The sequence below is a fragment of the Cellulomonas hominis genome (assembly GCF_014201095.1).
Classification (GTDB): Bacteria; Actinomycetota; Actinomycetes; order Actinomycetales; family Cellulomonadaceae; genus Cellulomonas; species Cellulomonas hominis.
The window spans coordinates 4,435,428-4,489,147 of record NZ_JACHDN010000001.1 but is presented as its reverse complement, the minus strand read 5'-3'; the positions used below and the strand labels follow the sequence as shown (position 1 = coordinate 4,489,147).

The 53,720-nt window shown below is 74.5% G+C and carries 41 protein-coding genes (1 of these 41 only partly in view); 26 read left to right on the top strand and 15 right to left on the bottom strand.

The window, feature by feature from the left end; translation table 11 throughout:
• Positions 1-790: LacI family DNA-binding transcriptional regulator (locus tag HNR08_RS21205; RefSeq protein WP_183835266.1), on the top strand; the 790-nt coding region annotated here is incomplete at its 5' end.
• Between the two features lie 19 nt (positions 791-809).
• Here the strand turns inward: HNR08_RS21205 and HNR08_RS21200 are convergent.
• The gene (locus HNR08_RS21200) at positions 810-2,600 is read right to left on the bottom strand and encodes a family 43 glycosylhydrolase (RefSeq protein WP_146839492.1); all 1,791 of its coding nucleotides are present in this window, start codon (positions 2,598-2,600) and stop codon (positions 810-812) included.
• A gap of 239 nt (positions 2,601-2,839) precedes the next feature.
• Between HNR08_RS21200 and HNR08_RS21195 the strand changes: the two genes are divergently transcribed.
• The 8 genes from HNR08_RS21195 to HNR08_RS21160 all read left to right on the top strand — a co-directional run bounded on the left by HNR08_RS21195 (position 2,840) and on the right by HNR08_RS21160 (position 14,589).
• Positions 2,840-4,315 carry a mannitol dehydrogenase family protein gene (locus HNR08_RS21195; RefSeq protein WP_146839490.1) on the top strand — a complete coding sequence of 492 codons (1,476 nt, stop codon included), beginning with the start codon at positions 2,840-2,842 and terminating at the stop codon, positions 4,313-4,315.
• A gap of 56 nt (positions 4,316-4,371) precedes the next feature.
• Positions 4,372-5,544 (top strand): mannonate dehydratase, encoded by a 1,173-nt coding sequence (gene uxuA, locus HNR08_RS21190; RefSeq protein ID WP_146839488.1) that lies wholly within the window; start codon positions 4,372-4,374, stop codon positions 5,542-5,544.
• Positions 5,544-7,706 carry a hypothetical protein gene (locus HNR08_RS21185; protein ID WP_146839486.1) on the top strand — a complete coding sequence of 721 codons (2,163 nt, stop codon included), beginning with the start codon at positions 5,544-5,546 and terminating at the stop codon, positions 7,704-7,706. Before uxuA ends, HNR08_RS21185 begins: the two co-directional genes overlap by 1 nt.
• A 24-nt stretch (positions 7,707-7,730) precedes the next feature.
• Positions 7,731-9,779, top strand: a complete 2,049-nt coding sequence (locus HNR08_RS21180; RefSeq protein ID WP_146839484.1) for a beta-galactosidase — start codon at positions 7,731-7,733, stop codon at positions 9,777-9,779.
• A complete protein-coding gene (locus tag HNR08_RS22870; RefSeq protein ID WP_146839482.1) occupies positions 9,776-11,248 on the top strand; it encodes a glycoside hydrolase family 43 protein in 1,473 nt (490 codons plus the stop codon). Before HNR08_RS21180 ends, HNR08_RS22870 begins: the two co-directional genes overlap by 4 nt.
• Positions 11,249-11,420: 172 nt before the next feature.
• Complete coding sequence (locus HNR08_RS21170; RefSeq protein WP_146839480.1) at positions 11,421-12,746, top strand: ABC transporter substrate-binding protein; 1,326 nt, start codon at positions 11,421-11,423, stop codon at positions 12,744-12,746.
• Positions 12,747-12,805: 59 nt separating this feature from the next.
• Positions 12,806-13,675, top strand: coding sequence for a carbohydrate ABC transporter permease (locus HNR08_RS21165; protein ID WP_146839479.1), 870 nt, complete (start codon positions 12,806-12,808; stop codon positions 13,673-13,675).
• A complete protein-coding gene (locus tag HNR08_RS21160; protein WP_146839477.1) occupies positions 13,672-14,589 on the top strand; it encodes a carbohydrate ABC transporter permease in 918 nt (305 codons plus the stop codon). Before HNR08_RS21165 ends, HNR08_RS21160 begins: the two co-directional genes overlap by 4 nt.
• A 52-nt stretch (positions 14,590-14,641) precedes the next feature.
• Here the strand turns inward: HNR08_RS21160 and HNR08_RS21155 are convergent, their stop codons facing one another.
• Positions 14,642-17,065 carry a glycoside hydrolase family 2 TIM barrel-domain containing protein gene (locus HNR08_RS21155; protein ID WP_146840235.1) on the bottom strand — a complete coding sequence of 808 codons (2,424 nt, stop codon included), beginning with the start codon at positions 17,063-17,065 and terminating at the stop codon, positions 14,642-14,644.
• 204 nt (positions 17,066-17,269) lie between these two features.
• Between HNR08_RS21155 and HNR08_RS21150 the strand changes: the two genes are divergently transcribed.
• Together HNR08_RS21150 and HNR08_RS22865 are read left to right on the top strand one after the other, a co-directional pair.
• Positions 17,270-18,589: an MFS transporter gene (locus HNR08_RS21150; RefSeq protein WP_146840232.1), complete on the top strand. Its 1,320-nt coding sequence runs from the start codon at positions 17,270-17,272 to the stop codon at positions 18,587-18,589.
• Between the two features lie 92 nt (positions 18,590-18,681).
• On the top strand, positions 18,682-19,665 hold the full coding sequence (locus HNR08_RS22865) for a LacI family DNA-binding transcriptional regulator (protein WP_146840230.1): 984 nt from the start codon (positions 18,682-18,684) through the stop codon (positions 19,663-19,665).
• A 39-nt stretch (positions 19,666-19,704) separates the two neighbouring features.
• On the opposite strand, the gene HNR08_RS21140 is transcribed toward HNR08_RS22865, so the two are convergent.
• From HNR08_RS21140 to HNR08_RS21120, 5 genes are all read right to left on the bottom strand, one after another.
• Positions 19,705-21,303, bottom strand: a complete 1,599-nt coding sequence (locus HNR08_RS21140) for a hypothetical protein (RefSeq protein ID WP_146840228.1) — start codon at positions 21,301-21,303, stop codon at positions 19,705-19,707.
• A gap of 12 nt (positions 21,304-21,315) precedes the next feature.
• Positions 21,316-23,118 carry a beta-glucuronidase gene (uidA, locus tag HNR08_RS21135; protein ID WP_146840227.1) on the bottom strand — a complete coding sequence of 601 codons (1,803 nt, stop codon included), beginning with the start codon at positions 23,116-23,118 and terminating at the stop codon, positions 21,316-21,318.
• 80 nt (positions 23,119-23,198) lie between these two features.
• Positions 23,199-24,653, bottom strand: coding sequence for a glycoside hydrolase family 43 protein (locus HNR08_RS21130; protein WP_146840226.1), 1,455 nt, complete (start codon positions 24,651-24,653; stop codon positions 23,199-23,201).
• A gap of 15 nt (positions 24,654-24,668) precedes the next feature.
• Positions 24,669-26,081 (bottom strand): glucuronate isomerase, encoded by a 1,413-nt coding sequence (uxaC, locus tag HNR08_RS21125; protein ID WP_146840225.1) that lies wholly within the window; start codon positions 26,079-26,081, stop codon positions 24,669-24,671.
• A gap of 204 nt (positions 26,082-26,285) precedes the next feature.
• Positions 26,286-26,921 (bottom strand): TetR/AcrR family transcriptional regulator, encoded by a 636-nt coding sequence (locus HNR08_RS21120; RefSeq protein WP_146840224.1) that lies wholly within the window; start codon positions 26,919-26,921, stop codon positions 26,286-26,288.
• A 120-nt stretch (positions 26,922-27,041) separates the two neighbouring features.
• Here HNR08_RS21120 and HNR08_RS21115 point away from each other — a divergent pair, with 120 nt between their 5' ends.
• The 6 genes from HNR08_RS21115 (at position 27,042) to HNR08_RS21090 (ending at position 35,051) form a co-directional block, all read left to right on the top strand.
• Positions 27,042-27,845 carry an SDR family NAD(P)-dependent oxidoreductase gene (locus HNR08_RS21115; protein WP_246803170.1) on the top strand — a complete coding sequence of 268 codons (804 nt, stop codon included), beginning with the start codon at positions 27,042-27,044 and terminating at the stop codon, positions 27,843-27,845.
• 54 nt (positions 27,846-27,899) lie between these two features.
• Positions 27,900-29,111, top strand: coding sequence for a family 1 glycosylhydrolase (locus HNR08_RS21110; RefSeq protein WP_146840221.1), 1,212 nt, complete (start codon positions 27,900-27,902; stop codon positions 29,109-29,111).
• Positions 29,112-29,151: 40 nt separating this feature from the next.
• Positions 29,152-30,507, top strand: a complete 1,356-nt coding sequence (locus HNR08_RS21105; RefSeq protein ID WP_246803169.1) for an MFS transporter — start codon at positions 29,152-29,154, stop codon at positions 30,505-30,507.
• A gap of 118 nt (positions 30,508-30,625) precedes the next feature.
• Positions 30,626-33,298 (top strand): alpha-L-rhamnosidase, encoded by a 2,673-nt coding sequence (locus tag HNR08_RS21100; protein WP_146840219.1) that lies wholly within the window; start codon positions 30,626-30,628, stop codon positions 33,296-33,298.
• Positions 33,299-33,354: 56 nt separating this feature from the next.
• Positions 33,355-34,170, top strand: coding sequence for an SDR family NAD(P)-dependent oxidoreductase (locus tag HNR08_RS21095; RefSeq protein ID WP_146840217.1), 816 nt, complete (start codon positions 33,355-33,357; stop codon positions 34,168-34,170).
• Between the two features lie 50 nt (positions 34,171-34,220).
• A complete protein-coding gene (locus HNR08_RS21090; protein WP_183835262.1) occupies positions 34,221-35,051 on the top strand; it encodes a sugar phosphate isomerase/epimerase family protein in 831 nt (276 codons plus the stop codon).
• 129 nt (positions 35,052-35,180) lie between these two features.
• Here the strand turns inward: HNR08_RS21090 and glnA are convergent, their stop codons facing one another.
• The gene (glnA, locus tag HNR08_RS21085; protein WP_146839915.1) at positions 35,181-36,605 is read right to left on the bottom strand and encodes a type I glutamate--ammonia ligase; all 1,425 of its coding nucleotides are present in this window, start codon (positions 36,603-36,605) and stop codon (positions 35,181-35,183) included.
• Positions 36,606-36,777: 172 nt separating this feature from the next.
• Between glnA and HNR08_RS21080 the strand changes: the two genes are divergently transcribed.
• The gene (locus HNR08_RS21080) at positions 36,778-37,269 is read left to right on the top strand and encodes an RDD family protein (protein WP_146839913.1); all 492 of its coding nucleotides are present in this window, start codon (positions 36,778-36,780) and stop codon (positions 37,267-37,269) included.
• Positions 37,270-37,745: 476 nt separating this feature from the next.
• Here the strand turns inward: HNR08_RS21080 and HNR08_RS21075 are convergent, their stop codons facing one another.
• Entirely contained in the window at positions 37,746-38,471 is a 726-nt protein-coding gene (locus HNR08_RS21075) for a DUF4191 domain-containing protein (RefSeq protein WP_146839911.1), read from the bottom strand.
• A 148-nt stretch (positions 38,472-38,619) separates the two neighbouring features.
• Here HNR08_RS21075 and HNR08_RS21070 point away from each other — a divergent pair, with 148 nt between their 5' ends.
• Positions 38,620-39,129 (top strand): flavodoxin domain-containing protein, encoded by a 510-nt coding sequence (locus HNR08_RS21070; protein ID WP_146839909.1) that lies wholly within the window; start codon positions 38,620-38,622, stop codon positions 39,127-39,129.
• A 3-nt stretch (positions 39,130-39,132) separates the two neighbouring features.
• On the opposite strand, the gene HNR08_RS21065 is transcribed toward HNR08_RS21070, so the two are convergent.
• The gene (locus tag HNR08_RS21065; protein WP_183835260.1) at positions 39,133-39,561 is read right to left on the bottom strand and encodes a MarR family winged helix-turn-helix transcriptional regulator; all 429 of its coding nucleotides are present in this window, start codon (positions 39,559-39,561) and stop codon (positions 39,133-39,135) included.
• A gap of 100 nt (positions 39,562-39,661) precedes the next feature.
• On the opposite strand from HNR08_RS21065, the gene HNR08_RS21060 reads away from it, so the two are divergent.
• Together HNR08_RS21060 and HNR08_RS21055 are read left to right on the top strand one after the other, a co-directional pair.
• Positions 39,662-41,980 carry an MMPL family transporter gene (locus HNR08_RS21060; RefSeq protein WP_246803150.1) on the top strand — a complete coding sequence of 773 codons (2,319 nt, stop codon included), beginning with the start codon at positions 39,662-39,664 and terminating at the stop codon, positions 41,978-41,980.
• Between the two features lie 10 nt (positions 41,981-41,990).
• Complete coding sequence (locus HNR08_RS21055; RefSeq protein ID WP_146839903.1) at positions 41,991-43,022, top strand: Gfo/Idh/MocA family oxidoreductase; 1,032 nt, start codon at positions 41,991-41,993, stop codon at positions 43,020-43,022.
• A 21-nt stretch (positions 43,023-43,043) separates the two neighbouring features.
• Here HNR08_RS21055 and HNR08_RS21050 read toward each other — a convergent pair whose 3' ends face one another.
• Positions 43,044-43,931, bottom strand: coding sequence for a TIGR01777 family oxidoreductase (locus tag HNR08_RS21050; protein ID WP_146839901.1), 888 nt, complete (start codon positions 43,929-43,931; stop codon positions 43,044-43,046).
• Positions 43,932-44,003: 72 nt separating this feature from the next.
• Here HNR08_RS21050 and HNR08_RS21045 point away from each other — a divergent pair, with 72 nt between their 5' ends.
• Positions 44,004-45,011 carry a LacI family DNA-binding transcriptional regulator gene (locus tag HNR08_RS21045; protein ID WP_146839899.1) on the top strand — a complete coding sequence of 336 codons (1,008 nt, stop codon included), beginning with the start codon at positions 44,004-44,006 and terminating at the stop codon, positions 45,009-45,011.
• Between the two features lie 5 nt (positions 45,012-45,016).
• Here HNR08_RS21045 and HNR08_RS21040 read toward each other — a convergent pair whose 3' ends face one another.
• From HNR08_RS21040 to lpdA, 3 genes are all read right to left on the bottom strand, one after another.
• The gene (locus tag HNR08_RS21040) at positions 45,017-46,903 is read right to left on the bottom strand and encodes a glucoamylase family protein (protein WP_146839897.1); all 1,887 of its coding nucleotides are present in this window, start codon (positions 46,901-46,903) and stop codon (positions 45,017-45,019) included.
• Positions 46,904-47,059: 156 nt separating this feature from the next.
• Positions 47,060-48,862, bottom strand: coding sequence for a 2-oxoglutarate dehydrogenase, E2 component, dihydrolipoamide succinyltransferase (gene sucB / locus HNR08_RS21035; RefSeq protein WP_146839895.1), 1,803 nt, complete (start codon positions 48,860-48,862; stop codon positions 47,060-47,062).
• A 30-nt stretch (positions 48,863-48,892) separates the two neighbouring features.
• Positions 48,893-50,278 carry a dihydrolipoyl dehydrogenase gene (gene lpdA / locus HNR08_RS21030; protein ID WP_146839893.1) on the bottom strand — a complete coding sequence of 462 codons (1,386 nt, stop codon included), beginning with the start codon at positions 50,276-50,278 and terminating at the stop codon, positions 48,893-48,895.
• Between the two features lie 204 nt (positions 50,279-50,482).
• Between lpdA and HNR08_RS21025 the strand changes: the two genes are divergently transcribed.
• Positions 50,483-50,872 carry an oxidoreductase gene (locus HNR08_RS21025; RefSeq protein WP_146839891.1) on the top strand — a complete coding sequence of 130 codons (390 nt, stop codon included), beginning with the start codon at positions 50,483-50,485 and terminating at the stop codon, positions 50,870-50,872.
• A 290-nt stretch (positions 50,873-51,162) separates the two neighbouring features.
• Here HNR08_RS21025 and HNR08_RS21020 read toward each other — a convergent pair whose 3' ends face one another.
• Positions 51,163-52,665, bottom strand: coding sequence for a leucyl aminopeptidase (locus HNR08_RS21020; RefSeq protein ID WP_146839889.1), 1,503 nt, complete (start codon positions 52,663-52,665; stop codon positions 51,163-51,165).
• Between the two features lie 39 nt (positions 52,666-52,704).
• On the opposite strand from HNR08_RS21020, the gene HNR08_RS21015 reads away from it, so the two are divergent.
• The 3 genes in view from HNR08_RS21015 to HNR08_RS21005 are tightly spaced (at most 10 nt apart) and all read left to right on the top strand, a layout consistent with a single transcriptional unit that may run on beyond the window.
• Positions 52,705-53,061 carry a hypothetical protein gene (locus tag HNR08_RS21015; RefSeq protein WP_146839887.1) on the top strand — a complete coding sequence of 119 codons (357 nt, stop codon included), beginning with the start codon at positions 52,705-52,707 and terminating at the stop codon, positions 53,059-53,061.
• Entirely contained in the window at positions 53,062-53,508 is a 447-nt protein-coding gene (locus tag HNR08_RS21010) for a hypothetical protein (RefSeq protein ID WP_146839885.1), read from the top strand.
• A 10-nt stretch (positions 53,509-53,518) separates the two neighbouring features.
• On the top strand, positions 53,519-53,720 hold the 5' end (the start) of the coding sequence (locus tag HNR08_RS21005) for a quinone-dependent dihydroorotate dehydrogenase (RefSeq protein ID WP_146839883.1). Its footprint extends 848 nt past the window's final position; 202 of the gene's 1,050 nt are visible here — the first part of the coding sequence; the start codon lies at positions 53,519-53,521; its stop codon lies beyond the right edge, outside the window.

The window sequence follows — 53,720 nt, the reverse complement described above, 5'->3', positions numbered from 1 at the left end:
GCTGCTGCTCTCCGACATCACCAACCCGGTGTACTTCGACCTCGTCCGCGGCGCCGAGCGCGTGTCGGCGGCGACGGGGTCGTCCCTCTTCCTCGCGGAGTCGCAGGAGTCGGCCGAGGCGGAGCTGGACGCGGCGCGGCGGTTGCAGGTCGCGTCCGACGGCCTGGTGCTCGTCGCCTCGCGCCTCGAGGACGACACGGTCCGGGCGCTGGCCGCGGAGAAGCCGCTGGTGCTCGTCAACCGCCAGGTCGACGGCGTCCCCGGCCTCGTCCCCGACGTCGTCCCGGGCATCCGGAGCGCGCTCGACCACCTGCGCGATCTCGGGCACCGCTCGCTGGCGTACCTGTCGGGGCCGCCGACGTCCTGGATGAGCCGGACGCGCTGGGAGATCCTGCTCGACCAGGCGGTGGAGCGCGGGATGTCGATCGTCGAGATCGGACCCGGGGTGCCGACCATGGAGGGCGGGGAGGCGACGCTCCGGCGCGTGCTCGCCTCGGGTGCCACCGCGGTGCTGGCGTTCAACGACCTCATGGCGATCGGCCTGCTCCAGGCCTGCCGGGAGGCGGACGTGGCCGTGCCCGGGCGACTGAGTCTCGTGGGCTTCGACGACATCTTCGGCACGGCGCTGACGACGCCGGCGATCACCACCGTGCGCAGCCCGCTCGGGGAGATCGGGGCCGCCGCGGTGCGCGAGCTGCTGGCGGCGGTGGACGGCGCCGAGGTCGGGGCGCACGAGGCGCCGGCGACCGAGCTCGTGGTGCGGAGCTCGACGGCTCCGCCGGCGGGCTGACGCCCGCCGGCGGACGTCGTCAGCCCCGCGGGGCGGCGGACCGGACGGGGCGGCCCGGGGTGACGCCGTTCTCGTTGAAGGCGTCGACCGCGAACCAGGTGTCCTCGTCGGCGTTCAGCGAGGGGACCTCGAGCTCGGTCACCCCGTGCACCAGCCAGCTCCGGTAGAGCTTGTCCGCCGCGCGGCCGTAGCGGATGTTGTACCCGTGCGCCGAGGGCGCGGCCGGCCAGCGCAGGTGCGCGGTGCGGGGTTCGACCCGCACGACCTGCGGCTCCACCGCCTCCGGTGCCGTCCCGCGCCCGCGGCCGAACACGCGCAGCCCGCTCACGGCGAACGCGGCACCGAACGGCATCCGCCCGCCGGTGACCCGGACGTGCCGCAGGCCGCGCGGTGCGTCCAGGACGACGAGGCCGTGCGGGCGGTCGCCCCCGCCCCTGCCGTCGTGCAGCGTGATCCACGAGCTCCCGTCCACCGACCCCTCGACGAGGTACTCGGCCGGCTCGTGCTCCGGGACGACGGCCCGCCACGTGTGGCCGCCGTCGGAGCCCTGGGTGAGCAGCGGCGCGAGCGCGGCCAGGTCGTGGTCGGCGACGTTCACCTGGATCGCGGACACGTCGACGACGCCGCCCAGGTCCAGCCCGACCCAGGCGCCGGCCTCGCGGTCCGCGGCGGCCCACCAGGTGCGCACGTCCTCGTCCGTGGCGAGGCCGGGCGGGTGCTCGTCGGCGTGCGACGACGCTGTCGCGGTGGCGCCGTACGAGAGCAGCATCCACTCCGGCTCGCGCTGCGCCCACGGGTCGAACGGGCCGTCCGGCACCCGGTAGGGGTAGTCGGCGAAGTTCTGGTTGCAGAAGAGCACCCCGTCCTCGTCGAACCCGGCGGGGAAGAGGCCGACCCGCCGCTCGAAGGGGTGGTGGACGCTGATCCGCATGGTCGCCGCGTGCCACCAGTTGCCGTGCTCGTCCTGGAAGGTGCTGCCGTGCCCGGCGCCGGGGATGAACCCGCCGGGCTTGGACGAGAACGGGCTGTGGCCGTCGTAGGTGAACGGCCCGAGCGGGTCGTCCGCCGTCGCGTACCCGTCGGCGTAGGTGTTCCACTGCGTGCCCGGCGCCGCGTACTGCAGGTAGTACCGGCCGTCGTGGCGGGTCATCCACGCGCCCTCGATGTACGGCCGCGACCCGCTGAACGTCGCGACCCGCCGCTCGAGCTCCGTCCGGGGGACCGGGATCCGGTAGTCCTCGCCGGTGCGCTCCCAGCCGCGGTGCTCGACGTCGGCCGCGAGCAGCGTGACGGGCTCGCCGACGGGCCGCAGGTCGGGGCCGAGCTCGACGCCGCGGATCGGCTCGACGTCGTCGCAGCCCCAGTACAGGTAGGTCCGGCCGTCCTCGTCCTGGAACACCGCCGGGTCCCAGAACGGGAAGGTCCCGGGAGAGACCTCGGTGAAGTCGTCGGCGAGCGGGTCCTCGCTGCGGAAGAACGGGGAGTCGGATCCCTTGCGGGACGCGCTGATGACGAGTGCGCCGTCGACCTCGTGGACATCGGGGGCGTAGTCGTACGTCGGGAGCTTCTCCGTCGGCCGGTACTCCCAGTCCAGGAGGTCGGTGGAGTGCCAGAAGCCGCGGGACATCGACACGAACAGGTAGTAGCGCCCCCGGAACCGCACGATCGACGGGTCGGCGCCCTCGCGGTGCACGGACCGGGTCGCGGGGCCGAGGCGCACGCCGTCCACCTGCCCGGTGAACCGGACGTCCTGGTAGCGGTAGGCGAGGTCCAGCGGGTTGCAGGCGTAGCGCGTCGTCGGGTTCGTCATCGAGCCTCCAGGGAGCACGTCGGGGCCCGCGCGCTCGCGCGGGCGCTCCATGCCTACCGCACCCGGCCAGGGAAAGACAATCGATTGCCTCACGTCGGTGCACGAGGCCGCTCACCCTGGTGACGGCCCGGCGCCCGGCCCGTGGCGCAACCGATTGCCATCTGTCGCCGCGCGTGCGACCATCGGTGCCGCAGCCGCCCGGCTGACCCGTCGACGACGCCGAGGACGAGGTGCCCTCCATGCCCAGCCTGAACCGCAGCGCGCTGCCCGCACTCGGGGCGGACGTGCGCCCCCGGACCCTCCCGTGGGAGCTGCGACCCCGCACGGTGCACTTCGGGCTCGGGGCGTTCACCCGGGCGCACCAGTCGGTGTACACGGAGGGCGCGGCTGCGGCGACCGGCTCCGGCTGGGGGATCGCCGCCGTCGAGCCGCGGATGCCCGCGGCCGCCGCGGCCCTGGCGGCGCAGGACGGGCTGTTCTCCGTGACCGAGCTGCGCCCGGGCGGGCCCCGGACCCGCGTGGTGGGATCCGTCGCGGAGGCCCTCACGCTCCAGGGCGACGGCGACCGGCTGGTCGAGCTGCTCACCGACCCCGAGGTCGCGGTCGTCACCGCGACGATCACGGAGAAGGGCTACTACCGGGTCCCGGGCACGGACCGCCTCGATGTGGCGCACCCCGAGGTGGCGGCGGACCTCGCGGCGACCGGCGCGGCCGGCAAGCCGACCGCGCAGACGGTGGTCGGCAGGATCGCCGAGCTGCTCGCCGCCCGCTACCGGGCCGAGGGCGCGCCGGTGTCGGTGGTGTCCTGCGACAACATGGCCGGCAACGGCCGGGCGCTCGGGCACGTGGTGCGGGACTTCGTCGCGCACTCGGGCTGGGCCGACCGGGACGCCGTCCTGGAGTGGGCGGAGCGCTCGGTCGCGTTCCCGCAGACGATCGTGGACCGGATCGTGCCGGCGACGACCGCCGAGACGCTCGAGCGGGCCGCGGCCGCGCTCGGGGCCGACGACGCGATGGCCGTCGCCGGCGAGGAGTACCGCCAGTGGGTCCTCGAGGACGTGTTCGCGGCCGAGCGGCCGGCGTGGGAGACGGACGGCGCCCTGGTCGTCCCCGACATCGCGCCGTACCAGCTCATGAAGCTGCGCATGCTCAACGGGTCGCACTCGGCGCTGGCCTACCTCGGTCTGGCCGCCGGCCTGGACACCGTGGCGGCCGCGATGGCCGGCCCGTGGGGCGAGGGGCTCGTGCGCGCGCTGTGCGCCGAGGTCGCGCCGACCCTGCCGCGCGCGGAGACCGACCCCGACGCGTACGCGGACACGCTCGTGGCGCGCTTCGCGAACGGGGCGGTCGCGCACCAGCTCCGCCAGATCGGCTCCGACGGCTCGCTGAAGGTCGTCGAGCGCTGGCTGGAGCCGCTGCGTGCCCTGCGCGCGCAGCACCGCCCGACGCCCGTCCTCGAGCTGGCCCTCGCGGCGTGGGCGAACGCGACGCGCCCCGAGCTGCGCGCCTCGGGGGAGCAGCGCTACGGCACCGCCGACCCCGCAGCCGCGGACCTCGCGCGCGCCTGGACCGCGGACGGCGCCGCCGGGCCTGCGGGCGCGGTCGCCGGCCTGCTGCGGTCCGTCGGCGCACCGGACCTGGCCGAGGACGCCGGCCTGGTCGCCGCCGTCGCCGAGCGCGTCCCCGCCGTGGCCGCCGGCCGCGTCGACCTGTGACCCCTTCCCGCCGGGCCCCCACCGGGGCACCGACCTCACCGACGAGGAGCATGACCATGGAGCAGACCTGGCGCTGGTTCGGGCCGGACGACCCGATCACCCTGGCCGACATCAAGCAGACGGGCGCGACGGGCATCGTCACCGCGCTGCACGAGATCCCGAACGGCGAGGTGTGGCCCGTCGAGGCGATCGCCGCCCGCAAGGCGATGATCGAGAGGGCGGGCCTGACGTGGTCCGTCGTCGAGTCGATCCCGCTGCACGAGGGCATCAAGCGCGGCGACGCCGACCGCGACAGGTACCTGGAGACCTACGCGCAGTCGGTCCGGAACCTCGCCGCGTGCGGCATCGACGTCGTCTGCTACAACTTCATGCCGATCCTGGACTGGACCCGCACGGACCTGCGGTACGCGTTGCCCGACGGCGGCTGGGCGCTGCGGTTCGACCAGGACGCGTTCGCCGTGTTCGACCTGCACCTGCTGAGGCGCGAGGGCGCCGAGGCGGAGTACACGGACGCCGAGCGCGCCCGCGCCCGGGCGACGTTCGAGGCGATGTCGGCCGAGGACCGCGACCAGCTGGTCCGGAACATCATCGCCGGGCTCCCCGGCTCGGAGGAGACCCACACGGTCGAGTCGCTGCGCGTGACCTTGAAGTCCTACGCGGGCGTCGACGCCGACGCGCTGCGGGAGAACCTCGGGTACTTCCTGCGGGCGATCATCCCGGTCGCCGAGGAGGTCGGCGTGCGGATGGCGATCCACCCCGACGACCCGCCGCGCCCGCTGCTCGGCCTGCCCCGCGTGGTCTCGACGCAGGCCGACGCCCAGTGGCTGCTCGACGCCGTGCCGTCGGTCGCGAACGGCCTGACGTTCTGCACCGGGTCCTACGGGGTGCGGCCGGACAACGACCTGGTCGCGATGGCGCGGGCGTTCGCGCCGAGGATCTACTTCGCGCACCTGCGCTCCACCCGGCGGGAGGCCGACCCGCGGACCTTCCACGAGTCGCACCACGTGGGCGGGGACGTGGACATGGTGGGCGTGATCCGCGAGCTGGTCCTGGAGCTGCGGCGGCGCGAGGCCGAGGGCGGGCCCCGCATCCCGATGCGGCCCGACCACGGCCACCAGCTGCTCGACGACCAGCGCCGCCGGTCCAACCCCGGCTACTCGCTGATCGGCCGGCTCAAGGGCCTGGCCGAGCTGCGCGGCGTCGAGGCCGCGGTGCGGGCCCTGATCTGATGGCGACCGGCTCCGCGCCCCTCGATCGGCGCGCGCTCGTCCGGCGGCACAACCCCGTCCTGACCGGCGCGCACCCGGTCGACACCCTGACCGTCGGCAACGGCGACATCGCCATGACCGTCGACGTGTCCGGGTTGCAGACGTTCCCGGACCTCCACGAGCTGCGCCCCGACCCGCGCCGCGTGGTCAGCGACGGCACCGCGGGCCTGCCCGAGCAGCGGCAGCGCCCGTTCGACCGGGACGACTTCCAGATCCCGCTCCGGGTCGAGTCCACCTGGGGCTGGTACGCCACGCGGGGGCGGCGCCCGTACCGGCAGGAGGAGGCGGCCACCACCTACGCGACCGCGCGGGGACCGGTGCCGTACCTCGACCGGATGGGCATCCAGCGGGCGGGCGACCCGCTGTCGGAGGACGTCGAGCCCGCGGCCTGGCTGACGTACAACCCGCGGCGCATGCACCTGGGCCGGCTCGCCCTGGTGGACGCCGACGGTCGGCCGCTCGGCGACCCGGGCCGCCTGACGGACCCGCGCACCGAGCTCGACCTCTGGACCGGCGTCGTTCTGGCGGAGTACCGCCTGGACGGCGAGCCCGTCGAGGTGACGACGGTCGCCGATCCCGCGGCGCACCGGTTCGCTGTGCGGGTGACGTCCCCGCTGCTGGCGCGCGGGCTCGCCGTCGCGTGGGTGTTCGACCCGCAGCGCGACGACCTCGCCTGGTTCGAGCAGCCCGTGGACGCCGGCACCCGGTGGCAGCAGCCCGCGCCAGGCCGGGCCACCGCGCAGCGCCGCGTCGAGTCCTCCGCGTACGAGGTCGACGTCGTCTCCGACGGGTTCCTCACCGTCGCGGAGGGCGGCGGGCAGGTGGTGGCCCGCAGCGCATCCGGCTCCCTGGAGCTCGTCGTGGCGCTGCGCCCGGAGGGTGTCGAGCCGCCGGCGCCCGCGCGGTTCGCCGACGTCCTGGGGGCCGCCGAGCACTGGTGGGCCGGCTACTGGGGCTCCGGCGCCGCCGTCAGCCTGGCCGGGAGCACGGACCCGGCGGCGGCCGAGCTGGAGCGCCGGATCGTGCTCTCGCAGTACCTCATGGCCGTCAACAGCGCGGGGTCGGCGCCGCCGGCCGAGACCGGGCTGACCTACAACACCTGGACGGGCAAGTTCCACCTCGAGATGCACTGGTGGCACGGCGCGCACTTCCCGATGTGGGGTCGCGGGCACCTGCTGGAGCGGTCGCTGCCCTGGTACCACGGCGCGCTCGGGTCCGCCCGCGCGACCGCCCGGGCGCAGGGCTACCGGGGGGCGCGGTGGCCGAAGCAGACCGACCTGTCCGCGCGGGAGTCCCCGAGCGTGATCGGCGTCTTCCTGGTGTGGCAGCAGCCGCACCTCATCCACCTGCTCGAGCTGCTGCTCGCCGAGGGTCGCGGCGGGGAGTTCCTCGCGGAGCACTACCCGCTCGTCGAGGCGACCGCTGACTTCATGGCCGACTTCGCCGAGGAGCGCGACGGCGCGTACGTCCTGCCGCCCCCGCTCATCCCGGCGCAGGAGAGCTACCTGGTCGACCGGGAGACCGTGACTAACCCGACGTTCGAGCTGGCCTACTGGGCGTGGGCGCTCGGCGTCGCGAACCGGTGGCGGGAGCGCCTCAACCTGGCGCCGCGGGAGGACTGGGCGCGGGTGGCCGACGGGATGCACCGTCCGGCCCTCATGCCCGACGGGACGTACGCGGCGATCGAGTCCGCGCCGCACCTGATCCGCAAGGACCACCCGTCGATGCTCATGGCCCTCGGCTGGCTGCCGGACACCCCGCTCGTCGACGCCGGCACGATGGCCGCGACGCTCGACGAGGTCTGGCGCAGCTGGGACCTGCAGTCCAGCTGGGGCTGGGACTACCCGGTCATGGCGATGACCGCCGCCCGGCTCGGGGACCTGCGCCGCGCGCTGGACGCCCTGCTCCTGGAGTCGCCGAAGAACGTGTTCCTGCCCAACGGCCACAACCCCCAGATGCCCGGCTTCCTCACGTTGTACCTGCCGGCCAACGGCGGGCTGCTCGCCGCCGTGGCCCACCTCGCGGCGGCGGTCGCGGACGGCGTCCCCCTGCCGCCCGGGTGGGTGCTCGACGCCGAGGGCTTCGCCCCCTTCCCCCGGGGCGACCGCCCCGACGCCACCTGACCCACCCCGACCCGAGAGGCCGTCATGCCCCTGCGTCCCGTGTTCTCGTCGACCCCCTGGTACGGCGGCGACTACAACCCCGAGCAGTGGCCGGAGGAGGTGTGGGACGAGGACGTGCGGCTGATGCGGCGGGCCGGCGTGAACCTGGCGACCGTCGGGGTGTTCTCCTGGGCCCGGCTCGAGCCGCGCGAGGGCGAGTACGACTTCGCGTGGCTCGACCGCGTGCTCGACACCCTGCATGCCGCCGGCGTCCGGGTCGACCTGGCGACCGCGACCGCGTCGCCGCCGCCGTGGCTGGCGCGCGCCTACCCGCAGACCCTCCCCGTGACCGCCGACGGCGTCCGCCTGTGGCCCGGGTCGCGCCAGGCGTACTGCCCGAGCTCGCCGGAGTTCCGCGCCGCGGCGGGGCGCCTGGTGCGGGCGATCGCCGAGCGGTACGGCGACCACCCCGCGCTGGCGCTGTGGCACATCTCCAACGAGTACGGCTGCCACGTGGCCCGGTGCTGGTGCGACGCGTCGGCCGCGGCGTTCCGGCGCTGGCTCGAGGAGAAGTACGGCGACGTCGCGACGCTCAACGACGCCTGGGGGACCGCGTTCTGGTCGCAGCGCTACGACTCCTTCGACGAGGTCGTCCCGCCCCGCGCGACGCCGGCGTACCACAACCCCACCCAGCAGCTCGACTTCGACCGGTTCAGCTCCGACGAGCTGCTGGCGTGCTTCCTGGCCGAGAAGGCGATCCTGCGCGAGGTGACTCCGGAGGTCCCGGTGACCACCAACTTCATGGGCGTGTTCCGCGGCGCCGACTACTGGCGCTGGGCGCCGCACGTCGACGTCGTCTCCGACGACCTGTACCCGGACCCCGCCGACCCGGACGGCGCCCGGACGGCGGCGATGGCCCGGGACCTCATGCGCTCGCTCGGACGCGGCCGCCCCTGGCTGCTCATGGAGCAGGCGGCGAACGCCGCGAACATGCGGCCGAGCAACGCCCCGAAGGCGCCCGGCCAGATGCGCGCCCTGTCCTACCAGGCGGTCGCGCGCGGCGCGGACGGGATCCTGTTCTTCCAGTGGCGGCAGTCGCGTGCGGGCGCCGAGTCGTTCCACTCGGCGATGCTGCCGCACGCCGGGACGGACACCCGCGTCTTCCGGGAGGTCGAGGAGCTCGGGGCCGAGCTGCGCGGGCTCGGCCGGGTCCTCGGCACCACCCCGACCGCCCGGGCGGCGCTCGTCCTGGACTGGGACAGCTGGTGGGCGATCGAGCAGCGCGGCCTGCCGATGCACTCGAGCTACCTCGGGCTGGTGACGCCGTGGCACGCCGCGCTCACCGAGGCGGGCGTGCTGGTGGACCTCGTGCACGGCGACGAGGACCTGACCGGTTACTCGCTGGTCGTCGTGCCCAGCATGTTCGTCGCCACGGACGCGCAGATCGCCGCGCTGGACGCGGCCGCCCGGGCGGGTGCGACGGTCCTGGTGACGGCCCAGTCGGCGATCGTCGACGAGTCGATGCACGTCCGGCTCGGCGGGTACCTCGGCGGACTGCAGCAGACCCTGGGCGTCTGGGTGGAGGAGTTCGTCCCGCTCGCGGGGGCGTGGCAGCGCCCGGGCTCCTTCCCGGTCCGGGACGAGGCGACGGTCGCCCCCACGGTCGCCCTGGCCGGAGCGGACCTGCCCGCGGACGCGACGGGCGTCGAGTGGAGCGAGGTGGTCCGGCTGCACGATGCCGAGGTGCGCGCGCGGTTCGCCGGAGGCGGGGTGCTCGACGGGCAGCCGGCGCTCACCCGCCGCGCCACCGGTGAGGGCGCAGCCTGGTACCTGGCCACCCGGCTCGGCGCCGCGGACACCGCCGCGCTGGTCGCGGTGCTGCTCGCGGAGGCCGGCATCGCACCGGCGCCCGTGCACCGCGGCGACGCCGGCGGCTGGGTCGAGTCCGTCCGGCGCGGCGACCTCACCTTCGTCATCAACCACGGCACCGCGCCGGTCGACCTCGACCTGCCGGGGACGGACCTGCTGTCCGGCTCCGCCGCCGCCGGTCTGCCCCTGCCCGCGCAGGGCGTCGCGGTCGTGGCGGAGGCGTGAGCAGCCGCCCGGTCGTCCCGGGGTTCTACCCCGACCCGACCGTCTGCCGGGTGGGCGACGACTACTACCTCGCGACCTCGTCGTTCGAGTACGCCCCTGGCGTGCCGCTGTTCCGCAGCACCGACCTGCTGAGCTGGACGCAGGTCGGCAACGTCCTCGACCGCCCGAGCCAGCTGACCGTGGCCGGGGGGCTGGCCGGCGCGTCGCGCGGGATCTACGCACCGACGCTCCGGCACCACGACGGCCGCTTCTGGATGGTCACGACCGACGTCGGCCGCATCGACGACGGCCACCTGCTCGTGCACGCCGCCGACCCGGCAGGTCCGTGGAGCGAGCCGGCGTTCACCGCCGGCGCCGTCGGTATCGACCCCGACCTCGCCTGGGACGGGCCGGACTGCTACCTCACCTGGAAGCGTGAGGACGGGGGCGGCATCTGGCAGGCGCTGCTCGACCCGGAGACCGGCCGCCTGCTCTCCGAGCCCCGGCTGCTCTGGACCGGCACCGGGCTGGCCCAGACGGAGGGCCCGCACCTGCTGCGGCGGGGCCGGTGGTGGTACCTGGTGGTCGCCGAGGGCGGCACCGGCCGCGGGCACGCCGTCTCCGTCGCCCGCTCGGAGCGGCCGAGCGGTCCGTTCGCGGGCTGCCCGGCCAACCCGGTGCTCAGTCACCGGAGCCTGGACGGGCCGGTGCAGAGCACCGGGCACGGCGACCTCGTGGAGCGGCAGGACGGGACCTGGGCGATGCTGTACCTCGGCGTCCGCCCGGCAGGCTCGCCGCACCGGTTCCACGTGAACGGACGGGAGACGTTCCTGGCAGGCGTCGACTGGGTCGACGACTGGCCGGTGGTGGACGAGGACCGGTTCGACGTCCCCGCGGCGCGGACGTCCTTCGTGGACCGGTTCGCTGAACCGGAGCTCGACCCGCGCTGGGTGTCGCCGGGCCGGCACCCCGGGGAGTTCGCCGCGCCCGGGCCGGCGGGCCTGGAGCTGGCGCCGGGCCGGGCCCCGGTCGCCCGGGTCGCCGAGCGGATGCTCGCCGTCCGCACGCGCGACGAGCGGTGGACGGCCGTCGTCCGCCTGGCCCGCGGCGACGCGGCCGTCGTGGTGCGCATCGACGACGCGCACTGGGCCGGCGTCGAACGCGTGGGCGACCAGGTGCTCGCGCGGGCGGTGGTCGGGGACCTGGACCAGGTGCTCGATCGCGCCGTCGCGGGGACCGGCGAGGTGGACCTGCTGGTCCGGGCGGTTCCCGCGACGGGCGAGCGACGGCACCGCGGGCCCGACCGCCTCGAGCTGGGCCTCGTGGTCGACGGTCGCCCGCAGGTGCTCGCCGGGATCGACGGCCGTTACGTCTCCACCGAGGTGGCGGGCGGCTTCACGGGGCGCGTGCTCGGCGTCGAGGCGCTGCGCGGTCCGGCCGTCGTCCGGTCGGTGACGTACGCCGCCGAACCGGCGGACCCCGCGTCCTAGGACGTTCGTCGTGGGATAGCAACCGGTTGGCTGACACAACGATTCAACTCGCCACCGTTTGGCGCAGATCGGCGCGAAACCGCTGAAGGCATCCGATTGCCAAGTTGACACCGCTGAACGGTTCGACGTAGCGTCGCCGCGTCAGAGCCGATGACTTTCAAAGGTGAGGTCCATGCGTTCCAGCCGTAGTGCACAGTCCCCGTCCCGCCCGCTGCGTCGCCGTCCGGTGATGGCGGTCGGGACGCTCGCCATCGCCTCGTCGCTCGTCCTGGCGGGCTGCTCGTCCAGCGACGACTCCGGAGCCGACGACGGCGCCACCGGGGGCCAGGTCGAGCTGACCTTCATGAACCAGTCGCGGGGCCAGGAGGCCGCCCTCACGGAGCTGGCCGAGAAGTACACCGAGGAGACGGGGGTGAAGATCACCATCGACTCGCCCGGACCCACCGACTACCTGCCGAAGCTGCAGGCCAAGGCCCAGTCCGGCGACATGCCCGACGTCTACTCCTCGTTCAACGCCACGGACATGGCCGGCTTCTACAAGGCCGGCTGGGCGATGGATCTCAGCGACGAGCTCGCGGGGGAGTGGGGCGAGAACTTCTCCCCGGCGGTCATCGAGCTGTCGACGTTCAAGGACGGCAACAACCTGGACGTCCCCGCGGGCATCTACACCGCGCACTGGGAGGTGCAGACCTACGGCTTCCTCGTCGACCCGGACTCGACGGGCCTCGACCAGGCGAAGGCGCCCGAGACGATGGACGAGTTCATCGACGGCATCGCGGCGTCCGGGGACGGCAACTTCACGGTCGCCTCGTCGCTCACGCCGCAGCTCATCCAGTCGTACGCGTCGAACTGGCTGACCAACGAGGAGATCTCCGACACCTTCGACGGCAAGCTGCCGTGGGAGTCGGACGGCTGGCGCAACGCCTTCCAGCTGCTGGTCGACATGAAGGACGCCGGCATCCTCGCCAACGACGCGCTGCCGGGCGGCCAGGACGACAACCCGAACGTGGAGACCGCCTTCTTCAACAACCAGGAGGTCGGTTCCATCTTCGACGCGTCGCCCGGCGTGTCCGTGGGCCTGCGCACCGCGCCCGACTACGACAGCTACTTCTCGCTGGCGCTGCCCGCCGCGGCCGACGGCACCCAGGAGCCCCGCGCCCTGGGCCTCGCCGGCAAGGGCGCCGTCATCAACCCGAAGGGCGACCACCCCGAGGAGGCCCTCGCGTTCGTCAAGTGGCTCACCGAGCCCGACCAGCAGCGGGTCTTCGCCGAGCAGGCGTGGATCCTGCCCTCCAACCCGGAGCTGCTCGAGGGCGAGCTGCCCGCGCAGCTGGCCGGCTTCGCCTCGTCCATCGAGACGATGCAGGTGCTGGAGAACACCCCCACCACCGACGTCAACAACGCGATCAAGCGCGACGCGCAGAGCCTGGTGCTCGGCGAGATGACCGTGGACGAGGTGCTCGCCGACCTGCAGGCCGCACAGGACCTCAGCCAGTGACGACGACGTCCGCCGCCCCCGCTCGGCGCGCCCAGCGCGCGCCGAGCCGGGGGAGCGTCATGCGCCGGAACCTGATCGGCTGGATGTTCCTCGCGCCGGCGATCGCGCTGATCGGGCTCTTCACGATCACGCCGTTCGCCCAGGCGATCCTGCTGAGCTTCCAGTCGTGGGACGGCATCAGCCCGGACACCCCGTGGGTCGGGTTCGCCAACTACGAGTTCGTCTGGCACTACGACGCCTTCTGGGCGTCCATGAAGAACGTCGTCGTCTTCGCGGCCGTCGGGTTCTTCATCGGCAACGGCGTCGCGCTGCTGATGGCCACCGCGGTCAACCGGATCACGCGCGGCAAGACGTTCTTCCGCACCGTGTTCTACCTGCCCGGCGTCCTGTCCGTCGTCGTGGTCGGCATGCTCTTCTCCTCGATGCTCAACCCGCGGTCGGGTCTGATCAACAACGTGCTCGGCGCGGTCGGGCTCGAGTCCTGGCAGCAGAACTGGCTCGGCGACCCGTCGCTGGCCCTGCCGACGGTCGCCGCGGTGTTCGTCTGGTTCCACTGGGGGTTCGGCTTCCTGCTGTTCCTCGCCGGCCTCCAGGACATCCCGAACGAGCTGTACGAGGCCGCGAGCCTCGACGGCGCCCGCGGCTGGGCGAAGTTCCGCTACATCACGTGGCCGCACCTCGCGCCGGTCACGACGATCGTCAGCCTGCTCACGCTCCTCGCGGCGATGCAGATCTTCGGCACCGTCCAGGTGCTGACGAACGGCGGCCCGGGCTACCACACGATGGTCCCGACGCTGCTGATCTACGGCGAGGCGTTCACGAACTACCGGTACGGCAGCGCCGCGGCGATGTCGGTGATCTTCGGCGGGGCGCTCGTGATCCTGTCGCTGATCCAGCTCGGGCTGTCCAACAGGAGGTCGCGCGCATGAGCACGCTCAAGGGCCCCGAGGGCGCCCTGGTCACGTCGGTCGCGGCGGCGGGGGACGGCCCCGCGCTGGTCGCAGCCCCGGTGCGGCAGCGGCGCAGGATCCGGCCCGACCGGGTCGGCCTGTACGGACTGCTCGTCGTCGCGGCGGTCGTCTCGCTGTTCCCGCTGCTCTGGATGCTGTCCGGGTCGTTCCAGACCCTCGACGAGGTGCTCCGCGGGACGAGTCTGCTGCCCGCCGACCCGCAGTGGCACAACTACGTCACGGCGTGGGTGGAGGGCGAGCTCGGCCGGTACCTGCTCAACAGCATCCTGTACACCGGCGCCGCTGTCGTCGGCATCCTCGCGGCGGCGAGCATGGCCGGGTACGCCCTGGCCCGGCTGGACTTCGCGGGCAAGGGGCTGTTCCAGGCCATCATCCTGGCGGTCATGATCATCCCGGCCCCGGCGATGTTCCTCGCGCAGTACAAGCTGCTGATCTCCCTCGGGCTGAGCAACTCCCGCATCGGGTACATCTGCATCCTCATCACCGCGGGCATCCCGATGGCGACGCTCATCATGCGGAGCTTCTTCGCGAACCAGCCGCGGGACCTGGAGGAGGCCGCCCAGCTGGACGGCGCCTCGCCGCTGCGGGTGTTCGCGAGCGTGATCCTGCCGCTCGCCCGCCCGGGCATGGCGGCGGTCGCGGTGATCCAGGGGCTCGGCGCGTGGAACGAGTACCTGATGGCCCTCGTGATCTTCGACGACAACTCGTTGATGCCGGTCCAGCGCGGCCTGACGGCGTTCGTCTCGGCCGAGACCCCGCAGCAGCAGATCCTGCTCGCGGCCACGGCCATCTCGATCGTCCCGGTGATCGTGTTCTACATCCTGGCGCAGAAGCAGATCGTCAACGGCATCAGCGCCGGCGCCATCAAGTAGCACGCAGTTCGCGGCGGGTCCGGTGGACACCGGACCCGCCGCAGTGCCGTCCTCAGCCGCTGACGACCCTGGCGTCGCCGTCCGCGAGCCCGGGGGTGCTCACCCGCACCACGATCTCCCCGGGACCGGTGGGCCGGACGACCGCGAGGGCGCGGCCCTCGTAGGTCGTGCAGGTCGCGGCGTCGAACCGCTCGGCAGTGCTCGGGTTCCCCGTCCCGAGAGCTACGAGCCGGCCGGGTCCCTCGACCTCGACCGTCACCGGGACATCGCGGTCGGTCGGGACCGTCCCGTGCTCGTCGGCGAGGGCGAGGGCGACGTACGCCAGGTCGTCGTCCGCGGCGCGCACCGCGGGCCTCTCCGCGGTGGCGACCAGGCGGAGCTCCGCGTCCGCGGTGCGCAGCCGCGCCCGGCGTGTCGTCCCGTCCGGGGCCGTCGTGACAGCGACGACGTCACCGGGCTCGTAGACCGTCTCGAACCGCGCGAGGAACGGCTTGACCTCACCCACCTGCGCCGTGCCGACGGACCTGCCGTTGACGACGAGCTCGACCTGCGCGTCCGGGGTGTAGACGTCGACCGTGACGGGGGAGCCGGCGGGGACGTCCCAGGTCCAGCTCGCCGCGCTGTCCGACCACCCCCACGGGGTGCTGCCCGGGGTCTTGCCATGGTGCTGCGGGCGGTGGACGGCGAGATAGGGCTCGCGCCGCAGGCCGAACACGATCTCCCGGTAGTACGAGATCGTCCGTCGCACACCGGTGATGTCCAGGTCACCCGCGTGCGCGGTCAGGTACGGATACGGTCCGCTCATCGCGGGTCCGTCCCCGTCCTCGACGTAGGAGACGCGTCCGATCCCCGACTCGCCGAGGTAGTCCCAGCCCGTCCAGGTGAAGTCGCCGATGACGTGGCCGTGCCGGGTGACGGCCTCCCAGAGGGCGTCGATGTGGGAGGGGAAGGTCTCGCTGCCGACGACGACCCGGTGCGGGTACCGCTCGGCCTCCAGCGCGTACCGCGCGTCGCCGTAGTTCAACCCGAGGACGTCGAGCACGCCGGCGGACTCCTCGATGGCGTCGGTGACCAGGTCCGACGTGGCGAGCGCCGCGAGCATGTCACCCATCGACGCCATCGCTGCGTTGACGTCCGTCGTCCCGCCTCCAGGGGGCGCCATCGCCGCGAGCTTGTCGGCGGTGGCGACCATGGCGTTGATCCCGTTGGTGACGTACCGCGTGGGGTCGAGCTCGCGGATCTTCTCCGCCAGTCGCCGCCCCCAGGCGGAGCCGATGCCCGAGCCGGCCTCGAAGACCTCGTTGCCGATGGAGTAGAGCACCACGCTGGGGTGGTTGGCGTCCTTGGCGACCATCGCCTCGACATCCCGCTCCCACCACTCCGCGAACGTGAGCGCGGCGTCGAAGTCGGTCTTCCCCTTGGTCCACACATCGGTGAGCTCGTCCATCACCAGGACGCCCAGCCGGTCGCAGGCGTCCAGCGCCGAGCGGGCGAGGGGGTTGTGCGCGCTGCGGACCGCGTTGAAGCCTGCGCCCTTGAGCAGGGCGATCCGGCGCTCCTCGGCCCGCGCGACCGAGACGGCGCCCAGGGGCCCGTTGTCGTGATGCACGCACGCGCCGCGCAGCAGGACGGGTTCGCCGTTGAGGCGCAGCCCGTGCTCCGCGTCGAGCTGCAGGGTGCGGATGCCGAAGGTGGTCGACTCCGTGTCGAGAACGTCGGCACCCCGAGCGATCGTGGTCTCCAGCCGGTAGAGGTCGGGGGAGTCCGGGCTCCACAGGCGCGGTGCCGGGACGGGCAGGCGCAGGCGGGCGGTCGCGGGCTCGCCGGGCAGGACCGTGACCGGGACGGTGCTTTCGGCCACGACGGCGCCGTCCGCGTCGAGGACGCGGGTGCTCAGCCGGACGGTCGCCGCGGTGCGCGTCTCGTTCTCCAGCCGCGCCCCGACCTCGACCACGGCGCGCTCCGCGTCGACGTCGCGCGTGACCACCCGGACACCGTCGAGGGCCACATGGACCGGGTCGGCGACCAGCAGGTGGACAGGTCGGTAGATGCCGGCCCCGGTGTACCAGCGGCTGTCCAGGTGGGCGCGGGCCTCGACCGTGACGGTGTTCGGCTGCCCGTACCGGAGGAACGGGTCGGCGCGGACGGCGAACCCGGCGTACCCGTTCGGCCGCTGCGCGGCGAAGTCACCGTTGATCAGCACCACGGCGTCGCGGTACACACCTTCGAACTCGAGCGTCACAACGCGCTCGCGCCACGCCTCGGGGACGTCGAACGTCTTCTCGTAGGTGAACGCGCCCCCGGGGTGGTATCCCGTGGCCCCGCCCTCGGCACCGTCCGGGTCGCGGGCCAGGTCCCGCACCGCGTCGTGGGGCAGCGCGACCTCGAGCGGCGGCTCCGCCGGAGCGCCCAGCGTGCCGAACAGGCCGGGTCGGCGGCGCACCGTCCACCCGCTGGTGAAGGACTCGCGGATCATGGATCTCCTCACCCGCGCCGGCGCTGGCGCGGTCTTCTCGTACGGTCCCGCTCGCCGCGGGCGGCGTCATGACCGTAGCAGTTACCGCGCGTTAAGACGTGCGCACCCGTTCGGGGGATCCCCACGATCATCGGGGTTGACGCGCGTTAAGTCACGGTCGTAGCGTTCCCGCCGCGCAACGCTGCGCCCACCCGAGGAGGACCGATGTCCACACCAGCCGAGGAGCTGCCCGCCCCGCTCGCCGCCGGGCCAGGCGCCGCGGTTCCCGCACCGCCGGCCGCCGTCGGTCCGGCCGACCCGCCCCCGCCCGGGCGCTGGCTCTGGGTCGCGTACCCCGTGGCCCTGCTGGGCATCAACGCCGTCTGGGGCGCGGTCCTGCAGGTGCTGCTCGGGCGCCAGGTCGCCGAGCTGGTCGGGCCGGGGGCGGCCGCGGCCGGCACCCTCGGGGCCGTGGTCAGCGTCGGGGCCGTCTCGTCGCTGATCGCGCAGCCTCTGCTCGGGCGGCTGTCCGACCGCACCAGCGGCCGGTTCCTCGGCCGGCGCAATGTGTGGGTCCTCGGCTCGGCCGTCGCGGGGGCGGCCGCGCTGGTCGCCACCGGGCTGAGCGGGTCCACGGTCGTCGTCAGCGTCCTGTGGGCCGTCGCCATGTGGCCCCTGAGCGGCGTCCAGGCCGCCCTCACCGCGGTGCTGCCCGAGCGCATCCCCGTCGGACGACGCGGCGCCATGTCGGGCATCGCCGGGACCACGCAGATCCTCGGCGCCTTCGTCGGGGTCGCCGTCGCCGGGCAGGCGTCGACCGTGTCGGCGGGCTACCTCGCCGCCGCCGTCCTCCTCGTCGTGCCGAGCGCGCTGTTCGCCCTCACGACGCGCGACCCGTCCCGGGGGCGGCCCGCGCCGGCCCGCGCCGAGACCGCGGAGACCGGGGCGCGCTTCCCGACCTTCCGCAGCGCCCCCGACTTCTGGTGGACCTTCATCAGCCGGTTCCTGGTGATCTTCGCGTTCCAGCTCTCGATGGGGTTCCAGCTGTACACGCTGCGCGACTACATCCGCGTCGGCGACGGGTCGCTGGAAGCGGCGCAGACCGCTCTTGTCGGGATGAGCGGCATCAGCACGGTCGCCACGCTGCTCGCCTCGCTCCTGGCGGGCTTCGCCGCGGACCGGCTCGGCCGGCTCAAGCCGTTCGTCTTCGCGTCCGCCCTCATCGGCATCCCGGCATCCGTGGTGATCCTCGTGTCGCCCACGTACACCGGGGCGCTGGTCACGGCGGCGCTCACGGGGCTCGGCATGGGGGCGTACCTGTCCGTGGACCAGGCGCTTATCAGCCGCGTGATCCCCTCGCTGGACAACGCGGCGCGTGACCTGGGCCTCATCAACATCGCCAACGCGGGGCCCCAGGTCATCGCGCCGGTGATCGCCGGCGCGATCGTCGCGGCGACCGGCCGGTACGAGCTGCTGTACGTCCTGCTGGCGGTCTTCGTCGTCCCGGGGGCGCTCGCGGTGCTGCGGGTCCGGTCCGTGCGCTGAGCGCGGCCGTGCGCCGGTCGGTGTCGCGCCGCCCGGCGCACGGTCCGAGCCTCTAGGCTGGACGCCGTCCACCGGAGCGCAGGGGAGGTCGTGTGTCCGGGTCCCCGCGCACGCCCGCTCGCGCGGCCACCAGCCAGCAGGTGGCCGACCGCGCCGGCGTCTCCCGCCCGACCGTGAGCCAGGTGCTGAACGGGCGGGCGGCCCTGTTCGCCGCGGAGACGGTGGACAAGGTGCTGCGCGCCGCGGACGAGCTCGACTACCGGCCGTCGGTCGCCGGGCGGGCCCTCGCCCGGGGGCGCAGCGACATCGTCGTGCTCGCCCTGCCGTACGTGACCTACGGCCCGCTCCTGCAGGACATCGTCGACGGGCTCTCCGCGAGCCTGGCCGAACGCGGCTACGCGGCTCTCGTGCACTTCGCGGGCTCCGACCACGCCGCGACCGAGCGTCTGGTCGACCGCCTGCTGCCCGCCGCCGTGGCGGACCTCGGCGCGCTGACCGCAGCAGAGCGGGACCGGCTGCGCGAGCGCGGCGCGGTGGTGGTCGGCCCCGGCGGGGCGGCCACGAACGAGCTGGCGGGCGAGCTGCAGGCCGGCCACCTCGCGGACCGCGGGCACACGCGGCTGGACTTCGCCCTGATCGACGACCCCCGGCACGACCAGTACGGTCCGGAGCGCCTGCGCGGGTTCGCCCGCGCGTGCGCGCGCCGAGGGCTGGCCGAGCCGCGCACGTGGCACGTGCCGCTCGACCGGGACCGCGCGCGTGGGGTGCTGGAGGGCGCGCTCGGCGCGGACCGCCCGTCGGCGATGGGGTGCTACAACGACGACGTCGCCGCGACGCTCGCGGCGGCAGCACGGGACCTCGGGGTGCGCGTCCCGGAGGACCTGGCCCTCATCGGGATGGACGACACCGTCTCGGGCCGGGTCGCCGAGCCCGCCATCACCACGCTGGCGGCGGACTCGCGCCACGCCGGCGAGGTGTTCTCCGCTCAGCTCGTCGCGGCGCTGGACGGCGCGGACCTCCTCGACGACCCCGAGCCGGCGGCGAGCTTCCGGCTCGTCCGACGCGGATCGACCTGACCACCCGGCCCGTCGGCCGGGTGGTCAGGTCGCGCGGGACTACTCGATCAGGTCGGCCACGTCGAGCGTGACGTCGCCGTACCGGGCGAAGCCGCGGCTCCGGGGCAGGCCGTCCTCGCCCGGCCCCAGGTGCAGGCGCCCGCCGTGGACGATGCCCTCCCACGACATGCGCACCTGCATCTCGCCCTTCGTCTCGCCGGCGAGCCGCAGGTCGGCCGTGTAGACCGTGCCGTCGACGAACGAGCTCGTGGTGCTCTCGGTGCCGTCGTAGACGGCGACGCCGTCGTCGCTGAAGCCGTGGTAGCTCACGCTGACCCAGGCGGGGCGCCCCGAGTGCACGTCGCCCGCGCGGCGCTCCACGGTCGCGGTGCCGGAGTGCCGGCCGTGGACCTCGTAGCTCGCCTCCGTCGCGGAGGGCGTGCGGAGGAACTCCTCGGCGGCCGCGCCGGTGACGCCGTACGGGATGGTCGTCGGCGCGGGACGCACCCCGACCGGCTCGGCCGGCTCGTGATCGAGCAGGGTGGCGTACCGGACCCGCATCGTCTTCAGCGCGCCGGGCCGCTCGGTGCCGCGCAGCATCTCGATCCACATCACCTTGCGGCCCGAGGGGTGCCAGGACATCGGGGACACGTACACCCAGTCCTCGGCCGGGTCGTGCAGCGAGACGCCCGGGTAGTACCGGTCGCGGGCGGAGCGCTCGACGTCGATGAGCACCGGGCCGACGTTGCCCTTCCGGAACGCCCGGACGCCGGTGACGGCGTACCAGTACGCGGACCACGCGGCGACGCCGCCGGCGACGTTCGCGAGCGGGCGGGGGAGCAGGCCGAGCACCGCGAGGTCCGTGTGCCGGGAGGCCCGCGAGGTCATGACCAGGCCGAGGCGCTCGTCGGGGGAGAAGATCGTCGTCTCGTCGTACCCGGGGTTGTGCGTGACGCCCAGCCGGTCCCCGGAGTCCAGGCTCTGGACGACGGAGTCGGGCAGGAAGCCGCCGGCGCTGCCCACCGCGGAGATCGCCGTCCCGCCGCGGACGAACTGCTTGACCTCGCCGCCGCGCGACGGGGCCGGCACGACGTAGCCCGGGTGCTCGGGGTCCGGCAGGACCTCCTGCGTGGTGCTGATGAGGACCGGGTCGTCGATGACGTAGCGGTCGTCGGTACGGCGCAGACGCCCCCACGCGGCAGCCGCGCCCATGTCGGACCGCAGGATGGTCCAGGAGATGTACTGGTCGTCCGGCGAGACGATGATCTCGGACCAGTGGTGCGAGGTGAGCGGGTCCTCCTCGAGCCCCCACGGGTACTCGACGTCGACCAGCTCGGCGCTGGTGCACGTGTCCAGGTCGGGGGTGCACTCCAGGACGTAGTCGCCCAGGAGCATCCGCTTGTTGTCGGCGAAGGGCATGTGGCGGATCCCGTTGGCCTTCGCCTTCTGCGGGATGCGCCCGGTGAAGATCGTGGTGAGGCCGGTGCCGTCGTCGTCGACGGTGGCGATCCCGTACAGGTCGGCGTCGGCCGGGTCGGTGCGGTACAGCAGGAAGACCCGGCCGGAGGGGGTGTAGGTCGCGGTGACGTCCTGGACGCCCTCGGGCAGGGGGACGTCGGCCAGGTCGATCCGGCCGAACTCCTCGCTGGTGATGCGCATGGCGGTCTCCGCTCAGTTCTCGTGGGTGGCGGGGGCGGGCTTGGCGCCGTCGAGTCCGCGCCAGCGCCGGCGCAGCGCCCACGCCGCAGCCTTGGGCTGCCGGTCGCGGGTGAAGACGCCCTTCTTGTTGCCGCCCACGCGGTGGATGCCGTTCGAGGTCGCGAAGTCGGCGAAGTTCCACACCTGCTCGCCCACGAACTCGGGAAACCGGTCGAAGACCCGGTGGCACATCTCGTAGAAGGCGACCTGGTACTCCTCGGTCCACACCTGGTCCCACACGGAGTGCAGCCCGGGCTGGGTGTCGGCGCCGTACTCGGTCATCATCACCGGCTTGCCGGTGCGGGTGATCCAGCCCTGGATGTCGCCGTGCAGGTACTGCTCGGCCGTGGCGAGGTCGCCCGGGCCGACGTACCAGCCGTAGTACCTGTTCATGCTGACCACGTCGAACAGGTCGATGATCCGGTCGTTCTGGAACGTCGCGAACATGACGAGGGCGTAGGTCAGCGGGCGCGTCGGGTCGAGCTCGCGGGCGAGCTCGACGAGCGGCTGGAAGTACTCCAGGGCCCCCTCCTCGTTGGAGGCGGGCTCGTTCGCGAGGCACCACATGACGACGGACGGGTGGTTCTTGTCGCGGCCGATGAGCTCGCGGATGTGCTGGGCGTGCGCGGCCTGCGTCGCCTCGCCGGCGTACTGCTCGGAGAATGTCGGGAACGGCGGGGTGCCGGACATGCCGCCGACCACACCCATGTTGAGGCCCACGGCGGCCGTCTCGTCGATGACCACGATGCCGTGGCGGTCCGCGAACTCCAGGACCTCCTCGGCGTACGGGTAGTGCGACGTGCGGAAGGAGTTCGCGCCGGACCACTCCATGAGCTGGAAGTCGTGCACGAGGAGCGCGTCGTCGTGGCCCTTGCCGCGGACGGCAGCGTCTTCGTGCTTGCCGAAGCCGGTGAAGTAGAACGGCTCGCCGTTGATGAGGAACTGGTGCCCGTGCACCTCGACGGTCCGCACCCCCACCGGTAGCGTGTAGCTGTCGAGCACGCGTCCGCCGTCGTGCAGTTCCACCGTGAGGTCGTAGAGGTACGCGTTGCCGGGCTGCCACGGCACGACGTCCTCGACGGTCAGGCGACCCGCCGCGCCGGTGCCCTCGGCGACGAGCGCGCCGTCCGCGTCGGCGAGGCGCACCCGGACGTCGCCGGCGCCCTCGGTCTCGATCCGGTAGTCCACCAGCCCCGTGCTCCACTCGAAGCCGGTGGTGACGGTGATGTCCGTGACCCGCTCGCGCGGCACGCTGTACAGCCACACCGAGCGGGCGAGGCCCGCGTAGTTGTAGAAGTCGTGGAAGTACGTCTGCTTGCGGTTGCCGTCGGCGGCGACCTCGATCTTCCCCGGCGGGATCGTCACGTTCGTCAGCTCGTTGCTGACGGCCACGGTCAGCCGGAACTGCCCGCCGGCCGCGACCAGGTCGGTCACGTCGACGTCGAACGGGGTGTACCCGCCGACGTGCTCGCCGGCCAGGGTGTCGTCGACGTAGACGCGGGCGGCGTGCGTCGCGGCGTCGAAGCGGAGCAGCACGCGGTCCTCGCCCCACCCGCGCGGGACCCGGACGGTCCGCTGGTAGTACACCCAGCCGACGTGGTCGCGGACCGCGGGGTCGACGAACAGGTCGTTGTAGCTCGCCGGGACGGCCGCCTCGAGCGGCGTGTCCAGAGTCCCGCTCCACGGGGCGGCGCCGACGCGGGAGTCGATCGCGAACCGCCACGTGCCGTCGAGGTTGACGAGCTCGCGGGTGGGTGTGGCCTGGGGCTTCAGCATCGGTCGGGGACCTTCTCTCGCGTCGTTGCGGCGGTGTGCGGGGGGACCGGGCGCCCACGGGAGGTGCGAGCGCCCGGGGTTCAGCTGCCGGTGTACCGGAACCGGGTGACGAAGGCGTCCGAGCCGAGCGCCTCGACGCCGACGACCCGCCCGGTGAAGCCGCCGGCCACCTCGGTGGACAGGTAGCGCCCGTCGAGCCGAGCCAGCTCCGTGAAGCCTGCCGGCCCCTCGTGGCCGAGCACGAGCCTGTCGGGGCCGACCCGCTGCCCGGGCCGGCTCGCGTACGGCTCGGCGCGGATCGCCAGGGCGGCGCCGGGGTCGACGTCGTCGTGCGTGGCGAGCACCTGGTCGAGCGGCCCGACGACCGCCCGGGCCGCGACGGTGCGGCCGACGCGCTGGACGGCGACCTGGTGGGCGTCGTCCACGCGGAGCGTCAGGGCGACGTCGCCCTCGGCGTGCACGGCGGCCGACCAGGCGAGGTCCTGCACGCGGGTGGCGAGCAGGTGCACGGCGTCGCGTGCGGCGGCCGTCCGGCCGGCGCGCAACGCCAGCCCGTCCGGCCCGGGCCTCGCGAAGCCCGCGGGGTGGGCACCGGGCGAGACCCAGCGGGGGTGCAGGGCGGCGGCGGTGAAGTCCTCGTCGAACGCGCGTGGCGCCGGGTCGGGGGCGAAGCGGTCCTCGACCACCACGGGCCAGTCGTCCACCCAGTCGACGCCCACGAGGAAGGTCTCGCGGCCGTTGGTGTGCCACCGCGGGAACGCGCCGCGGGGGCGTGTGCCGAGGTGGACCATGGCCCAGGTGCCGTCGGTCAGCTCGACGAGGTCGGCGTGGCCGGTGGCCTGGACCGGTCCCGCTGTGCTGCGCCGGGTCAGCACGGGGTTGGCCGGCGCCGCCTCGAACGGGCCGCTGACCGCGCGCGACCGGGCCACGGTGACCATGTGCCCGTGGCCCGTGCCGCCCTCGGCGACGACCAGATACCACCAGCCACCGCGGCGCACGAGGTGCGGGCCCTCGGCGTGCGCGCCACCCGTCCCGGCCCAGACCAGCGCGGGTTCGGACAGCAGCGCCCCGGTGCGCGGGTCGACCCGCACCTGGGAGATCCCGCCGCGCACCGGGTCGGACCAGGTGAGGTGGCACACGCCGTCGTCGTCCCAGGCCAGGTCGGGGTCGATGCCGACGACGCCGGTGGTCCAGACGGGCTCGCTCCACGGGCCGGCGGGGTCCGCGGCGTGGACGATCAGGTGCCCGCGCTGGATCTCGTCGACGTTCGTCGTGGTGAGCCAGTACAGGCCGTCGCGGTGCCGGAGAGTGGGGGCGTAGATCCCGCCGCTCGCCCCGGGCACGCCGGGCCGCACCGTGAGCTGTGAGGGCCGGTCGAGCGCGTGGCCGACCGGCGTCCACGTGAGCAGGTCCCGGCTCTCGAACAGAGGGACGCCCGGGGCGTACTCGAAGCTCGACGTCGCCAGGACGTACCGGTCGCCGACGCGGCAGACCGAGGGGTCCGGGTGGTACCCCGGGATGATGGGCGTGCTCATCGTCCCCGTCCGGTGCTAGAGGCGGAAGGCGGCGCGGGGGATGGCGTCCACCAGGTCGTCGGCGATCCGCTCCGCGCCGGGGAGCGTCAGGCGGCCCTCTCGGACCAGGCGGGCGAGATACCCGGCGTCGGCCCGGCGGGCGGTGTCGTGACGGACGGGGATGGACAGGAACGCACGCGTGTCGTCGACGAACCCGGACGTCCGGTAGAAGCCCGCCGTCTCGGTGACCGCGGCCCGGTACCGGTCCATGGCGTGCGGCGCGTCGAGGAACCACCACGGCGCCCCGGCGCGCACCGACGGGTAGAAGCCGGCCAGGGGCGCGAGCTCGCGCGAGAAGGTCGTCTCGTCCACCGTGAACAGGATGAGCGACAGGCGCTCGTCCAGCCCGAAGCGCTCGAGCAGCGGACGCAAGCCGTCGGTGTACGAGGTCGGCACCGGGATGTCGTGGCCGGTGTCGGGACCGAAGCTACGGAGCGTGGCCGTGCTGTGGTTGCGCCGGACGCCCGCGTGCACGGTCATCACGAGGCCGTCCTCGACGCTCATGCGTGCCATCTGCAGCAGCATGTGCGCGCGGAACGTCGCCCGCTGGCGCGCATCGGCGGTGCCGGCCAGCACGGACCCGAACAGGCGTTCCGCCTCGGCGGCGTCCAGGTCGGCGGCCACCGGCTCGAGCACGCCGTGGTCGGCGGAGACCGCCCCGTTCGCGACGAAGTGGGCGCGCCTGGCGGCCAGGGCATCCAGGTAGCCGGTGAACGTCTGCGGCGAGCCGGTCGCGGACAGCAGCCGCTCGACGCGCTCGACGAAGTCGCGGCCGTCCGGGTCGAGGTAGGCGTCCGGGCGGAACGTGGGCAGCACGCGCAGGCCCGCGCCCTGCAGCAGCCGGTGGTCCGCCAGGTCGTCGAGCGGGTCGTCGGTCGTGGCGAGGACCGCCACGCGGAACGCGCTGAACAGCGACCGCGGCGTCATCCCGGGCTCGAGCAGGCGCGCCTGCACGGCGTCGTACACGGCGTCGGCCGTCGCGGGCGTCAGCGGGGTGCGGATCCCGAGGACGGTGGAGAGCTCCTCGTCGAGCCAGTACCCGGACGCGGTCCCGGCGAACAGGTGCCAGCGCTCGGCCAGCCGGCGCCACACCTCGCGGGGCTCGACGGCGCGCGCGCCCAGGCCCAGGTCGGAAAGCGGCAGGCCGGCGGCGTGCAGCAGCCGGGTGACGTAGTGGTCGTGCACGACGAAGAGCTCGGCCGGGTCGCCGAACGGCTCGTCCTTCGCGAGCAGGCTCGCGGGCACGTGGCCGTGAGGGCTGATGATCGGTGCGTCCGCCACGCGGGCGTAGAGGTCCCGCGCGATCGCCCGCGTCTGCGGGTCGGTCGGCAGCAGGCGGTCAGCATCGCGGGTACAGGCTGCAGCCCGCGCGTGCTGGGGCTCGGACATCGATGGCTCCGCTCCTGGGTGCTGCGAGGTGGGTCGGCCGCGTCGCCGGGTCGCCGTTCGCAAGAGGTGTGAGCGCGAGTGAACCACAGGCCGCGGGCGATTCGCAATCGGTTGCCGTCGAGCGACGCGCGGGGCGGTGCGTCGGCGTGCCGAGCCCCGTGACGGTCGTCGCAATCGGTTGCCGTCGTTCGCTGGGCGGTGGCGTCAGAGCGCGTCTGGGCCTGTCGCCGACCCTGCGCGGTCGGACGCGTCGGCGTCCATGATCAGGCCCATGAACGCCTCCACCAGCCGCCGCGAGTCCTGCTCCGGGTCGAGCAGCGCCTGGAAGCGGAGGCCGTCGATCATCGCCAGCACGAGGGTGACCTTGTCCTCGCCGGCGAGCTGCGGGCGCTGCGTGGGGACGGTCGGCCCCGTGCCGAACTGGCGTCGCAGGCGGGCCCGCCGCGTGCGGAAGAACTCGTGCGCGGGGTGCTGGGGGTCCGAGGCGGCCACCGCGAGCGACAGCCAGCTGCGCTGGTAGTCGGGGTCGGCGAACTCGTCGGCGAGCGCGGCGGCCAGCACCGCGGGCGCCGCGGCGCCGGACGCGCCGGCCTCCGCCGCCCGGTCCTGCTCGTCTGCCTCGTGCTGCGCCAGGGCGGCGATCAGCAGCTCGTCCTTGCCGGCGAAGTGCCGGAGCACTGCCGCGTGGGTGACCCCGGCTCGCGCCGCGATGTCGCGCAGGGACGCCCGCTCGTAGCCGTGGGTGGCGAAGCTCTCCACGGCGGCGCGCACGATCTGCGCCCGGCGGGCCGGGGTGGTCCGGTACGGCCCGCGGGCCGGGTGGTCGGCGTCGACGGTCATGGTCCTCCTCGGGCTTGCGCCAGGGACGCACGGCGGAGTCTAATGCCGTCGAACGGTAACCATGGTGGTTACTTTCAGGCCGATGCAGGCGTCGGTCACCACAGGCTCGAGGAGGAGCAGGTGCAGCAGCTCGATGTCGCCGACGGCGTGTTCGTCGTCACCGGCGGCGGGAACGGGATCGGCCGGGAGGTCGTCCGGCAGCTCGTGCGGGGCGGCGCGCACGTCGCCGCGGTCGATCTGCGGCCGGACGCCCTCGACGACCTCGCGCGGGGGACGACCGGGCCGGGTGCGCTCACGGTGCACGCCGTGGACGTCACCGACCTGGAGGCCGTGCGCCGGCTCGCCGCGACGGTGCTCGCGGAGCACGGGCACATCGACGGCCTGCTCAACGTCGCCGGGATCATCCACCGCTTCGCCCGGGTCCAGGACCTCACCGTGGCGGAGATCGACCGCGTCCTCACCGTGAACTTCCGCGGGGTGGTGCACACCTGCACGACGTTCCTGCCGCACCTGCTCGAGCGCGGGCGCGCCGGCGTGGTGAACGTCGGGAGCATGGGCGGGCTGGTGCCGTTCCCGGGCCAGTCGGCCTACGGCGCCAGCAAGGCTGCGGTCACCCTGTTCACCGAGGCGCTCCGGTCCGAGCTCGCCGGGACCGGCGTCGGCGTGACGATCGCGCACCCCGGTGCCGTCGCCACCGGCATCGCCGACAACTCCGGTGCCGCCCTGCCCGGGGCGGGCGGCGGCCGGACCCCCCGCATGACCACGCCGACCGACGCCGCCGCGCAGATCGTCCGCGGCCTGCGCGCCGGCACCCCGCGGGTGCTGATCGGCCGGGACGTGCGGCTCGTGAGCCGTCTCGCCCGCCTCGCGCCCGTGCGCACGGCCGGCCTGGTCGCCGGCCGCCTGAACTCCCTCCTGGACTGACGCCGGCCCCCGCCGCGTCCCACCCCGCGTCCCACCCCGTACGAAAGGTCACGCATGAGCACCGCCGGTTCCTTCCTCTGGGGCGCCGCCTCGGCCCCGCACCAGATCGAGGGCAACAACGTCAACAGCGACTTCTGGGCGAACGAGGGCCGGGTGCCCGGCATGGAGCGCTCGGGCGACGCCCTCGACAGCTACCACCGGTACGAGCAGGACATGCGCCTGCTCGCCGACGCGGGCCTGAACGCCTACCGGTTCGGCATCGAGTGGGCGCGCATCGAGCCGGTCCCCGGACTGGTCTCGCGCGCCGAGCTCGCGCACTACCGGCGGATGATCGACACCGCCGTCCGCCTCGGCCTCACGCCGGTGGTGACCGTGCAGCACTTCACCGCCCCCCGCTGGTTCGCCGAGGAGGGCGGGTGGCTCGGCGAGCGCGCCGTCGAGCGGTACGCCGCCTACGTCGATGCGGCCGCGCAGATCCTCGAGGACGTGCCGTGGGTCGTCACCATCAACGAGCCGAACATGCTCGCGATGATGGTGACGATGCAGAAGCGGACCCTGGAGTCGCAGGGCGAGTGGCAGAGCCCCACGGTCGACACGGACGACGACCGGACGGTCGACACCCGGGCCAAGCTCCCGGCGCCCGACCCCGGGATCGGGGCGGTCCTGGCCGCTGCGCACCACACCGCGCGCGACATCCTGCACGAGCGGACCGACGCGGCCGTCGGCTGGTCGGTGGCGAACCGTGCGTTCGCGTGCCGGCCCGGTGCCGAGGACGTCTTCGCCCGCCTGCAGCACGTGTGGGAGGACCTGTACCTCGAGGCCGCCCGCGGGGACGACTTCATCGGGGTGCAGGCGTACTCCAGCCAGTGGGTCGGCCCGGACGGCATCGAGCCGCACCCGCCGCACCCGGACAACACGCTGGTCGGTTCGGCCTACCGCCCGGACTCCCTGGGGATGGCGATCCGCCACACCTGGGGCGTGCTGGAGGGCACGGTGCCGGTGGTCGTGACCGAGAACGGCATCGCGACCGCCGACGACGCCCGGCGCATCCGGTACACCGACGCGGCCCTGCGCGGCCTGTTCGCCGCCGTTGACGACGGCATCGACGTGCGCGGGTACCTGCACTGGTCGCTGCTCGACAACTACGAGTGGGGGCACTGGGGCCCGACCTTCGGGCTCGCCTCCGCCGACCGCGAGACCTTCGTCCGCACGCCGAAGCCCAGCCTGGCGTGGCTCGGCGACGTCGCCCGCCGCGGCCGTCCCTGATCTGCGTCCCACCCCACGCCCACGAGACGAGGAAGTCGTCGTGTCCCAGCCGCACCACCCCACGGCCGCCGTCCCCCCGGTGGTCATCGCCCCCCAGCCGCTGACCGCGGGTGCGGGCGAGCCTCCCGAGACGCCGGCCACCGCCCTGACCGACCCGCCGCAGCGGCCGCTGAGCGCCGGCCACATCGTCTGGATGATGGTCGCCAACTTCGGCTCGTCCATCGCGCTGATGGTCCCGCTGTCGTACGCCCTCGCGGTCCGCATCGACGACCTGGCCCCCGGCCACGAGGAGCTGCTCGGGTACGTCACCGGCGTCGCGCAGATCGTCTACATCGTCCTGAGCCCGATGATCGGCCTGTGGAGCGACCGCACCCGGTCGCGGCTCGGCCGCCGGACGCCGTTCCTGCTGCTCGGCGCCGTGCTCGGTCTCCTGGCGCTCGCGCTCGTCGCGCTCGCCCCGACGGTGCCGCTGATCGGCCTCGGCTGGATCTTCGGGATGGCCGGGTGGTCCACGGTCGGCGGTGCGATCCAGAACCTCCAGGCCGACATCGTCCCCGAGCAGCAGCGCGGGCGCGTGTCCGCGCTGACGGGCATGACCTCCCAGGTCGCGCCGGTGCTGGGCATCGGGATCGCCTACTCCGTGGCGCACAGCATGCTGATGGTGTTCCTCGTCCCCGGGATCATCGGCATCGTCATGGTCGCCCTGCTCCCGCTGTTCAAGCCGGAGGGCAGCTCGGTCGGCCTGCCGCGGACCGGCCACGTCACCGTCCGGCAGCTGTTCGCGAGCTTCGGGTTCAACCCCCGCAAGTACCCCGACTTCGGGTGGAACTGGCTCGGGCGGTTCCTGTTCTTCATCGGCCTGTACTTCAACACCACCTTCGGGACGTTCTTCTACGCCCAGCGGCTGGACATGCCGGTCAAGAGCGTCGCGGGCGTCATCGCCACGGTCGGCATGATCGGCGTCGTGGCCGCGGCCGCCGGCGCGGTGGTCGGTGGGTTCCTGTCGGACAGGCTCGGCCGGCGCAAGCTGTTCACCCTGATCGGCGCGGTGCTGTTCGTCGTCGGCGCGGTCACCGAGGCGTTTGCGTACTCGCTCGTGCAGCTGGTGGTGGGCGCCGTGGTCATGCAGCTGGCCATCGCGGCCTTCAGCGCCGTGGACCAGGCGATCGTGTTCGCGATCCTGCCCGACCGCGCCCAGGCCGGCCGGTACATGGCCGTGGTCGCGTTCGCGCAGAAGATCCCGAGCGCGGTGGCCCCGCTCATCGCGCCGCTGATCATCACCGCGGGCGTGGCCGCCGGCGGTGACAAGAACTACACCCTGCTCTACCTCATCGGCGCGGTCTTCGCGCTCTGCGGCGGCCTGACGATCCTCTTCGGCGTCAAGTCCGTCCGCTGACCCCCGACCCCGCCCTCGCCCCGGTGTTCATCGGCCTCCTCACCACGGGGCGAGGGCGGACCCACCTGCACGACCAGAGGCCCCCTGGCCCCGCGCGGCCCCCAGCACCCGGAGCACCATGACCCACGCACCGCACCACCTGTCCGTCGACGCCGGGGACGTGTCCCGGCCGGTCACCGGCCCGCAGCCGCTGCTCGGCTGGCGGCTGCCCGACGGCTGGACGCGGCAGGACGGGTACACCCTCGAGGCGACCGTCGACGGGGAACCGCTCCCGCCCGTGCACGTCGAGCAGGAGCGGCACCTGTCGCAGGCCTGGCCGTGGCCGGCGCTCGCCAGCGGGCGACGGGTGCGCTGGCGCGTGCGCGCGCACCGCGCCGGCGAGCGGTCGCCGTGGTCGCGGGAGCACGCGTTCGAGGTCGGGCTGCTCGACGCCGACTGGACCGCGTCGTGGATCTCGCCTGCCGAGCCCGACGTGCCCGCCGCGCGCACCCGTCCCGCCTACGTCCTCGAGGGCGTGGCCGACCTGCCGTCGGCCCCGGTGCGCGCCCGGCTGTACGCCACCGCACTGGGGGTGTACGAGGTCCGGCTCAACGGCGCCCGGGTCGGGGACACGGAGCTCGCCCCCGGCTCCACGTCGTACGACCGCACCCTGTACGCCCAGGCCGAGGACGTCGACGGGCTGCTCGCCGCCGGCGAGAACCGGATCGAGGTCGTCCTGTCGGACGGCTGGTTCCGCGGCCGCTCCGGGGCGTGGCGCAAGCCGGGCGACTGGGGGCCGCGCACGGCCGCCCGCCTCGAGCTGCACGTGGACCTCGCCGACGGCACCCGTGCCGTCGTGGGGACCGGCCCGGGCTGGACGTCGCGCCGCAGCACGACGGTGGCCGCCGACCTCATGGACGGCCAGACCACCGACCTCGCGGGCGGAGAGGGGGAACGGCGGCCCGTGCTCCTCGACGTGGTCCAGGCCCCGCCGGTGGACTGGTCGCCCGCCCCGCCCGTCCGGGTCGTCGAGCACCGGGCGCCCGTGCAGGTCACGCGTGCTCCCTCGGGCGCCGTCGTGGTGGACTTCGGGCAGAACGCCTCGGGCTGGGTCCGGCTCGCCGACCTCGGCCCGCGCGGCACGCGCACCGTGATCGACCACGGCGAGCACCTCGGCCCCGACGGCGACCTGACCACCACGCACCTCGACTCCGCGCGGCCCGGCGAGGAGCCCACCCCGTTCGTCCAGCGCGACGAGGTCGTCTCGGCCGGGCGGCCCGGCGACGTGTTCGAGCCGCGGCACACCGTGCACGGCTTCCGGTACGCCCGGATCACCCGGGACGACGGCGGCGCGCCCGACCCCACGGCGCTCACCATGCAGGTGGTGCACACCGACCTGCGCACCACGGGGACGTTCGCGTGCAGCGACCCCGACCTGACCCGGCTGCACGACGTCGCCCGGTGGAGCTTCCGCGGCAACGCCGTCGACGTCCCCACGGACTGCCCCACGCGGGAGCGCCTCGGCTGGACGGGCGACTACCAGACGTTCGTGTCCACCGCCGTCCGGATGTTCGACGTCGATGGCTTCTCCCGCAAGTGGCTGCGCTCCGTGCGCGACGACCAGCTGGACGACGGCCGGATCGTGAACTCCTCGCCGGACTCCAACCACCTGCGCCGCCTCCCCGACGCGACCGTCGACCACATCACCGGGTCGGCGGGCTGGGGCGACGCGATCGCCCACGTCCCCTGGGTGCTCTACGAGACGTACGGCGACGTCGCCGCGCTCGCGGAGTCCTGGCCGGCGCTGGTGGGGTGGGTCGAGTTCGCTCTCGGCGCGGCCGCGTCGCGGCGGCACCCGTCACGGGTCGAGCGGTCGGCGGAGCCGCAGCCGCACGAGCAGTACCTGTGGGACGGCACGTTCCACTGGGGCGAGTGGTGCGAGCCCAAGACGCGCGCCGCCGACGGGACGCTCCAGAACGCGCTCGGCGCCGACCCCCGCGCCTGGTTCATGGCCGACAAGGGCGAGGTCGGCACCGCCTACCTGCACCGGACGCTGCGGCAGGCCGCGGACGCCGCCGCCGTGCTCGGCAAGCCCGGGGACGAGGCCCGCTACCGCGACCTCGCGGCCCGCGTCCGCGACGCCTGGCGCGCCGAGTTCCTGCTCCCGGACGGGCGCGTCTCGGTCGGCACGCAGGCCGCTCACGTGCGGGCCCTGGCGTTCGACCTCGTGCCGTCGGAGCTGCGCGCCGCCACGGTCCAGCACCTCGTGGACCTGGTGCACCAGGCGGACGATCACCTGACCACCGGGTTCCTGTCCACCGCGGACCTGCTGCCCGTGCTCGCGGACGGCGGGCACGGCGACCTCGCGTACCGGGTGCTGACCCGGCGCAGCTACCCGTCCTGGCTCACCATGCTCGACCGGGGAGCCACCACGGTCTGGGAGGACTGGGACGGCATCGACGCGCACGGGAACGCCAGCGCCTCGCTCAACCACTACAGCAAGGGCGCCGTCGTGCGGTTCCTGCACACCCACACCCTGGGCCTGCGGCAGGCACCCGGGTCCGTGGCCTGGGAGTCGTTCGTCGTCGCACCCGTGGTCGGCGGCGGACTGACCTGGGCGAGCGGCACGTTCGACGGCCCGCAGGGGCGGATCGACGTGAGCTGGCGGGTCGACGACACGACCTTCCGGCTCGAGGTCGTCGTGCCCGCGGGCTCGACCGCCGAGCTCCGGCTGCCCGACGGGACGTCCCGCGCCGCTGCGCCCGGCACCCACGTGCTCACCGGCCTGGCGCCCGCCGGGACGGCCGCATGACCTGACCGGGACCGGCCCCCGCCGGCCCCGTCCGCTCACCGACGAGAGGAACCGCCATGCCCGTGCCCGAGGTCTCCGAACGCCCGCTCGCCCAGCTCGTCTCGCTCCAGGACCGCACCGCGGTCGTCACCGGCGCCGCCCGCGGACTGGGGAAGGCCATCGCCGCCCGGCTCGCCGAGGCCGGCGCCCGGGTGGTGGTCGGCGACCTCGACGCCGACCGCGCCCGTGCGGCGGCGGCCGAGCTCGGCGCCCGGTACGGCACGGAGGTCGTCGGGCTCGCGATGGACGTCACCGACTCCGGGAGCGTCCGGGCGGTCGCCGACGCCGCCCGGGACCGGTGGGGGCGGCTCGACGCCTGGGTCAACAACGCCGGGGTGTTCCCCGCCGTGCCGCTCGACCAGATGCCCGACGCGACGTGGGACCTCGTGCTCGACGTCAACGCCCGCGGGACGCTGTTCGGCACCCGCGAGGCCGCGCGCGTCATGACAGACTCAGGGGCCGGCGGCGTCGTCGTGAACGTCGTGTCGACCGCCGGGTTCCGGGGGAGCGCCCCGGGCCTGGCGGCGTACGTGGCGTCCAAGCACGCGGTGCGCGGCCTGACCCGGCAGTCGGCCGTCGAGCTGGCGCCGCGGGACATCCGGGTGCTCGGCGTCGCTCCCGGATACGTGCCCACGGAGGGCAACCTGCTCGCCGCCGGCGCGCTGCCCGACGGTGCGGTGCCGGACGACGCCGTGCCCCTGATGCGGATGGCCCCCGCCGGCCGGGTCGGGACGCCCGACGACATCGCCCGCGTGGTGCTGTTCTGCGTCAGCGACCTGTCCGCGTACATGACCGGCAGCACGCTGCTGGTCGACGGCGGCGACACGGCCTGACCCCCGCACCCGCACCCCGCCCGCGTCGGCCCGAGCCACCCAGGAGCGTCATGCCCGCCACCCCCCGCCTGTCCGTCCAGCTCTACTCCGTCCGCGAGCAGGTCGCCGCCGACCCCGACGCGACCCTGGCGCGCCTGGCAGGGCTCGGGTTCGACGCCGTCGAGCCGTTCGCGCTGCTCGACCGCCCCGCCGCGCTCGCCGCCGCGCTCGCCCGGCACGGCCTGTCCGCGCCGAGTGCCCAGGCGCCGTTCCTGTCCGACGACATCGAGTTCGGGGGCCGGCGCGTGCCGCTGCCGCCGCTCGCGATGACGCTCGACGCGGCCCGGGCGGTGGGGGCCGAGATCCTCGTGGACCCGATGGTGCCGGCGGACCGGTGGCGCGACCGGGACGAGGTCGCCCGCACCGCCGACCGCCTCAACGCCGCGGCGGAGACGGCCGCCGGCGTCGGCCTGCGCGTGGGGTACCACAACCACGCGTTCGAGTTCGCGACCGGAGACGACGGCGTCAGCGCCTACGAGCACCTCGTGTCGCTGCTCGACCCGCGGGTCGTCCTGGAGGTCGACGTGTACTGGGCTGCCGTCGCGCGGCAGGACGTGCCCGCGCTGCTGTGCCGGCTCGGGGACCGGGTCCGGGCGCTGCACGTCAAGGACGGGCCGCTGGTGCCCGACCCCTTCGCCGGGCCCGGCGGATACGACCCCGCCGCGCTCGGCCAGGTCCCGGCGGGAGAAGGCGAGCTCCCGCTGACGGCGATCCTCGCAGCGGCCCCGCACGCCGAGCTCGACGTTGTGGAGTTCGACCACGCGCCGGGGGACCCGTTCGCGGCGGTGGCGGCGTCGGCGGCGTTCGTGCGCGGCGCGCGCGGGGTGGGCGGGCCGGGCTGAGCCGGCTCCGGGCCCGCTCGCGGACGTCGCCACAGGACCGCACACAGCGGCACCCCCGCCGCACGCGTGCGACGGGGGTGCCGGTCCTGCAGGTCAGGCGCTCACGGGAGCAGCCGTGGAACCTGACGATCAGACGTCGTAGTAGAGCTCGAACTCGTGCGGGTGCGGCCGCAGGCGGATCGGGTCCACCTCGTGCGAGCGCTTGTAGTCGATCCACGTCTGGATGAGGTCCGGCGTGAAGACGTTGCCGGCGGTCAGCCAGTCGTGGTCGGCCTCGAGGTTGTCGAGCACCTCGGTGAGGGAGCCCGGGACCTGCTGGATGAGCGCGTGCTCCTCCGGGGGCAGCTCGTACAGGTCCTTGTCGACCGGCTCCGGCGGCTCGATGCGGTTCTGGATGCCGTCCAGGCCCGCCATCAGCATGGCCGCGAAGGCCAGGTACGGGTTGGACGACGGGTCCGGCACGCGGAACTCGATGCGCTTGGCCTTCGGGTTCGAGCCGGTCACCGGGATGCGGATGCACGCGGACCGGTTGCGGGCCGAGTAGACCAGGTTGACCGGCGCCTCGAAGCCCGGGACCAGGCGGTGGTAGGAGTTCACCGTCGGGTTGGTGAACGCCAGCAGCGCCGGGGCGTGCTTCAGCAGGCCGCCGATGTACCAGCGGGCGAGGTCGGACAGGCCGCCGTAGCCCTTCTCGTCGAAGAACAGCGGCTTGCCGTCCTTCCACAGGGACTGGTGCACGTGCATGCCCGAGCCGTTGTCGCCGAACAGCGGCTTCGGCATGAAGGTCGCGGTGCGGCCGTCGGCGTGCGCCACGTTCTTCACGACGTACTTGAACAGCTGCACCTTGTCGGCCGACTTGGCGAGCGTGTCGAAGCGGTAGTTGATCTCGGCCTGGCCGGCGGTGCCGACCTCGTGGTGCGCCCGCTCGACCTCGAGGCCGAGGGCGTCCAGCTGCAGCGAGATCTTGTCGCGCAGGTCGGCGAAGTGGTCGACCGGCGGGACGGGGAAGTAGCCGCCCTTGTAGGGGGTCTTGTGGCCGAGGTTGCCACCCTCCTCGACGCGGCCCGTGTTCCAGGCGGCCTCGATGGAGTCGATGGAGTAGAACGACGAGTTCTGCTTCGTCTCGAAGCGCACGTCGTCGAAGATGTAGAACTCGGCCTCGGGCGCGAAGAAGGCGGTGTCCGCGATGCCCGTCGAGCGCAGGTACGCCTCGGCCTTCGCGGCGACCTGGCGGGGGTCACGCGTGTAGGGCTCGTCGGTGTACGGGTCGACGATGTGGAAGTTCAGGGCCAGGGTCTTCTCGACGCGGAACGGGTCGATGAAGGCGGTCGTGACGTCCGGGATGAGCTTCATGTCGGACTCGTTGATCGCCTGGAAGCCGCGGATCGACGAACCGTCGAACATCTGGCCCTCGACGAAGAAGTTCTCGTCCACGGACGCGGCCGGCACGTTGAAGTGCTGCATCACGCCGGGCAGGTCGCAGAACCGGACGTCGACGAACTTGACGTCCTCGCTCTTGATGAAGGCCAGGACTTCCTCTGGCTTGCTGAACATCCGCTGCTCCTCGGGTTGGCTTGCCCTCAGTCGGGCAGCCACGAGGCTAGGCGGGCCCAGTTTCCCTGTCGTGTACCGATTGTTTCGGGCGTGTTACGCGCCCCCGGGTTGGTGTTGCGGTCGTGTGACGGCGGGCGCCGGACCCGGCGCGGCGGCCGGTTACCGTGGGCGCATGGTCGATCGCGAGGACGTCGGTTCGTGGCTCTCCGGGCCGCCGCAGGGTCAGCCGGGGACGGCCCACGGCACCCGGCTGGGGCTGCCGCCGGAGGGCCGCGGGGCGCTCGCGCCGCTCGGTCGCCGCGTGCTGGCGCTCGTCATCGACTGGTTCCTCTGCCAGCTCATCGCGTTCGCCTTCCTGCCCGGCGACGCGCAGGCCTGGGGGACGCTCGCGATCTTCGCGGCCGAGAACGCGCTGCTGGTCGGCACGATCGGCACGACGGTCGGGCACCGGGTGCTCGGCATCCGGGTGCGCCGGGTCGCGCCGCCGCGGACGCTCGCCGACACGGGCGCGCGGCCGGACGCCGGGCCGGACATGCCGCCGAACCTGCTGCTCGGGCTGGTGCGGACCGTTCTGCTGTGCCTGGTGATCCCCGCGGTGGTGTGGGACGCCGACGGCCGCGGCCTGCACGACCGCACGGCCGGCACGGCCATCGTCCGCCGCTGACCCCTCGGCCTGGGCCCGGCGGCCGCCTGCGCCACGGAGTGGAAGGTTCGGACGAACACGCCGTGCGCGTGTCCGTCCGAACCTTCCACTCCGCGACCCGCTGGCTCCACGCGCCGCCCGCGCGCCGCGCTCGGGCCGGGTGGATCCGCCCGCACGGACCCGCACGGACCCGCACGGGCGCGCGGGGGCGCGTGGATCCGCCGCCCGTGAGCGGAGGGTTCTGCCCGACACGCCCGGCGTGTCCCGGCAGAAGCCTCCACTCACGCCGGCGCTCCCCGGCCGGCGGGATCCGCGCGCGGTGTGGATCCACCCGGACGGAAGCGCTCGGGCGCGCCGGTGCGGGTGGATCCGCTCGGCCGCCGCGGGCACCGGCGGCGAGCGTCGAGGGGACCGGGCGACCCCGCGGCGGGACGACGACGGGCCCGGTCCTCCGCGGAGGACCGGGCCCGTCGATGCGTGCAGGGGGCGGCTGCGGGTCAGCGGCCGCGCATGCCCTTGCGGTCCGGGCGGACGCGCATGGGGTCGATGCCCTTCGGGACCGGCATCTTCACCGCGCCGAGGGCCTGCAGGCGCTTGACGACCTCGCCGACCTCCTGCTTGGTGAGCTGCGGCTTGAGGCGCTGGACCTTGCGCGCGAGCTGCGGCAGCGGGACCTGGCCCTCCTCGCGGCCGACCTCGATGAGCGTGATCGGCACGCCCTGCAGGACGCGGGCGGTGCGCTTGCGCTCGGACTCGAGCAGCTTGCCGATGCGGTTCGCGGGGCCCTCGCCGATGAGCACGATGCCGGGGCGGCCGACGCCGCGGAACACGAGGTCCTGCGTGCGGGGCGCGATCGCGACGGGCTCCTCGGTGAACGTCCAGCCGCGGCGGATGGTGCCGACGGCGGACATCGCGGCGCCGGGCTGGCCCTCGATGCGGGAGTACGCGGCGCGCTCGGCGCGGCGGGTCAGGGTGAACATGGCGCCCAGCAGCGCGAACGGGATGCTGAGCAGCAGCCAGTACCACCACGTGAAGAACACGAGGCCGATGACGAGGCCGACGGCGACGATGCCGAAGAACACGGCGAGGATCAGCCAGGTGACCGCCGGGTCCTGCTGGCGGGTCATCTGGTACGCCTGCCAGACCTGGTGGTACCACCGGGTCTTCTTCACCTTCGCGGGCTTCGCGGGCGCGCTCGCGGCTGCGGACTTGTCACGGGCCATGACCCAGGAGTCTACCGGCGCCCGGACCCCCGCGACGCGCCCCGGCGGACCCCGTCCGCAGGGACCTCCGTCCCTGGCGGTCGCGCGACGCGCGGGGTGAGCCTGGAGGTCGGGCACGCGACGACGCGCGAGCGCAGGGAGGTCGACCATGCGGGTCCTGGTGACGGTGTCGTCCCGGCACGGCGGGACGGCGGAGATCGGCCGGACGGTGGCGCAGGTGCTGCGGGACGCCGGCCACGAGGTGACCGAGACCGACCCCGACGAGGTGGGGGGCCTCGAGGGCGTCGACGCGGTGGTGCTCGGGTCGTCGGTGTACGTCGGCCGGCTGGCGGCGGCGCTGCGGGAGCTGGTGGACCGCCAGGCGGGCCGGCTCGCGGCGCTCCCGGTGTGGCTGTTCTGGTCCGGGCCGGTGGGCAACCCGCCGCTGCCGGCGGAGGAGCCGGACGACGTCCGGGCGGTGGCCCGGCGGGTCGGCGCGCGGGAGGTCAAGTGCTTCCCGGGGCGGCTGCAGCGCGAGGAGCTGGGCCTGGCCGAGCGGGCGCTGGTCGCGATGATCGAGGCCGAGCAGGGCGACTTCCGGGACTTCGCGGACGTCGAGGAGTGGGCGGCCGGCATCGCCCGGGACCTGTCCCGGCCGTTCCGGGTGTCCCGGGGCTGACCGTCAGCGGGGGGCGCGGCGGGCGACGAGCAGCAGCAGGCCGCGCAGCTGCTCGACCTGCTCGGGCGTGAGGCCCTCGGTCACGAGCTCCTCGGCCGCGGCGGGGTCGGACGCCGCGAGCACGGCCTCCCGCCCGGCGTCGGTGATCGCGATGACCTGCTTGCGCCGGTCGGTGGCGTGCGCGGCCCGGGTGATGTAGCCGCGGCGCTCGATCCGGGCGAGCACGCGGCTCATCGTCTGCTCGGTGACCTCGCAGGCCGCCGCGAGCTCCGCCTGCGTGCGGGGGCCGCGCAGCAGGATGACCAGCACGGGCTGGCTGGCGTGGTTGAGGTCCCACGACGCGAGGTGCGCGTTCCAGTCCCGCTCGACGCGCCGCGCCGCGGCGGAGAGCAGGCGCCCGACGGGCCAGCCCGCGGGGTCGGGTGCGGCCATCGCGGACCAGCGGGGATGCTGGTCCGCCGTGCTGCGCCCCGGGTCCCGATCCACGGGCCTCATGTTGCCGCAATCGCGTCCGTCGCGCATAGTGCTCAGCATGCTGAGGACTTGGCGGGGGATCGTGCGAGGGCTGGTCGTGCTGGCGGTGGCCGTGGGGTGGCTGGCCGTCGGGGCGTTCGGCGGGATGGCGCAGGGCTCGCTGTCGCAGGTGCAGACCAACGACTCGGCGGCGTTCCTGCCGTCGTCGGCGGAGTCGACGCGCGCGGCGGAGCTGTCGGCCGGGTTCACGGAGGCCGAGGCGCTCCCGGTGCTCGTCGTGCTGGCGGGGGAGGAGGGCGAGGCGCTGGACCCGGGCGCGGTCGCCGCGGTGCAGCCGGTGGTCGCCGCGCTGCCGGACGTCGCCGTCCCCGGCGCCGACCCGGCCGCGGGCGATCCCGCCACGATCGGCGACGTGCTCACCGGCGACCCGGTGGTCGTGCCGTCCGAGGACGGCGAGGCGCTGCTGGTCCCGCTGTCCCTCGACGCCGCCGCGACCGAGCAGTCCCTCGCGGACGACGAGTCCGTGGTCGGCACCGTCGTCGAAGCCGTGCGCGACACCCTGGCGGAGGAGCTCGGCGCGACCGCGGACACCGCCGGCGAGGCCGGGCTGTATGCGTGGGTGACCGGGCCGGGCGGGTTCGTCGCGGACCTCACGAACGCCTTCGGGGGCATCGACGGCATCCTGCTGCTCGTGGCGCTCGGCGCCGTGCTCGTCATCCTCGTGCTGGTGTACCGGTCGCCGTTCCTGCCGCTGGCCGTCATCCTCACCGCGGTCTTCGCCCTGTGCGCCGCCGCGCTGGTCGTGTACCAGCTCGCCGATGCCGGGGTGCTGACGCTCAACGGGCAGGCGCAGGGCATCCTCGCGATCCTCGTCGTCGGGGCGTCCGTCGACTACGCGCTGCTGATCGTCGCCCGGTACCGCGAGGAGCTGCGCGCCGTGGAGGCCCCGGTCGCCGCGATGCGCCGGGCGCTGCGCCGCAGCGTCGAGCCGATCGCGGCCAGCGCGGGCACGGTCGTCGCCGGCCTGCTCTGCCTGCTGCTGTCCGACCTGGCGTCCAACCGGAGCCTCGGCCCGGTGGGGGCGATCGGCATCGCGTCGGCGTTCCTCGCGGCGTTCACGCTGCTCCCGCTGCTGCTGCTGATCGCGGGCCGGCGGTCCCGGGTGCTCTTCTGGCCCCGGGTGCCGCGCCCGGAGCTCGGCGCGCACGCCGCCGGCCCGGCCGAGGCCGCGCCCGCCGGTGCCCCGGTCCCCGCGCACCACGGCGCCCACGAGGCCCCCGCCCCGGCCGACCCCGCGCCGGCCGCCGGGCTGTGGGGCCGCCTCGCCCGCGGCGTCGGCCGCCGGGACCGGCTGGTCTGGGTCGTGACGTCCGTCGTCCTGCTCGGCTGCGCCGCGTTCCTGCCGACCTTCCAGGCGAACGGCACCAGCCAGGCCGACGTCTTCCTCACGGACGTCGACTCGGTCGCGGGCGAGGAGGTCCTGGCCGCGCACTTCCCGGCGGGCGTCGTCCAGCCGGCGATCGTGATCGTGGCCGAGGACGAGATGGACTCCGTGGTCGAGGCCGCCGAGGGCGTCGACGGGGTGCAGCAGGCCGCCCCGTACACCGGCGCCTCGACCACGGAGGCGCCACCCGGGGGCGCGGACCCCGCGGCGGAGCCGGTCGTCGTGGACGGGAACGTCCGGGTCGACGTGACGACCGAGGCGGCCGCGGACACCACCGAGGGCGTCGCCACCGTCGAGCGCCTGCGCGAGGCGGTGCACGAGGTCGCCCCGGACGCGCTGGTCGGCGGGGCGGCCGCGGAGACGCTGGACGCCCAGGACGCCGGCACCCGGGACCTGCGGGTGATCGTGCCGGTCGTGCTGGTCGTGATCCTGCTGATCCTCATGGTGCTGCTGCGGTCGGTGACGGCGGCGGTGCTGCTCATGGCGGCGAACGTGCTGTCCTTCGCGGCGGCCCTGGGCGTCGCGGCGCTCGTGTTCGAGCACGTCCTCGACTTCCCGGGCGCCGACCCGGCCGTGCCGCTGTACGCGTTCACGTTCCTGGTCGCGCTCGGGGTGGACTACTCGATCTTCCTCATGACGCGGGTGCGGGAGGAGAGCGCCCGGATCGGCACCCGCGACGGGGTGCTGCGCGGGCTCGCGGTCACCGGTGGGGTCATCACCTCGGCGGGCGTGGTCCTGGCCGTGACGTTCGCCGCACTGGGCGTGATCCCGCTGCTGTTCCTGGCGCAGCTCGCGTTCATCGTGGCGTTCGGCGTGCTGCTCGACACCCTGGTGGTCCGCAGCCTGCTGGTGCCCGCGCTGGTGCACGACGTCGGCCCGCGCGTGTGGTGGCCGTCCCGCCTGGCGCGCGAGGGATCCGCCGCGCGGCCCTAGGGTGTCGCCCATGACGGACGCGCTGCGGGTGGGACTGGTCGGCTACGGCTCGGCGGGGCGGGGCATCCACGCCCGCCTCCTGCGCGAGGTCGGGGCGGACGTGGTGCGCGTGGTGTCCCGGAACCCCGCGCGCGCCACCGCGGCCGAGCGCGACTGGCCGGGCGTCGCGGTCGACCGCGACGTCGAGGGCCTGCTGGCGCACGCCGGCGAGCTCGACGTCGTGGTGATCGCGAGCCCCACCGGGGACCACGTCGACCACGTCGAGCTGGCGCTCGCGGCAGGGCTGCCCGTCGTCGTCGACAAGCCGCTGGCGACCACCGCGGACGAGGCGGCGCACCTGACCCGGCTGGGCGCCGAGGCCGGGGGCCGGCTCACCGTCTTCCAGAACCGCCGGTGGGACCCGGAGCAGATCACGCTGCGCGGCCTGCTCGACGCGGGGGAGCTCGGCCGGGTGCACCGGTTCGAGCGGCGCTGGGAGCGCTGGCGCCCGGTGCCGCAGGACCGGTGGAAGGAGAACGACACCCGCGCCGGCGGCCTGCTGCTGGACCTCGGGGCGCATCTCGTGGACTCCGCCGTGCAGCTGTTCGGGCCGGTGGCCACGGTCTACGCCGAGCTGCGCAGCATCACGACGCCGGCGCCGGACGACGTGTTCCTCGCCCTGACCCACGTCGCCCGGCCGGACGGCTCCGCGGTGGTCAGCCACCTGCAGGCCGGCGGGCTGGTGGGGGCGCCCGGGCCGCGCACCCGCGTGCTCGGCGACCGGGCGGCGTACCTGGTGACCTCGTTCGAGGGCGAGGCGACGCCGTTCGCGGTGCTGGACGACGGCGACGACGGCCACGAGGGCTGGCTGGTGCACGGCGACGAGCGGGTGCCGGTCCGGCGCGCGCCCGGCGGGCACCCCGACTTCTACCGCGCCGTCGAGGCCTGGGTGCGCGGCGACGGGCCGGTGCCGGTGGACCCGGCGGACGCGGTGGTCACGGCGCGGGTGCTGGACGCCGCGCGCGTCTCCGCGGAGGAGGGGCGGGTCGTGCGGCTGGGCTGACGTGTTCGGGGTCGACCGCGCTCACGGCACGACCGCCCGCGCCGCGTCCGCGATCGTCGGGTGCCGGTGCACGAACCCCGCCGCGCGCAGCACCTCCGGGACCGCGCGCACCGACCCGAGGATCTCCTCGGCGAACGCCCCGAGCCCCAGCCGGACCGCCCAGCCCGGCGCCGGGAGCGCGGCCGGCCGGTGCAGCCGCTGGGCCAGCGCCCGGACGACCTCGAGCTGCGTCGCGGGCTCGGCCACGAGGTTCACCGGCCCGTGCACGGGCGCGTCGAGCAGGTGCAGGACCGCCCGGACCTGGTCCTCCAGGGTGATCCAGCTCCAGTACTGGCGGCCCGACCCCAGCGGCCCGCCGAGCCCCAGCCGCACCAGCGGCAGCAGCCGGCCGAGCGCCCCGCCGCGCGGCGCGAGCACGATGCCGGTCCGCAGGAACGCCACCCGGATGCCGGGGTGCTCGACGGCGGGCGCGGCGGCGTCCTCCCACCGGCGGACGACGCCGGCCAGGAACGTGTCGCCGTAGGGGTCAGCCTCGGTCACCACCGCGTCGCCGCGCTCGCCGTAGGCGCCCGTCGCCGAGCCCTGCAGCAGCACGCGCGGCGGGTCGTCCAGGGCGGCGGCGGTGGTCGCGATCAGGGCCGTGCTGCGGGTGCGGGACTCCAGGACCACCCGCTTGCGCGCGGCGGTCAGCCGGCGGTCGCCCACCCCGGCGCCCGCGAGGTTCACCACGGCGTCGGCGCCGGCGAGCGCGGCGGGGTCCAGCGCGCCGGTGGCCGGGTCCCAGGTGTGCTCGCCCGGCGCCCGCGCGGGGCGGCGCACCAGGCGGCGCACCTCGTGGCCCTCCGCGTGCAGGCGCCGGACCAGCGCCGTCCCGATCAGCCCGCTCGACCCCGCCACCACCACGACCATGCGCCGACCCTACGGTCCCGGCCGGCGCGCGTCGCGGGGGCGTGGCCACCGGCGCGCCTAGGGTGGGGCGCCATGGACGCCGCACCGTCGCCCCCGCCGCTGGCCGTCGTCGCCGCCGAGGCCGGGGTGTCCGTCCCCACGGTGTCCAAGGTGCTGAACTCCCGCCCCGACGTCGCCGAGGCCACCCGGGCGCGGGTCACCGGGGTGCTCGCCCGGCACGGGTACGCCGTGCGGCCGTCCGGCAGCCGGCGCACCGGGTTCGTCGACCTGCGGATGCTCGACCTCGACGCGTCCTGGGCGGAGGCCGTGGTGCGGGGGGCGGCGCGCGCGGCGTCCCGCCTGGGCGCCGACCTGGTGGTGACCGTCGACCCGGACGCGGAGTCCTGCGGCTCGTGGGTGCGGCACGTGCTGGCCCGGGGCACGGACGGGCTGGTGAGCGTGGTGGGCGTCCCGGACGCCGGAGCCCGGGCCGACCTGGGGCGCGCGGGCGTGCCGCTGGTGGTCGTGGACCCGCGGCGGCCGGTCGAGGCGGGCGTCCTGGCCGTCGGGGCCACGAACTTCCGCGGCGGCCTGGACGCGACCGCGCACCTCGTGTCGCTCGGGCACCGGCGCATCGCGACCATCACCGGCCCCCAGGAGCAGGACGACGCCGTCGCGCGCCTGGCCGGGTACCGGACGGCGCTGATCCAGGCCGGGCTGCCGGTGGACGACGACCTCATCCGGACCGGGGACTACGGGGTGGACGGCGGGTTCCGGGCCGCCAGCCTGCTGCTGCGGCTGGACGACCCGCCGACCGCGGTCTTCGCCGGCAGCGACGACGCCGCGCTGGGCGTGCTGCGGGCCGCGCGCGAGCACGGCGTGCGGGTGCCGCGGGACCTGTCGGTCGTGGGCTTCGACGACCTGCCCGTGACGCCGTGGCTCGACCCGCCGCTGACCACCGTGCGCCAGCCGCTCGCCGAGATGGGCGACGCCGCGGTCACGCTGGTGCACCGGGCGCGGGAGGGGACCCGCGGCCCGGCGCACCTCGAGCTGGCGACCCGGCTGGTGGTGCGGGAGTCCACAGCACCACCAGCCGGGTAGTCCTCTCAGCCGCGCCCGTTCACCTTCAGGGTGACGGTGCGGCCCTCGACGGTGATCCCGGCGTCGTTCGTGGTGCTCGCCGTGACCCGGTGGGCGCCCGGCGTCGTCACCGGCGGCACGGCGCACGCCCAGGTGCCGTCCGCGGCGACGTCGGCCGTGCACCAGACCCCGGCGGCGCCGGTGACGGTCAGGTGCGCGCCCGGCTCGCCGGTCCCGGCCAGGCGGTCGAGCGTCCCGACGGGGCGGCGCGGCTCGGTCACCGCCGGCCGCACGGGCTCGGCCGCCGACGAGAACACCTCGGCCGCCAGCACCGGCCGCAGGTTCTGCTCCATGTCGGGCCCGACGACGTAGTCGCGGAGCAGGCCGTCGCCCAGGTGGTTGCCGATGGCGGCGACGATCATCGCCTGGTCGAGCGACAGGTGCCGCTGCGCGACGGTGCCGGAGCGCACGGCGACCGCGTCGGCGAACCCGCCGGGCCCGTACGCGTCGAAGTCCGCGGCGATCCGGCGCAGGTTGTCCACGACGCCGCGGGGGTCGTACTCGAGGCCCAGGAAGGCCGCGTGCGGGGTGACGACGCCGTCGCCGAACTCCGGGTCCGGGTTGGTGGCCTCGCGGCAGCCCGCGAAGCCGAGGTCGACGTCGGTCGTGCCGTCCGACAGGTAGCCGTCCGACCGCATGCCGAGGGCGTCCACGCCGTACTCCGCGTAGCCGCCGTGCGGGTTGCTCGCGGGGGAGAAGCCCCAGTAGCCGTAGCCGGCCTCGTCCAGCCCGTGCCGCTTCTGGGCCTCGACGACCAGCGGGTGGTTCACGCCCCAGGACCGCGGCGCCCACTCCGACTCCGGGATCAGCATGTCCGGCATCAGCGCCTCGAACATCGAGCCGCCCCAGCCGGGCACCAGCGCCATCTCCCCGTCGTGGTACACGCCCTCGTACACGTCGACGCCGTCGTACGTGCGGGTCACGCCGCTCGGGCGCTGCTCCTGCCACGACCAGTCGCAGGTGGACGGGAACGTGCGGTACGTGCCCCAGTACGCCTCCGGCGGGATCTCGCCGTCCGCGATGCCGAGGTACAGGGCGATCCGGGTCTCCGAGACCGTCGTGTCGTAGTGGTGGCAGGTGTAGTAGACGGTCTCGCCGCCGGTGTAGCTGCCCGGCACCGAGCAGCCCGCCGGCTCCTCGTCCCAGAACCCGCCGCGGATCAGCCCGACCCCGAGGTCCGGCCGGCCCTCGGGGTTGTAGTAGACGCCGAAGTGCATCGAGTCGTACAGCGCGGTGGCCTCGTCCGCGAGGCTCGGCTCGGCGCTCGCGACGACCCGCAGCGCGGCGGCCAGCCAGCCGTTGTCCACCGAGGACAGGAAGTGCTCGACGACCGCGCCGTCGTCCGGCCAGGTGTCGACGCGGTCGCCGGTGGCCGGGTCGTACCAGTTGTAGAACATGCCGGACTCGTCGTGCCGGTCCATCGTCGCCAGGGTGCCCAGCGTGGTGGCCATCCGGTCCCGGGCCTCGTCGCCGTCGAGCAGGCCCAGGTCGCGCGCGACGACCGTGGACCACAGGTAGCCGCCGATGTTCGTGGGGGAGGTGTACGCGCTCGCGGTCGCCGGGTCGAGGTTGCTGGCGATGTTGTCGGACACGAGCCCGGTCGCCGGGGCGGTCATCGCCTCGAGCGAGGTGTACGTGTCGGCGAGCCACGTGCGGAGCTGAGCCGTGTCGCGGCCGTTGCCGTGGCCGCCGTTGCCGTTCCCGTTGCCGTTGCCCGCGAGGGCGGGGGACGGGACCAGCAGGGCGCCGGTCAGGCCGAGCGCGGCCACCGCGGCCGCGGCCCCGCGTCGGTGGCGCCGGCGGGTGGGGGGTGCGGGTCGCTCGCGCCGGTCGGCGGGCGTCGGTTCGCGCATGGGGACACATCCTCGTGGCTCCGGGACACCGAGATTTCGACGTCCGTTGTCGAAAGGGCGCCAGCACGGTAGCCGCGGCCCGCGGGGCCGGCAACACGACGGCGCCCCGGGGACCGCGAGGGTCACCGGGGCGCCGGGGTGTCGCTCAGCGAGCGGTCAGAGGCCGACCTCGGCCTCGAACGCGCCCTCCTCGATCCGCTGCTTCACGGTCATGAGGTACCGCGAGGCGTCCGCACCGTCCACCAGCCGGTGGTCGTACGACAGGGCCAGGTAGCACATCGACCGGATCGCGATGACCTCCTCGCCGTCCGCGCCCTTGACGACGACCGGGCGCTTGACGATCGCGCCGGTGCCGAGGATCGCGGAGGTGCCGCCGGGGACGATCGGCGTGTCGAACAGCGCGCCGCCCGAACCCGTGTTCGTCACCGTGAAGGTCGCGCCGGACAGCTCGTCCGGGGTGACCTTGTTGGCGCGCGTGCGGCCCGCGAGGTCGGCGATCTTGCGGCCGATGCCCGCGAGGTTGAGGTCGCCCGCGTCGCGGATGACCGGCACGACCAGGCCGCGCTCGGTGTCCACCGCGATGCCGATGTTCTCGGAGCCGTGGTAGGTGATCTCCTTGCCCTCGAGCACGCCGTTGATCTTCGGGTGCACCTTGAGCGCCTCGACCGCGGCCTGCACGAAGAACGGCAGGAACGTGAGGTTGACGCCCTCGCGGGCCTTGAAGGAGTCCTTCGCGCGGGCCCGGAGCTTCGCCACCTTGGTGACGTCGACCTCGACCACGGAGGTCAGCTGCGCCTGGCTGTGCAGGGCGTCGACCATGCGCTCCGCGATGACCTGCCGCAGGCGGCTGGCCTTCTCGGTGGTGCCGCGCAGCGGCGACGGCTCGACCGGCTTCGGCGCGGCGGCCGGGGCGGCGGCGGCCGGGGCTGCCGCAGGGGCCTGCTGGGCGGCGGCGGCCTTGGCGGCCTCCTCCGCCTTCGCGGCGGCCTCGAGCACGTCCTCCTTGCGGATGCGTCCGCCGACGCCGGTGCCGGTCAGGGACGCCACGTCGACGCCCTTCTCGGCGGCCAGCTTGCGGACCAGGGGCGTGAGGTACGAGCCCTGGGCCTGGGCGGGGGCCGCGGGCGCGGCCGGAGCCGCCGGGGCGGCGGGCTGCGCGGGGGCGGCCTGCTGCGTCGGGGCCGGAACCGGGGCCGGCGTCGGCGCGGGGGCCTCCTCCGGCGCGGCGACCTGCGGCGCGGCCTCGGTCGCGGCGGGGGCGGCGGCCTGGGCGGCGCCGTCCTGGGCCGGCGCGGAGGCCGTCGGCGCGGCACCCGAGCCGATCACGGCGAGCGGGGCGCCGACCTCGGCGGTCTCGTCCTCGCCCACCAGGATCTGCTGGAGCGTGCCGGCGAACGGCGACGGGACCTCGGTGTCGACCTTGTCGGTCGAGATCTCGAGCAGCGGCTCGTCGACCTCGACGCTGTCGCCGACCTGCTTCAGCCAGCGGGTGACGGTGCCCTCGGTGACGGACTCGCCGAGCGCCGGCAGGGTGACCCGCTGGCCGTCGCCGGACGTCTCGGCCGCGGGGGCGGCCTGCTCCTGCGCGGCGGGCGCGGGCGCCGCGGCCGTCTCGGCCTCGGGGGCCGGGTCGCCGTAGCCCTCGCCCTGCGTGGGCTGCTCGGCCGGGGCGGCCTCCTGCTGCGCGGGCGCCTGCTCCGCCGGGGCCTCGCCCGAGCCCGAGCCGTCGCCGATCACGGCCAGGACGGCGCCGACCTCGGCGGTCTCGTCCTCCTGCACCAGGATCTGCTCCAGCACGCCGGCGAACGGCGACGGGACCTCGGTGTCGACCTTGTCGGTCGAGATCTCGAGCAGGGGCTCGTCGACCTCGACGCGGTCACCCACGTTCTTGAGCCAGCGGGTGACGGTGCCCTCGGTGACGGACTCGCCGAGGGCGGGAAGCTGCACGTTGTCGGACATGACCGCTCGTGTCTCCTTCGATCCTTGTGGTCAGTTGTGGGCGTGCAGCGGCTTGCCGGCCAGCGCCAGGTGCGCCTCGCCGAGAGCCTCGTTCTGCGTCGGGTGGGCGTGCACGAGCGCCGCGACGTCCTCGGGGTAGGCCTCCCAGTTCACGATGAGCTGGCCCTCGCCGATGAGCTCGCCGACGCGCGCGCCGATCATGTGGACGCCGACGACCGGGCCGTCCTTCTGGCGCACGAGCTTGACGAAGCCCGTCGTCGCGAGGATCTGGCTCTTGCCGTTGCCGCCGAGGTTGTACTCCAGGGTCTCGATCGCGTCGGCCCCGTGCACCTCCTTGGCCTTGGCCTCGGTCAGGCCGACGGACGCGACCTCCGGGTCGGAGTACGTGACGCGGGGGATGCCGGACTCGACGATCGGCTGCGGGTTCAGGCCCGCGATCTCCTCGGCCACGAAGATGCCCTGGGCGAACCCGCGGTGCGCGAGCTGCAGGCCCGGGACGATGTCGCCGACCGCGTAGACGTTGCCGACGCCGGTGTGCAGGCGCTCGTTCGTGATGACGAAGCCGCGGTCCAGGGTGAGGCCCTGCTCCTCGTAGCCGAGGCCGGAGGTCGACGGGCCGCGCCCGACCGCGACGAGCAGCAGGTCCGCGTCGAACGTCTTGCCGTCCTCGAGCGAGACGTGCACGCCGCTGTCGTCCTGGGTCACGCCGGAGAACCGGACGCCCAGGTTGAAGTTGATGCCGCGCTTGCGGAACGCCCGCTCGAACGCCTTGGACAGCGCCTCGTCCTCGTTCGGGACCAGGTGGGGGAGCGCCTCGATGATCGTGACGTCCGCACCGAACGACTTCCACACCGACGCGAACTCCGAGCCGATGACGCCGCCGCCGAGGATGATCGCCGACTTCGGGACCCAGTCGAGCTTGAGGGCCTGGTCGGAGGTGATGACGCGCCCGCCGATCTCCAGGCCGGGCAGCGACCGGGCGTACGAGCCCGTGCCGAGCACGATGTTCCTGCCGGTGACCCGCTGGCCGTTCACCTCGACGGTGTCCTGCGCGACGAGCTTGCCGTAGCCCTCGATCACGGTGATCTTGCGGGACTTGATGAGGCCCTGCAGACCCTTGTAGAGGCGGCCGATCACCGAGTCCTTGTACTCGTTGACGCCGTTCATGTCGATGCCCTGCAGCTGCGTGTGCACGCCGAAGTGCGCGCCCTCACGGGCGTTGTCGGCGAGCTCGGCCGCGTGCAGCAGGGCCTTGGTGGGGATGCACCCCTTGTGCAGGCAGGTGCCGCCGACCTTGTCGGCCTCGATGAGGGCGACGCTCAGGCCGAGCTGGGCGCCGCGGAGCGCGGCCGCGTAGCCGCCACTCCCTCCGCCCAGGACGACGATGTCGAAAGCGGACCCGGTCGTGTCGGACACGTGTGGACTCCTCCGGCGCAGACATAGGTGGAACGCGGTTGTTCTGCCCCATCTTGTCATCTCCGCATAGGCCGGACGACCCAGACCACGGCCGGTGACATGTGATTCTGGGAACAGTCATCCCATGTCTGGGCCGTGTGCTCGAGCCCGATCGCGGGGGTGAACTCCCAGCCCGGGGCCGGTCCGCCCGGTTACCCTCCCGGCATGGGCCTGTTCTCCCGCCGCCGCAAGGCCGCCGCGACCCCCGCGTCCGACGGCGCGCCGCCGACCGGCCGCGCCGCCCGCGAGGAGACCACCGAGCACTTCCGTGAGTTCGCGCGCACCCGGATCGGCGTCGAGGCGTACCTCGAGCCCCAGACCAACGTCACCCAGACCACGCTCATGCTCATCGCGTCCGACGGGGAGTGGACCCGCCGACGCGTCCCCGACCCCCGGGCCGCGTACGACCTGGCCAAGGTGCTCGACCTGCCGATCTACGACGTCCAGCGCACCGGCTACCCGCAGCGCATGCGGGACTGGAACAGCCGCCAGCGCATCGAGCGCGAGCGCGCCGCCCGGGAGCGCGCGGCACGCCGCGCCGCCGACCCCTCCTGACCCGCCCGCCCGCGGGCGGGTGCCGCGAACGGGGAGTGCCCCGCCGTGGCACGCCCGCGTGCACTCTCGCCTCCCGGCATCCCCGCCGGGCCGGCCCCGCGCTGTCCGCTGCGCCGAGATCGGTCGTGCGCACCCAGATCGGTCGGTGCAGGGGCCGATCTCGGCCGGGACGACCGATCTCGACGCTGGCCCGGCGCACGCGCAGGTGGCGCGGGGGCGGACCGTCCGGGTGCGCGTGTGCCCGGTGACCCCCGAGGGGCACCGGGCACACGTGGCGGGCGCCGCCGGGGTCAGCGGGCGGCGCGCGCCTCGATCAGGGCCAGCATCGTGCGGACGCCCACGCCGGTGCCGCCGGCGGGGGTGTAGCCGAACGGCGCCTTCTCGTTGAACGCGGGCCCGGCGATGTCGAGGTGCGCCCACGGGGTCGACCCGACGAACTCCTGCAGGAAGATGCCGGCGGTCAGCATGCCGCCGAACCGGTCCCCGATGTTCGCGAGGTCCGCGACCTTCGACTTCAGGCCCGCGCGGAGGTCGGCGGGCAGCGGCATCGGCCAGAACGACTCGCCCGCGGCGCCGGCGGCGTCGACGACCTCGGTGCGGGTGGCGTCGTCGCCCATGACCGCCGACACGCGCGGGCCGAGCGCGACGAGCTGGGCACCGGTCAGGGTGGCGATGTCGAGGACGACGTCGGGCTTCTCCTCGACGGCGGCGACCAGGCCGTCGGCCATGACGAGGCGGCCCTCGGCGTCGGTGTTGAGCACCTCGACGGTCTTCCCGCCGCGGATGGTCAGCACGTCGGACGGGCGCTGCGCGGTGCCGGACGGCATGTTCTCCGCGAGGCACAGCCAGCCGGTGACGGCGACGGGGAGCTCGAGCCGGGCGGCGGCGACGACGGTGTGCAGCACGGCGGCGGCGCCCGCCATGTCGGACTTCATGGCGTCCATGCCGGCGGCCGGCTTGATCGAGATGCCGCCGGAGTCGAACGTGATGCCCTTGCCGACCAGGGCGACCTTCGCGGCCGGCCGGGACGGGGCGTAGGCGACCTTGACGAGGCGCGGCGGGCGGGCCGAGCCCTGGCCGACGCCGAGGATGCCGCCGTAGCCGCCGGCCGCGAGGGCCTTCTCGTCCAGGACGGTGACCTTGAGGGACCGGACGCCCGCGTCCTTGACCGCGGCCTTGGCGGCGTCCGCGAACGCGGCGGGGAACAGGTCGTTCGGCGCGGCGTTCACCAGGTCGCGCACGCCGTGCACGGCGGCGGCCAGGACCTCGGCGCGGGCGACCGCACGGGAAGCGGCCTTGTCGCGGGCGCGCGGGGTCAGCACGGTGATCTCGGCGGCGGGCGCGGTGTCGGCCGCCTTCTCGCCGCTGCGGTAGCGGGTGTACGCGTAGGCGCCGAGCAGCGCGCCCTCGACGACGGCCGCGACCTGCTCGGCGTCCTCGGCGGGCAGCGCGACGGCGACGGTGCGCACGCCGGTGACCTCCCGCAGGGCGGCGCCGGCGGCGCGGCGCAGGGCCTCGGCGTCCGGGGCCGCCCCGGCGGGCAGGTCGCCCAGGCCGGTCAGCACCACGGTGCGGGCGGCGAGCGCGGCGGCGGCGGGCAGCCGGCGGACCTCGTCGGCCGCGCCGGTGATGCCGAGCACGCCGGCGAGGTCGCGCACCTGGGCGGCGGTCTCGGAGGGCAGCCAGTCCGCGCCGACGACCCGCGGGCCGTCCGGGCTGCTGGCGACCGCGACGACGAGCGCGTCGGCGGTCTGGCGGGTGGGGTTCGCGGAGGTCAACGTCACTCGGGGCACCCGCCGACTCTATCGGTGCGCCGGGTACCGTGGGGCCCCGTGACCGACCCCCTGCTGTACGCCGTCGCCGCGGCGGCGCTGCTGCTCGCCGGCTGGGCGGGCTGGTTCGCGATCCGGGACCGCGCCGTGGTGCTGCGCCAGCTCTGGGGCGCCGCGGTGGTCGAGGGGCTGATGGTCGTGCAGGCGGTCGTCGCCGGGATCCGGCACGCGACCGGGACGGTGCCGGCCGAGCCCGCGGTGTTCTGGGGCTACGTCGTGACCCAGCTCGTGCTGCTGCCCGCCGCCGCGCTGTGGGCGTTCGCGGAGCGCAGCCGGTGGTCGTCGGTCGTCCTGCTGGTCGCGGCGGTCGCCGTCGCCTTCCTCCAGCTCCGCCTGAACCAGACGTGGGGGTCCTGAATGACCACGCCCGAGCCCGCGACGCCGCACGCGCCCGCGCACCGCAGCACCGCCACCGGTCCGGGCCGCGTGCTCGTCCTGGTGTACGGGGTGTTCGCGGTCGCGGCGACCGCGCGCGCCGGCTACCAGATCGCCGCCAAGTTCGACGAGGCGCCGCTGGCGTACCTGCTGTCCGCGCTGGCGGGCGTCGTGTACGTCGTCGCGACGGTCGCGCTGGCGACGGACCGGCGCCGCCTGGCCTGGGCGGCGGTGCTCGTCGAGCTGGCCGGCGTGCTGGTCGTCGGCATGCTGTCCGTGCTGGACGCGGGCGACTTCCCGGACGAGACGGTGTGGTCGGCGTTCGGGCAGGGGTACGGGTACGTGCCGCTGGTGCTGCCGTTCCTCGGGATCGCGTGGCTCTGGCGCTCGGGCCCCGGGTCCCGGTCCCGCGCGGCGGCGGGACAGTAGGTTGGGCGGCGTGTACGGCCTCCTGTTCCGCCTCGTCTTCGTCCGGATGGACCCCGAGCGCGCGCACCACGTCGCGTTCCGCCTGATCCGCGTCGCCTCCCGCGTGCCGGTGCTCCGCGGGGTGCTGCGGTCGCTGCTCGCGCCGCCGCCGGCCGCCGCTGTGCGGGTGCTCGGCCGCACGTTCCCGTCGCCCTTCGGGCTCGCGGCGGGCT

What these genes read in the sequence shown, in the direction of transcription:
- HNR08_RS21200 (WP_146839492.1), bottom strand. Translation starts at nt 2,600, where the DNA reads ATGACGAACCCGACGACGCGCTACGCCTGCAACCCGCTGGACCTCGCC.
- HNR08_RS21195 (WP_146839490.1), top strand. Translation starts at nt 2,840, where the DNA reads ATGCCCAGCCTGAACCGCAGCGCGCTGCCCGCACTCGGGGCGGACGTG.
- uxuA (WP_146839488.1), top strand. Translation starts at nt 4,372, where the DNA reads ATGGAGCAGACCTGGCGCTGGTTCGGGCCGGACGACCCGATCACCCTG.
- HNR08_RS21185 (WP_146839486.1), top strand. Translation starts at nt 5,544, where the DNA reads ATGGCGACCGGCTCCGCGCCCCTCGATCGGCGCGCGCTCGTCCGGCGG.
- HNR08_RS21180 (WP_146839484.1), top strand. Translation starts at nt 7,731, where the DNA reads ATGCCCCTGCGTCCCGTGTTCTCGTCGACCCCCTGGTACGGCGGCGAC.
- HNR08_RS21170 (WP_146839480.1), top strand. Translation starts at nt 11,421, where the DNA reads ATGCGTTCCAGCCGTAGTGCACAGTCCCCGTCCCGCCCGCTGCGTCGC.
- HNR08_RS21165 (WP_146839479.1), top strand. Translation starts at nt 12,806, where the DNA reads ATGCGCCGGAACCTGATCGGCTGGATGTTCCTCGCGCCGGCGATCGCG.
- HNR08_RS21160 (WP_146839477.1), top strand. Translation starts at nt 13,672, where the DNA reads ATGAGCACGCTCAAGGGCCCCGAGGGCGCCCTGGTCACGTCGGTCGCG.
- HNR08_RS21155 (WP_146840235.1), bottom strand. Translation starts at nt 17,065, where the DNA reads ATGATCCGCGAGTCCTTCACCAGCGGGTGGACGGTGCGCCGCCGACCC.
- HNR08_RS21150 (WP_146840232.1), top strand. Translation starts at nt 17,270, where the DNA reads ATGTCCACACCAGCCGAGGAGCTGCCCGCCCCGCTCGCCGCCGGGCCA.
- HNR08_RS21140 (WP_146840228.1), bottom strand. Translation starts at nt 21,303, where the DNA reads ATGCGCATCACCAGCGAGGAGTTCGGCCGGATCGACCTGGCCGACGTC.
- uidA (WP_146840227.1), bottom strand. Translation starts at nt 23,118, where the DNA reads ATGCTGAAGCCCCAGGCCACACCCACCCGCGAGCTCGTCAACCTCGAC.
- HNR08_RS21130 (WP_146840226.1), bottom strand. Translation starts at nt 24,653, where the DNA reads ATGAGCACGCCCATCATCCCGGGGTACCACCCGGACCCCTCGGTCTGC.
- uxaC (WP_146840225.1), bottom strand. Translation starts at nt 26,081, where the DNA reads ATGTCCGAGCCCCAGCACGCGCGGGCTGCAGCCTGTACCCGCGATGCT.
- HNR08_RS21120 (WP_146840224.1), bottom strand. Translation starts at nt 26,921, where the DNA reads ATGACCGTCGACGCCGACCACCCGGCCCGCGGGCCGTACCGGACCACC.
- HNR08_RS21110 (WP_146840221.1), top strand. Translation starts at nt 27,900, where the DNA reads ATGAGCACCGCCGGTTCCTTCCTCTGGGGCGCCGCCTCGGCCCCGCAC.
- HNR08_RS21100 (WP_146840219.1), top strand. Translation starts at nt 30,626, where the DNA reads ATGACCCACGCACCGCACCACCTGTCCGTCGACGCCGGGGACGTGTCC.
- HNR08_RS21095 (WP_146840217.1), top strand. Translation starts at nt 33,355, where the DNA reads ATGCCCGTGCCCGAGGTCTCCGAACGCCCGCTCGCCCAGCTCGTCTCG.
- HNR08_RS21090 (WP_183835262.1), top strand. Translation starts at nt 34,221, where the DNA reads ATGCCCGCCACCCCCCGCCTGTCCGTCCAGCTCTACTCCGTCCGCGAG.
- glnA (WP_146839915.1), bottom strand. Translation starts at nt 36,605, where the DNA reads ATGTTCAGCAAGCCAGAGGAAGTCCTGGCCTTCATCAAGAGCGAGGAC.
- HNR08_RS21080 (WP_146839913.1), top strand. Translation starts at nt 36,778, where the DNA reads ATGGTCGATCGCGAGGACGTCGGTTCGTGGCTCTCCGGGCCGCCGCAG.
- HNR08_RS21075 (WP_146839911.1), bottom strand. Translation starts at nt 38,471, where the DNA reads ATGGCCCGTGACAAGTCCGCAGCCGCGAGCGCGCCCGCGAAGCCCGCG.
- HNR08_RS21070 (WP_146839909.1), top strand. Translation starts at nt 38,620, where the DNA reads ATGCGGGTCCTGGTGACGGTGTCGTCCCGGCACGGCGGGACGGCGGAG.
- HNR08_RS21065 (WP_183835260.1), bottom strand. Translation starts at nt 39,561, where the DNA reads ATGGCCGCACCCGACCCCGCGGGCTGGCCCGTCGGGCGCCTGCTCTCC.
- HNR08_RS21060 (WP_246803150.1), top strand. Translation starts at nt 39,662, where the DNA reads ATGCTGAGGACTTGGCGGGGGATCGTGCGAGGGCTGGTCGTGCTGGCG.
- HNR08_RS21055 (WP_146839903.1), top strand. Translation starts at nt 41,991, where the DNA reads ATGACGGACGCGCTGCGGGTGGGACTGGTCGGCTACGGCTCGGCGGGG.
- HNR08_RS21050 (WP_146839901.1), bottom strand. Translation starts at nt 43,931, where the DNA reads ATGGTCGTGGTGGTGGCGGGGTCGAGCGGGCTGATCGGGACGGCGCTG.
- HNR08_RS21045 (WP_146839899.1), top strand. Translation starts at nt 44,004, where the DNA reads ATGGACGCCGCACCGTCGCCCCCGCCGCTGGCCGTCGTCGCCGCCGAG.
- HNR08_RS21040 (WP_146839897.1), bottom strand. Translation starts at nt 46,903, where the DNA reads ATGCGCGAACCGACGCCCGCCGACCGGCGCGAGCGACCCGCACCCCCC.
- sucB (WP_146839895.1), bottom strand. Translation starts at nt 48,862, where the DNA reads ATGTCCGACAACGTGCAGCTTCCCGCCCTCGGCGAGTCCGTCACCGAG.
- HNR08_RS21025 (WP_146839891.1), top strand. Translation starts at nt 50,483, where the DNA reads ATGGGCCTGTTCTCCCGCCGCCGCAAGGCCGCCGCGACCCCCGCGTCC.
- HNR08_RS21010 (WP_146839885.1), top strand. Translation starts at nt 53,062, where the DNA reads ATGACCACGCCCGAGCCCGCGACGCCGCACGCGCCCGCGCACCGCAGC.